General features: G+C 74.0%; 56 protein-coding genes and 1 pseudogene (1 of these 57 cut by a window edge). 35 read left to right on the forward strand and 22 right to left on the reverse strand.

Translation table 11 applies throughout. The annotated features are described in order from the left end of the window. Positions 1–35: 35 nt before the first annotated feature. Positions 36–110, forward strand: coding sequence for a hypothetical protein (locus DMH08_RS42785; RefSeq protein ID WP_442778635.1), 75 nt, complete (start codon positions 36–38; stop codon positions 108–110). A gap of 263 nt (positions 111–373) precedes the next feature. On the opposite strand, the pseudogene DMH08_RS42790 reads toward DMH08_RS42785, so the two are convergent. The 4 genes and pseudogenes from DMH08_RS42790 to DMH08_RS11975 form a co-directional block, all read right to left on the reverse strand. Continuing rightward, a pseudogene (locus DMH08_RS42790) lies at positions 374–835 on the reverse strand (FAD-binding oxidoreductase); the annotation flags it as partial. 165 nt (positions 836–1,000) lie between these two features. Continuing rightward, the gene (locus DMH08_RS11965) at positions 1,001–2,155 is read right to left on the reverse strand and encodes a lysylphosphatidylglycerol synthase transmembrane domain-containing protein (RefSeq protein WP_125613750.1); all 1,155 of its coding nucleotides are present in this window, start codon (positions 2,153–2,155) and stop codon (positions 1,001–1,003) included. Positions 2,156–2,295: 140 nt separating this feature from the next. Next, a complete protein-coding gene (locus DMH08_RS11970) occupies positions 2,296–2,568 on the reverse strand; it encodes a hypothetical protein (protein ID WP_034521250.1) in 273 nt (90 codons plus the stop codon). A 28-nt stretch (positions 2,569–2,596) separates the two neighbouring features. After that, on the reverse strand, positions 2,597–4,156 hold the full coding sequence (locus DMH08_RS11975; protein WP_125613753.1) for a hypothetical protein: 1,560 nt from the start codon (positions 4,154–4,156) through the stop codon (positions 2,597–2,599). A 102-nt stretch (positions 4,157–4,258) separates the two neighbouring features. Here DMH08_RS11975 and DMH08_RS11980 point away from each other — a divergent pair, with 102 nt between their 5' ends. After that, entirely contained in the window at positions 4,259–4,957 is a 699-nt protein-coding gene (locus DMH08_RS11980) for an HAD family hydrolase (protein ID WP_125613756.1), read from the forward strand. Position 4,958: 1 nt separating this feature from the next. Here DMH08_RS11980 and DMH08_RS11985 read toward each other — a convergent pair whose 3' ends face one another. The 3 genes from DMH08_RS11985 to DMH08_RS41580 all read right to left on the reverse strand — a co-directional run bounded on the left by DMH08_RS11985 (position 4,959) and on the right by DMH08_RS41580 (position 7,605). Continuing rightward, positions 4,959–6,014, reverse strand: a complete 1,056-nt coding sequence (locus DMH08_RS11985; protein ID WP_125613759.1) for a TRM11 family SAM-dependent methyltransferase — start codon at positions 6,012–6,014, stop codon at positions 4,959–4,961. A 75-nt stretch (positions 6,015–6,089) separates the two neighbouring features. After that, positions 6,090–6,536, reverse strand: a complete 447-nt coding sequence (locus DMH08_RS11990; RefSeq protein WP_125613761.1) for a hypothetical protein — start codon at positions 6,534–6,536, stop codon at positions 6,090–6,092. 91 nt (positions 6,537–6,627) lie between these two features. Beyond that, on the reverse strand, positions 6,628–7,605 hold the full coding sequence (locus DMH08_RS41580; RefSeq protein ID WP_233617542.1) for a ferritin-like domain-containing protein: 978 nt from the start codon (positions 7,603–7,605) through the stop codon (positions 6,628–6,630). A 235-nt stretch (positions 7,606–7,840) separates the two neighbouring features. Between DMH08_RS41580 and rimP the strand changes: the two genes are divergently transcribed. The 16 genes from rimP (at position 7,841) to DMH08_RS12080 (ending at position 24,691) form a co-directional block, all read left to right on the forward strand. Continuing rightward, positions 7,841–8,536 carry a ribosome maturation factor RimP gene (gene rimP, locus DMH08_RS12005; RefSeq protein WP_084551137.1) on the forward strand — a complete coding sequence of 232 codons (696 nt, stop codon included), beginning with the start codon at positions 7,841–7,843 and terminating at the stop codon, positions 8,534–8,536. A 13-nt stretch (positions 8,537–8,549) separates the two neighbouring features. Beyond that, entirely contained in the window at positions 8,550–9,680 is a 1,131-nt protein-coding gene (gene nusA / locus DMH08_RS12010; RefSeq protein WP_026405482.1) for a transcription termination factor NusA, read from the forward strand. A 28-nt stretch (positions 9,681–9,708) separates the two neighbouring features. Further along, positions 9,709–9,969 carry a YlxR family protein gene (locus tag DMH08_RS12015; RefSeq protein ID WP_026405483.1) on the forward strand — a complete coding sequence of 87 codons (261 nt, stop codon included), beginning with the start codon at positions 9,709–9,711 and terminating at the stop codon, positions 9,967–9,969. A 140-nt stretch (positions 9,970–10,109) separates the two neighbouring features. After that, positions 10,110–13,169 (forward strand): translation initiation factor IF-2, encoded by a 3,060-nt coding sequence (gene infB / locus DMH08_RS12020; protein ID WP_125613764.1) that lies wholly within the window; start codon positions 10,110–10,112, stop codon positions 13,167–13,169. Positions 13,170–13,483: 314 nt separating this feature from the next. Beyond that, entirely contained in the window at positions 13,484–13,780 is a 297-nt protein-coding gene (locus tag DMH08_RS12025) for a DUF503 domain-containing protein (RefSeq protein WP_026405485.1), read from the forward strand. A gap of 55 nt (positions 13,781–13,835) precedes the next feature. After that, positions 13,836–14,336, forward strand: a complete 501-nt coding sequence (gene rbfA / locus DMH08_RS12030; protein ID WP_026405486.1) for a 30S ribosome-binding factor RbfA — start codon at positions 13,836–13,838, stop codon at positions 14,334–14,336. After that, positions 14,333–15,529, forward strand: coding sequence for a DHH family phosphoesterase (locus tag DMH08_RS12035; RefSeq protein WP_233617544.1), 1,197 nt, complete (start codon positions 14,333–14,335; stop codon positions 15,527–15,529). The genes rbfA and DMH08_RS12035 overlap by 4 nt, the downstream gene beginning before the upstream one ends. A gap of 59 nt (positions 15,530–15,588) precedes the next feature. Further along, a complete protein-coding gene (gene truB, locus DMH08_RS12040) occupies positions 15,589–16,461 on the forward strand; it encodes a tRNA pseudouridine(55) synthase TruB (RefSeq protein ID WP_026405487.1) in 873 nt (290 codons plus the stop codon). 128 nt (positions 16,462–16,589) lie between these two features. Next, positions 16,590–17,270, forward strand: coding sequence for a PAQR family membrane homeostasis protein TrhA (trhA, locus tag DMH08_RS12045; RefSeq protein WP_125613767.1), 681 nt, complete (start codon positions 16,590–16,592; stop codon positions 17,268–17,270). Positions 17,271–17,418: 148 nt separating this feature from the next. Continuing rightward, on the forward strand, positions 17,419–18,396 hold the full coding sequence (locus DMH08_RS12050) for a bifunctional riboflavin kinase/FAD synthetase (protein WP_026405489.1): 978 nt from the start codon (positions 17,419–17,421) through the stop codon (positions 18,394–18,396). Positions 18,397–18,625: 229 nt separating this feature from the next. Beyond that, positions 18,626–18,895: a 30S ribosomal protein S15 gene (rpsO, locus tag DMH08_RS12055; protein ID WP_026405490.1), complete on the forward strand. Its 270-nt coding sequence runs from the start codon at positions 18,626–18,628 to the stop codon at positions 18,893–18,895. 345 nt (positions 18,896–19,240) lie between these two features. Next, positions 19,241–21,556, forward strand: a complete 2,316-nt coding sequence (locus tag DMH08_RS12060; RefSeq protein WP_125613811.1) for a polyribonucleotide nucleotidyltransferase — start codon at positions 19,241–19,243, stop codon at positions 21,554–21,556. 112 nt (positions 21,557–21,668) lie between these two features. Beyond that, positions 21,669–22,979 carry a M16 family metallopeptidase gene (locus tag DMH08_RS12065; RefSeq protein ID WP_026405492.1) on the forward strand — a complete coding sequence of 437 codons (1,311 nt, stop codon included), beginning with the start codon at positions 21,669–21,671 and terminating at the stop codon, positions 22,977–22,979. A 30-nt stretch (positions 22,980–23,009) separates the two neighbouring features. Then, complete coding sequence (locus DMH08_RS12070; protein WP_026405493.1) at positions 23,010–23,384, forward strand: phage holin family protein; 375 nt, start codon at positions 23,010–23,012, stop codon at positions 23,382–23,384. 30 nt (positions 23,385–23,414) lie between these two features. After that, entirely contained in the window at positions 23,415–24,152 is a 738-nt protein-coding gene (dapB, locus tag DMH08_RS12075) for a 4-hydroxy-tetrahydrodipicolinate reductase (RefSeq protein WP_026405494.1), read from the forward strand. Continuing rightward, positions 24,152–24,691: a transglutaminase-like domain-containing protein gene (locus DMH08_RS12080; RefSeq protein ID WP_034521255.1), complete on the forward strand. Its 540-nt coding sequence runs from the start codon at positions 24,152–24,154 to the stop codon at positions 24,689–24,691. Before dapB ends, DMH08_RS12080 begins: the two co-directional genes overlap by 1 nt. 9 nt (positions 24,692–24,700) lie before the next feature. On the opposite strand, the gene DMH08_RS12085 is transcribed toward DMH08_RS12080, so the two are convergent. The 3 genes from DMH08_RS12085 to modA all read right to left on the reverse strand — a co-directional run bounded on the left by DMH08_RS12085 (position 24,701) and on the right by modA (position 28,179). Next, positions 24,701–25,372 carry a hypothetical protein gene (locus DMH08_RS12085; RefSeq protein WP_125613770.1) on the reverse strand — a complete coding sequence of 224 codons (672 nt, stop codon included), beginning with the start codon at positions 25,370–25,372 and terminating at the stop codon, positions 24,701–24,703. A gap of 23 nt (positions 25,373–25,395) precedes the next feature. Next, positions 25,396–27,339 carry an ATP-dependent zinc metalloprotease FtsH gene (gene ftsH, locus DMH08_RS12090; protein WP_125613773.1) on the reverse strand — a complete coding sequence of 648 codons (1,944 nt, stop codon included), beginning with the start codon at positions 27,337–27,339 and terminating at the stop codon, positions 25,396–25,398. 69 nt (positions 27,340–27,408) lie between these two features. Next, positions 27,409–28,179, reverse strand: coding sequence for a molybdate ABC transporter substrate-binding protein (modA, locus tag DMH08_RS12095; protein WP_026405498.1), 771 nt, complete (start codon positions 28,177–28,179; stop codon positions 27,409–27,411). 108 nt (positions 28,180–28,287) lie between these two features. Here modA and DMH08_RS12100 point away from each other — a divergent pair, with 108 nt between their 5' ends. Then, the gene (locus tag DMH08_RS12100; RefSeq protein WP_026405499.1) at positions 28,288–28,968 is read left to right on the forward strand and encodes a uracil-DNA glycosylase; all 681 of its coding nucleotides are present in this window, start codon (positions 28,288–28,290) and stop codon (positions 28,966–28,968) included. Between the two features lie 95 nt (positions 28,969–29,063). After that, positions 29,064–30,164, forward strand: coding sequence for a hypothetical protein (locus DMH08_RS12105; protein ID WP_125613777.1), 1,101 nt, complete (start codon positions 29,064–29,066; stop codon positions 30,162–30,164). Here DMH08_RS12105 and DMH08_RS12110 read toward each other — a convergent pair. From DMH08_RS12110 to DMH08_RS12125, 4 genes are all read right to left on the reverse strand, one after another. Then, positions 30,128–30,994, reverse strand: coding sequence for a 1,4-dihydroxy-2-naphthoate polyprenyltransferase (locus tag DMH08_RS12110; protein ID WP_026405500.1), 867 nt, complete (start codon positions 30,992–30,994; stop codon positions 30,128–30,130). The genes DMH08_RS12105 and DMH08_RS12110 overlap by 37 nt on opposite strands. 34 nt (positions 30,995–31,028) lie before the next feature. Next, positions 31,029–32,720: an MFS transporter gene (locus DMH08_RS12115; RefSeq protein WP_233617545.1), complete on the reverse strand. Its 1,692-nt coding sequence runs from the start codon at positions 32,718–32,720 to the stop codon at positions 31,029–31,031. A 65-nt stretch (positions 32,721–32,785) separates the two neighbouring features. Further along, positions 32,786–33,343 carry a GNAT family N-acetyltransferase gene (locus tag DMH08_RS12120; protein WP_026405502.1) on the reverse strand — a complete coding sequence of 186 codons (558 nt, stop codon included), beginning with the start codon at positions 33,341–33,343 and terminating at the stop codon, positions 32,786–32,788. A gap of 80 nt (positions 33,344–33,423) precedes the next feature. Further along, complete coding sequence (locus DMH08_RS12125; RefSeq protein ID WP_125613779.1) at positions 33,424–34,008, reverse strand: CGNR zinc finger domain-containing protein; 585 nt, start codon at positions 34,006–34,008, stop codon at positions 33,424–33,426. Between the two features lie 109 nt (positions 34,009–34,117). On the opposite strand from DMH08_RS12125, the gene DMH08_RS12130 reads away from it, so the two are divergent. Together DMH08_RS12130 and DMH08_RS12135 are read left to right on the forward strand one after the other, a co-directional pair. Beyond that, the gene (locus DMH08_RS12130) at positions 34,118–34,438 is read left to right on the forward strand and encodes a hypothetical protein (RefSeq protein ID WP_026405504.1); all 321 of its coding nucleotides are present in this window, start codon (positions 34,118–34,120) and stop codon (positions 34,436–34,438) included. A 61-nt stretch (positions 34,439–34,499) separates the two neighbouring features. After that, positions 34,500–34,877, forward strand: a complete 378-nt coding sequence (locus DMH08_RS12135; RefSeq protein WP_034521256.1) for a VOC family protein — start codon at positions 34,500–34,502, stop codon at positions 34,875–34,877. A gap of 47 nt (positions 34,878–34,924) precedes the next feature. On the opposite strand, the gene DMH08_RS12140 is transcribed toward DMH08_RS12135, so the two are convergent. Then, a complete protein-coding gene (locus DMH08_RS12140; protein ID WP_026405506.1) occupies positions 34,925–35,161 on the reverse strand; it encodes a hypothetical protein in 237 nt (78 codons plus the stop codon). 198 nt (positions 35,162–35,359) lie between these two features. On the opposite strand from DMH08_RS12140, the gene DMH08_RS12145 reads away from it, so the two are divergent. From DMH08_RS12145 to DMH08_RS12205, 13 genes are all read left to right on the forward strand, one after another. Then, the gene (locus tag DMH08_RS12145; protein ID WP_233617546.1) at positions 35,360–36,415 is read left to right on the forward strand and encodes a hypothetical protein; all 1,056 of its coding nucleotides are present in this window, start codon (positions 35,360–35,362) and stop codon (positions 36,413–36,415) included. Between the two features lie 151 nt (positions 36,416–36,566). Beyond that, complete coding sequence (locus tag DMH08_RS12150; protein WP_026405507.1) at positions 36,567–36,770, forward strand: hypothetical protein; 204 nt, start codon at positions 36,567–36,569, stop codon at positions 36,768–36,770. Positions 36,771–37,136: 366 nt separating this feature from the next. Next, entirely contained in the window at positions 37,137–38,075 is a 939-nt protein-coding gene (gene dapA, locus DMH08_RS12155) for a 4-hydroxy-tetrahydrodipicolinate synthase (protein ID WP_026405508.1), read from the forward strand. Beyond that, a complete protein-coding gene (locus tag DMH08_RS12160; protein ID WP_026405509.1) occupies positions 38,072–39,757 on the forward strand; it encodes a ribonuclease J in 1,686 nt (561 codons plus the stop codon). The genes dapA and DMH08_RS12160 overlap by 4 nt, the downstream gene beginning before the upstream one ends. A gap of 93 nt (positions 39,758–39,850) precedes the next feature. Then, entirely contained in the window at positions 39,851–42,610 is a 2,760-nt protein-coding gene (locus DMH08_RS12165) for an FtsK/SpoIIIE family DNA translocase (protein WP_125613782.1), read from the forward strand. A gap of 168 nt (positions 42,611–42,778) precedes the next feature. Then, complete coding sequence (locus DMH08_RS12170) at positions 42,779–43,534, forward strand: helix-turn-helix domain-containing protein (protein WP_034521258.1); 756 nt, start codon at positions 42,779–42,781, stop codon at positions 43,532–43,534. A 61-nt stretch (positions 43,535–43,595) separates the two neighbouring features. Then, entirely contained in the window at positions 43,596–45,047 is a 1,452-nt protein-coding gene (gene rimO / locus DMH08_RS12175) for a 30S ribosomal protein S12 methylthiotransferase RimO (protein ID WP_125613785.1), read from the forward strand. Further along, on the forward strand, positions 45,044–45,649 hold the full coding sequence (locus DMH08_RS12180) for a CDP-alcohol phosphatidyltransferase family protein (RefSeq protein WP_084551143.1): 606 nt from the start codon (positions 45,044–45,046) through the stop codon (positions 45,647–45,649). The genes rimO and DMH08_RS12180 overlap by 4 nt, the downstream gene beginning before the upstream one ends. Beyond that, the gene (locus DMH08_RS12185; RefSeq protein ID WP_125613788.1) at positions 45,646–46,167 is read left to right on the forward strand and encodes a DUF1990 family protein; all 522 of its coding nucleotides are present in this window, start codon (positions 45,646–45,648) and stop codon (positions 46,165–46,167) included. Before DMH08_RS12180 ends, DMH08_RS12185 begins: the two co-directional genes overlap by 4 nt. 452 nt (positions 46,168–46,619) lie before the next feature. Continuing rightward, a complete protein-coding gene (locus DMH08_RS12190) occupies positions 46,620–47,906 on the forward strand; it encodes a CinA family nicotinamide mononucleotide deamidase-related protein (protein WP_125613792.1) in 1,287 nt (428 codons plus the stop codon). A gap of 111 nt (positions 47,907–48,017) precedes the next feature. Further along, a complete protein-coding gene (locus DMH08_RS12195; RefSeq protein WP_026405516.1) occupies positions 48,018–48,371 on the forward strand; it encodes a helix-turn-helix domain-containing protein in 354 nt (117 codons plus the stop codon). A gap of 398 nt (positions 48,372–48,769) precedes the next feature. Further along, on the forward strand, positions 48,770–49,237 hold the full coding sequence (locus DMH08_RS12200) for a Dps family protein (RefSeq protein ID WP_125613795.1): 468 nt from the start codon (positions 48,770–48,772) through the stop codon (positions 49,235–49,237). Between the two features lie 160 nt (positions 49,238–49,397). After that, entirely contained in the window at positions 49,398–49,895 is a 498-nt protein-coding gene (locus DMH08_RS12205; protein WP_125613798.1) for a hypothetical protein, read from the forward strand. On the opposite strand, the gene DMH08_RS12210 is transcribed toward DMH08_RS12205, so the two are convergent. The 7 genes from DMH08_RS12210 to DMH08_RS12240 all read right to left on the reverse strand — a co-directional run. Further along, a complete protein-coding gene (locus DMH08_RS12210; RefSeq protein ID WP_026405519.1) occupies positions 49,882–50,769 on the reverse strand; it encodes a LysR family transcriptional regulator in 888 nt (295 codons plus the stop codon). The genes DMH08_RS12205 and DMH08_RS12210 overlap by 14 nt on opposite strands. A 160-nt stretch (positions 50,770–50,929) precedes the next feature. After that, positions 50,930–51,721, reverse strand: coding sequence for a DNA-formamidopyrimidine glycosylase family protein (locus DMH08_RS12215; RefSeq protein ID WP_125613800.1), 792 nt, complete (start codon positions 51,719–51,721; stop codon positions 50,930–50,932). A 15-nt stretch (positions 51,722–51,736) separates the two neighbouring features. Continuing rightward, entirely contained in the window at positions 51,737–52,201 is a 465-nt protein-coding gene (locus DMH08_RS12220) for an RrF2 family transcriptional regulator (RefSeq protein ID WP_026405521.1), read from the reverse strand. Positions 52,202–52,370: 169 nt separating this feature from the next. Beyond that, positions 52,371–53,852 (reverse strand): glycoside hydrolase family 3 protein, encoded by a 1,482-nt coding sequence (locus tag DMH08_RS12225; protein WP_233617548.1) that lies wholly within the window; start codon positions 53,850–53,852, stop codon positions 52,371–52,373. Beyond that, a complete protein-coding gene (locus DMH08_RS12230) occupies positions 53,849–54,766 on the reverse strand; it encodes a carbohydrate ABC transporter permease (protein WP_064743769.1) in 918 nt (305 codons plus the stop codon). Before DMH08_RS12230 ends, DMH08_RS12225 begins: the two co-directional genes overlap by 4 nt. Next, positions 54,763–55,734: a carbohydrate ABC transporter permease gene (locus tag DMH08_RS12235; protein WP_026405524.1), complete on the reverse strand. Its 972-nt coding sequence runs from the start codon at positions 55,732–55,734 to the stop codon at positions 54,763–54,765. The genes DMH08_RS12230 and DMH08_RS12235 overlap by 4 nt, the downstream gene beginning before the upstream one ends. Before the next feature lie 137 nt (positions 55,735–55,871). Further along, positions 55,872–56,755: the 3' portion of an extracellular solute-binding protein gene (locus DMH08_RS12240; RefSeq protein ID WP_125613805.1), read on the reverse strand. Its footprint extends 364 nt past the window's final position; only the last 884 of its 1,248 coding nucleotides appear in the window; the start codon falls outside the window, past its right edge; the stop codon is at positions 55,872–55,874.

Genomic DNA, 56,755 nt, shown 5'->3' on the forward strand with positions numbered 1-56,755 from the left:
CGGCGGTCGAGCGCATCGCCCGGGAGGCGTTCGAGCTGGCGCAACGTCGGCGCCGCCGGGTCACCATCGTGCACAAGGCCAACGTGCTGAGGATGACGAACATGGTGTAGAAGCCGTACACGTCCTCCGGCGCCTGGGGGAGGAACTCGCGGTACCAGGAGAGCACGTCGCGGGTGCGTTCGACGGGCCACACGGTGATCGCCATCCCGACCGTGTCCACCGGGTGGAGCCGGTAGGTCAGGGAGGTGACGACGCCGAAGTTCCCGCCGCCGCCGCGCAGCGCCCAGAACAGGTCGGGGTGCTCGTTCTCGTCGGCGGTGACGAACCGCCCGTCGGCCAGGACGACGTCCGCGGCCAGCAGGTTGTCCACCGTCAGCCCGTACTTGCGCGTGAGGTAGCCGTGGCCGCCGCCGAGGGTGAGGCCCGCGGCGCCGGTCGAGGACACGATCCCGGCGGGCGTGGCGAGCCCGAAGGCGTGGGCCGCGTGGTCGAGGTCGCCGAGCAGGGCGCCGCCGCCGACCTGCGCGGTCCGGGCGGCGGGATCGACGTGCACCCACCGCATCGGCGACAGGTCGATGGTGACGCCCTCGTCCACCAGGCAGAGCCCCGGCCCGCTGTGCCCGCCGCCGCGGACGGCCGGTTCCAGCCCGGCGTCGCGGACGAGCGCGACCGCCGCCATCACGTCTGCGGCGTCCGCGCACCGCACTATCGCGGCCGGATGCTTGTCGATCATCGCGTTGTAGACCTTGCGGGCTTCGGCGTACGCCGCGTCCCGCGGATCGATGACCGGTCCGCGCAGGCTGGAGCGCAGCGCCTCCACTGTCGCGCTGTTCATGATGTTCTCCCCGGACGAGCCGAACCGCACGGCCGGGCGCCCGCGGCGGCCGCCGGTGCGCTCCGCGCCGTGCCGGCCTGTACGCAGGCCGCCCTGCCCGGCCCTCCGCCAGGGAAAACCGCACAAATGGACATATAGCAACAAATGGGTTTAAAGGTGCTGGGGTCAGGGGCGGCGGGACGGCTCGGCGGACGCGGCCGCCGCGCCGTACCCCATCCCGAGCGCCATCCCGGACGACGCCGCGCGCAGGCAGCCCAGGACCAGCCGGCCCGCGCGCGCCGACCGCGCCCGCGCGGACACCCGCGGACCCTCGCGCAGCACGGCCCACGCGGCCCACCCGACCGCGACCACCGCCCAGTACGACACCAGCCGGTACAGCGCGACGGCCGCGACGGCCGCGGCCGGCCCGGCGCCCAGCGCCGCCAGGGCCGCCGCCATGCTCGTCTCGACCGCGCCGAGCCCGCCCGGCAGCAGCGGCAGCGCGCTGCCCGCCGCCTGCGCCGCGAAGTACGCGAGCGCGACGCCGTGCGGCGGCACCGCGATCCCCACCGCCTGCGCCGCCGCGAACAGCGCCAGGATGTCGAAGGCCCAGTTGAGGACCGCCAGCGCGGCGAGCGCCGCCCAGTCGCGCCCGGACGGCCGCAGCACGTCCCGCGCCTCGGCCAGCGCGGCCGCCGCCCGCGCCGCGCGGGGCGCCACGCGCGGGTGCGCCACCGCCCTGCCGCCCGCCCGGCGCAGCGCCCCCGCCGCCGCGCGGCGCGCACCCGGCCGCAGCAGCACGGGCGCGGCGAGCAGCGCCGCGGCGACCGGGACGGCGAGCGCCGCCAGCACCGGTCCGCGCGAGCGCGGCTCCGCCAGCAGCGCCGCCGTCCCGATCGCGGTGTACGCCGACGTCGTGATCACGCCGCCCGCCAGGATCACCGCGGTCGCCAGCCGGGCCGGCGCGCCGCCCCGCCGGAACTGCCGGAACGTGTAGACGACGCTCACCGCGGGGCCCGCCGGAAGGGTCGTCGACAGCGCGTTCCCCGCGTAGGTGATCGCGAAGGCGCGGCGCAGCGACATCCGCAGCCCGCCCACCCGCAGCAGCCGCCGCTGCAGCCGGGCGAACGCGCCCATCGACCCCGCGCCGCCCACCACGACCAGGACCAGCCACAGCGGCTCGGCCCGCCCCGCCGCGGCCCGCAGCGCGCCCGGATCGGGGAGCCGGTCGCGGTTCAGGACGAGCGCCGCGACGGCACCCAGCACCAGCGCCCACTGGACGGCGACGCCCGCGCGCCGCCACCGCGGCGCACGAGGCTGCTCCGCGACCACCCGCTCCACGCCCGCTCACCCCGCAAGATCCTTTTACGGTGCGAACCTACGGTCGGGGGCGGACATTCCCCGGCGGCCGGGATCCGGAAACCGGCGCAGCCGCTTGCGGCCCGTCCGCTTCCGGCCCGTCCGCGCCCGGACGTCCCGGCTCAGGGGCGGTTCGTCGGGTTCACCGCGTCCGACTCGGCGGGGCCGTCCCGGTCGGGCCAGCGCTCGTCCTCGCCCGGCCGGGCGGCCTGCTCGTCGTACTCGGCGACGCTCAGCCCGTCCCGGTCCTGGTCCGGCTCCTCGATGACGTGGTCCGCGGGCGGATCCTGGACGTACTGCTCGGTCAGGGCGACCTCGTCGGCCTGCTCGTCGTCGCCCATGTCGTCCACGTCCGCGCGGAAGTCTCTGTCCTCTCCAGGGTTGCGCTGCCTCATGCCCCCGGTGTGCCCGCAGCCCGGCGCCCTATGCGGCCGGGCGGTCCCGGACGGCGACGAGCCCGCCGACCACGCCGACGAACGCCGTGCCGTCCGGGCCGATCGTGACCGGCGCCCAGTTGTTGTCGAACCACTTGCCCGTCCCGGTCAGCACCTTGTAGACCGTCCGGCCGGTGTGGACGTCGACCGCAGTGAGGTACCAGGCGTCGACGAGGTCGCGGCGCGGCTCCTTCGTGTACACGTACAGCAGCCCGGCCGGGACCGACACCTTCGGGACGGTCGACGGCGACCGCTCCGCGCTCGTCCACACGGTGCGGCAGCCCGCGCCGCCGGCGTCGACGTCCACGCGGGCGAGCCCGCCGGTCGGCGCGCCGCCCGGCGGCAGCTCGAAGAAGTTGCGGTAGCCGTGGTTGTTCTCGATGAACAGGCTGTTCCCGTACCCGACCAGCGAGTTGTCCGTCGCGCTCCGCCCGCTGCCGAACACCGGCTCCCGGCAGACGAGGCTCCCGTCGTCCCGCCGCCGCACGACCACGTTCATCCGGTCGTCGGCGTTGTCGGTGATCGCCACGTACGCGTCGCCGAGCAGCGTCGGCGTCGTCCCCGACCCCTGGTCGATCTGCCCCGGCTTGCGGCCCGAACCCCGGTCGTACGGCTCGCGCCACACGGTCCGCGGCATGCCGGTCGCGTCCGCCCGCATCGCGTACAGCGCGTGGTCGGACACGATCGAGACGCCGTCCTCACCGGCGGCGAACGAGTTCTGGATCCGCTCGCCGCCCGCCAGCCGCGTCGCCCGCACCGTCCCGGTGTCCGGATCGACCGTGCCGAGGCGCCCGCCCCGCGTGACCCACCAGATCAGGCCCGTCCAGTCCGGCCCGACCGCGGTGATCGGGTCGCACTCGCCCTGCGGCCACGGGTTCGTCCACGTCGCGCAGTCGTGCGGCAGGTACGGGCTCAGGTCCCAGTCGTCGACGACCTCGAACCGCCACCGCCCGTCCGGCCCCTTCCCGTGGGCGAACCGGCGCAGGTGGAAGTCGGAGTCGGCGAGCACCGCGCGGTCCTGCGGGTCGAGGTAGTAGTACGCCCCGCCGGACGTGTCGGTGAAGATCTTGTCGAGGCTCAGCGAGAACACCGCCTCCACCGTGGACGGACGCGGCGGAAGCTCGAACGTCGCGAGATCGTCCAGCGTCCGCGGGTCGATCAGGCGCAGCATGAAGTTCTGCCCGCGCGTGCACTGGGCGACGATCAGCCCGCTCCGCCGCGCGAACGTCACCGTCGAGCACAGCCCCGGGAGCCCGCCGCCCTTCGCCTCGTCCAGCACCTCCGGGTTCCGGCCCAGGGGCCCGAGGAACGGGTAGGCGTCGGACGCGTGGCTGTCGGCGTGCATCGACGACGTCCCGACCGGGCCCATGTGCGGGTTCGCCGAGACCGGTGCGCCGGGCAGCGGCCGCGGCGTCGCCGGACCGCCGACGAACGCGGGGACGCGCCCGGTGCCGGGGCCGTCGGGGATCGGGTCCGCGCCCGCCGCCGACGGCAGCAGCGCCGCCGCCAGCGCGACGGGAAGCACGGCGGCGAGCAGGGCTCTGCGCATCGGGCAACTCCTCGTCAGGACGTCGCCCCGTTCGCGCCGCCGGGACGTTCAACGCATCGTCAGTATGATCGTCCGGGGCGCCCGGATGGTTACCATCCCCGCATGGCCGTGAAAGCAGTGATCTTCGACTGGGGCGGCACCCTGACCCCCTGGCACGACATCGACATCGGCGACATGTGGCGCGCCATCTGCACCGCCCACCTGCCCGCCGACGACGTCGAGCGGGTCGCCGCCGCGCTGCTGGAGGCGGAACTCGAGCTGTGGCGGCGCGGCGAGGAGCAGCACCGCAGCGCCACCCTCGCCGAGGTCTTCGAGCGCGCGGACGCCGGACTGGAACTCACCGAGGCGCTCCTGGAGACCCACTTCGAGACCTGGACGCCCCACACCTTCACCGACCCGGCCGTCCCCGGCCTGTTCCGCGCCCTCCGCGACCGCGGCATCAGGATCGGCGTCCTGTCCAACACGATGTGCGGGCGCGACTGGCACGAGCGCGTCTTCGCCCGCGACGACGTCCTCGACCTCCTCGACGGCGCCGTCTACTCCAGCGAGATCCCGTGGACCAAGCCGCACGCCGAGGCGTTCCGCGCCGCGATGGACGCCGTCGGCGTCACCGACCCCGCGTCCTGCGTCTTCGTCGGCGACCGCCCCTACGACGACGTCCACGGGGCCAAGTCGCTCGGGCTCCGGGCCGTCCAGATCCACCACCAGACCACCCACGCGTTCACCCGGCCCGGCCTCCTGCCGCCCGACGCGCTCATCCACCGCATCGACGAGCTGCTGCCGCACCTCGACGGGTGGTGACCTAGGGCTTCGCGGCGACGATCAGATCCCGGGAGATCGCCTGGTCGACGCGGTGGCGGAACCGCAGGTACGGCTCGGATTCCGCCACCCGCAGCCCGCTCCCCGCCAGGATGTCCGCCAGGTCCTCGCGCCGCCCCACGAACGTGTTCCACGAGATACCGATCGCGCCGCCCGGCCGCAGCAGCCGCGCCCACTCCGGGACCGCGGCGGCCAGCAGCTCCACCGGGCTGCGCGACAGCTCCTGCCGCCGCCCCGGCCGCCCGCCCTTGGGGCGGCTCGCGTGCTGGACGCCGTACGGCGCGTCCGTCACGACCAGGTCGAACGACGCGGGCTTGAAGAACCGCCCCGCCTGCAGCGAGTCGGCGTTCACCACCTCGATGTCGATCGTCTCGCCGCTCTTGTAGCGCTCCTTCGACGCCCCGAGCGTCACGTGCAGGCGCCGCCCGACCACCGACTTCTCGCGCCGGATGTTCGCCACCTCCGCCCGGTGCTTCACCCGGTTGTTGCGCAGCCACGTCTTGATGAACGCCGCGTACGCGTCGAAGTCCTTGCCGTCGAGGTCGATCCCGGCCGCGTCGAACCCGTACATCATCGCCTGGTTCAGCGTCGTGCCCCGGCCGCACATCGGGTCCAGCACCCGCGGCCGCCCGGTCACCAGGTCGGCGGGGGAGTCGGTCGCCATCGCCGTCACGTTCAGCAGCAGCTTCGTGAAGTGCTCGTTCGTCTTCCCCGAGTACTTCTGGATCGTCAGCAGGTCGCTGCCGAACAGGTCCAGCGGCTCGACCGCCACGGGCCTGAGCAGGCCGCCGTCGCAGAACTCGAACAGCGCGTACAGCGACGACAGGTTCGACAGGAGCCGCACGTCCGGCGGGCCCAGCTCGTCGGCCTCGAACGTCACGTAGCCGACGCCGCCGACCGATGTCTCGCCGATGTCGCGGATCCGCCCGCCGAGCGCCCGCTCACCGAACACCGCGAGCTCGGCCCGCACCAGTTCGGCGGCGGCCTGCGAGTAGACCCGGTTGTGCGAAGGGGAGACGAGAAGGCCGTACGCGGTCATTCGAAGGAGCCTAACAGCGCGCCCCGCCGCCCGAGCCGGGCGCGGACACGCCCCCGGCCTCCCCGTCGGCGCCGGTCAGGCGGTCCCGATGCGGCGCCGCTTCGGACGCCCGCCGCGCGGACGGACCGACGGGAAGTCCGGCGCCTGGACGACGCGGCCCTCGACCGTCGGGACCTCCCCGGCGGTGTCGTCGGCGGGGCCCTCGCCGGTACCGCCGGCGGGGCCGTCGGGACGGGCGTCGTCCCGCGCGGCGGCGCCCGGGGCGGGCAGCGCCGCGGGCCCGGCGGGCGGGGCCTCCGGCGGCTCCAGGTCGGGCAGGTGGCGCGACGCCGCGTTCAGCAGCTCGGCGACGCGGCTCTTCAGGCTCGCCAGGTCGGCGCGGGCCACGTCCGCCTGCGCCTGCGCGCGGCGGGCGTTGCGGCGGGCCTCGTCCCGCTCGGCGGCCAGCCGGTTCAGCTGCTCGTGGTAGGCGGCCCGCAGTTCGTCGAGAGCGCTCGCGGCGCCGTTGTGCGGAGTGGTCATGCTCGTCTGGGCTCCTCCCCCGAGTGGTCCAGTGGCACAGGATGCAACGCCCGTTCCGGGCCGGGTGGTTCCCCGAAGTGTGGAAGATCACTCACCGGTCGCCGGGGACGGGACGCGGCGCGAGCGCGGCGTCCGGCAGCCCCGGGAACGCGTCCGCCGGAGCGGCCGCCCCCGCCCGGGCCCGCCAGCGCGCGGCGCGGGCCGCCGCCCGCAGCGCCCCGTCGGCCGCGAAGACCCGCAGGTCGGGCGCCGACGCCCCCGCCAGCGCGACGTAGCCCGGGACGACGCCGTCCTCCAGCGCCGCCGCGAGCAGCGCCGCGCTGCGGACGTCCGTGATGCGCACCGGCAGCTCGTAGGCCGGCGCCGCGGCGACCGGGTCCGCGGTCATGACCGACAGCAGCGCGTCGCGCCGCGACCGGTGGCCGTCCCACATCTCCTTCGCGGTCGCGCGCAGCTCGCCGGCCAGCCGCCCGCCGAGCACGCCGTACCCGTACACGGCCGCGTGCTCGGCGGCCAGCACGTCCTGCAGCGCGGGCGCGCCGGACCGGCCCGGCACGGGCGCCGGGTCGCCCCCGGCCGTCCGCGCGTGCCCGGCCTCGCAGGCCGCGATGCTCGCCAGGAGCTGCGCGAGCCCCGGCTCGGCGTCCGCCGTGTCGGCGGCGCGCGCCGCGGCCGACTCGCCCTCCGCCCGGCGCAGCGCCGCGAGCGCCGCGTCGCGCCCGGACGGGACGGGCCGCGCGCCGGGCGGCGGGATCCGGCCGCCCTCGTGCCGCCGGTCGCCCGAACCGGGCACGTGATGCGCCTTCAGCACCCGCAGGTGCTCGCGGTGCCGCGCCAGGACGGGATCGATCTCCCCGGCCAGGCCGGGGACCGCGGCGCGGGCCGCCTCGTACGTGGCGATGAGGTCCTGCTCGGCGGCGATGGCGCGCACCAGCGCGGGCATCCCGCGCACGGGCGCCGCGGCCTCGGCGGCGCACCCCGTCAGCGCCCCGGACAGCAGCGGCAGGGCGAGCGCGCCCCCGAGCAGCGCCCGGCGCCGCACGCCGCCGCGCGGTACGGCCTGAGGCAAGGGAGTCTCCTCACCGGATGGTGTGGGCGGTGACGCGCACGCGGACGTGCGCGCCGGGATGTGCAGGGGAGGCCCGCGGGGCCGGTCGCTCCGGGAGCCGGCGGCGGACCGCTACCAGCATTTCACATCCGCCGCGCCGGTGACCTGTCCGAAAGACCGCTGCGGTGTCCGGCTGTCGATAGTCTTGAAGGGTCAGCGGACACACGGTGACATCAGGACAACACGAGGAGGGGCCATGAGCGTCGAGTCCCGCGGAGGTCCGGCCCGCGGGGGCCGCCCCGGCAGGGGCCGCGCCCATGGGGACCGTGAGCGGAGCGGCCGGGACCGCCGCCCCGACCCCGCGGCGCGGCCGACCCGCGACGTCGCCGCCGCCGAGCTGCGGCACCTGCTCGAACCGGCCGTGACCGAGGCCGGGTTCGACCTCGAGGACATCGACGTTCGCCCGGCGGGTCGGCGCCGCCTCGTCAAGGTCGTCGTGGACGCCGACGGCGGCGTCGGGCTCGACGACATCGCGCGGCTCAGCGAGACGGTGTCCGCGCTGCTCGACGGCTCCGACGTCATGGGCGCCTCCCCGTACGTGCTCGAGGTGACCTCGCCCGGCGTCGACCGGCCCCTCACCGAGCCGCGGCACTGGCGCCGCGCCGTCGGCCGGCTGGTCGTCGCGCCGCTGGCGGAGGGCGGGCAGGTCGAGGGCCGGGTGGTCGCGGCCGACGACGAGGCCGTCGAGATCGAGGTCGCCGAGCCGCGCCGGAAGAAGGGAGCCGGCGCGGGGGGCGGCGGTACGTCCGCTGGGTCGAAGACCGCCGGGCCGGGCGCCCGGCGGCGCCGGTTCGGCCTCGGCGAGCTGGGGCGCGGCCGCGTCCAGGTGGAGTTCAAGGCTCCGCCGCCCGGGGCGGCCGAAGATTCGCGTTCACCGGCTGAGCCGGACTAGAGGGGGGAACCTCGTGGACATCGACATGACCGCCCTGCGGGGCCTGGAGAGCGAGAAGGACATCTCGCTCGACGTGGCCGTGAAGGCCATCGAAGACGCCCTGCTGATCGCCTACCACCGAACCGAGGGCGCGGCGCCCCGGGCGCGCGTCGAGCTGGACCGCACCACCGGGCACGTCACCGTCTGGGCCACCGAGACCGACGAGGAGGGCACCGCCCTCCGCGAGTACGACGACACCCCGACCGGGTTCGGGCGGATCGCCGCCACCACCGCGAAGCAGGTCATCCTGCAGCGGCTGCGCGACGCCGAGGACGAGCTGACGTTCGGCGAGTACGCGGGCCGCGAGGGCGACATCGTCAGCGGCATCATCCAGCAGGGCAAGGACCCGCGGAACGTGCTCGTCGACCTCGGCAAGATCGAGGCGGTGCTGCCGCCGCAGGAGCAGGTGCCGGGGGAGCGGTACGAGCACGGCGAGCGCCTGCGCGCCTACGTCGTCCAGGTCCGCAAGGGCCACCGCGGCCCGTCGGTGCAACTGTCGCGCACCCACCCCAACCTGGTGCGCAAGCTGTTCGCGCTGGAGGTCCCGGAGATCGCCGACGGGACGGTGGAGATCGCGGCGATCGCCCGCGAGGCCGGGCACCGCACCAAGATCGCGGTGCGCTCGCGCAAGCCGGGCGTGAACGCCAAGGGGGCCTGCATCGGCCCCGTCGGCGGGCGCGTCCGCAACGTGATGACCGAGCTGCACGGCGAGAAGATCGACATCGTGGACTGGTCGGAGGACCCGGCCGAGTTCGTCGGGAATGCGCTGTCGCCGGCGCGCGTTTCGAGTGTCGAGGTCGTGGACGCGGACGCCCGGGTCGCCCGGGTGATCGTGCCCGACTACCAGCTTTCGCTGGCCATCGGCAAGGAAGGGCAGAACGCCCGGCTCGCGGCCCGGCTCACCGGCTGGCGGATCGACATCCGGTCCGACACCGAGCCCGTCGAGCCCGCCGGGGGCGCCGACCCCCGCGGGCCGGGACGGCCGCAACCGGACGATCGCGGCGACCGGCCGCAGACGCCCCCCAAGGCCGCCGGGACCGGCGGATCCGGATCTTCTACGTCAGGAGACCATGCGACAGGTCCCGCCGACGCCTCGGCGCGGTAGACTCTTGAAAAGCGGCCGGGCTGCCCCCATGCGCACGTGTGTGGGCTGTCGGGTCCGCACGGCCAAGTCCGACCTGCTCCGCCTGGTGGTGGTCGAGGGCGTGATCGTCCCCGATCCGCGCGGGCGGATGCCGGGGCGGGGCGCGCATCTGCACCCCGATCCGGGATGCCTCGAGCTCGCAGAGCGACGTCGGGCGTTCCCCAGGGCGTTCCGCCTTCAGGGGCCGCTCGACGCCGATGTGCTGCGGGCGCGGGTTGCGGAGCGGGCCGCGCGGCAGCAGGATGGCTGAACGTAATGGCCGAACGGTAAGCGACGTCTAGTCGGGAAGCAGGTCGAGATTGCTATGAGCGCTCGATGAGCACGCCGCGATGAGTACGGCAAGTTAGCGACGGTCCGGTGGCCGCACCCCCGGACCGAGTAGGGAGTGCAGTGGCCAAGGTCCGGGTATACGAGCTCGCCAAGGAGTTCGGAGTAGAGAGCAAGGTCGTCATGGCCAAGCTCCAGGAGATGGGCGAGTTCGTCCGTTCGGCGTCCTCCACGATCGAGGCGCCGGTCGTACGCAGGCTTACCGAAGCCTTCCAGAACGGTTCCTCCAAGCAGGGGGACAGGCGCGCCGCACCGAAGAAGCCTTCGGGGCAGCCGCGTCCGTCCGCGCCGCGTCCGGGTCCGCCCGCCGGCGACGGACGTTCCCAGGGTCCGCGTCCGGGCCCCCGTCCGGGCCCCGGTGGTCCCGGCGGCCAGGGCGCGCAGCGCCCGTCCGCGCCGAAGCCCGGCCCCGCCGGCGCCGGTGCGCCGAAGCCGGGCCCGCGCCCGCCGGTCCCGCCGGCGCCGACCCAGCAGGTCCCCGGCCGGCAGGCTCCGGGGCAGCAGGCTCCGGGCCAGCAGGTGCCGCCCCCGGCCGCCGCGCAGGGCCCGAGCGCCCCGCCGGCCGGTGAGCGCACCGACCGCGGCGAGCGCACCGAGCGCACCGACCGCGGCGAGCGGCCCGGCGGCCAGGGCGGCGGACGCCCGGCCGGCGGCCCGAAGCCGGGTCCCCGCGCGCCCAAGCCGGGCCCGCGTCCCGGCCCCCGCCCCGCGGGCGGCGGCCGCGGCCCCGGCGGTCCGCGTCCGGGCAACAACCCGTTCAGCTCCAACGCCAGCGGCATGGGCCAGGCGCCCAAGCCGGGCCCGCGTCCCGGCCCGCGGCCGGGCGGCGACCGTCCCGCCCGGGACGGCGGTCCGGCGGGCGGCCCCCGTCCGGGCCCGCGTCCCGGCGGCGCCCCCGGCGCCGGCGGCCCGCGCCCGAACCCGGGCAGCATGCCGCCCCGTCCGGGCGGCCCGCGGCCCAGCCCGATGAACATGCCGTCCTCGCGTCCCGCGGCCCCCGGTCGCGGCGGCCCCGGCGGCGGTCGTCCCGGCGGCGGCGGACGCCCCGGCGGCGGCGGTCGTCCCGGTGGCGGCGGCGGTCGTCCGGGCGGCGGCTTCGGCGGTCCGCGCGGCGCCGGCGGCGGTGGCGGCGGTCGTCCGGGCGGCGGCTTCGGCCCCCGGCCCGGCGGCGGCGGCGGTCGCGGTCGCGGCGGCACGCAGGGCGCGTTCGGCCGTCCCGGCGGACGTCCCGCACGCGGGCGCAAGTCGAAGCGGGCGCGTCGTCAAGAGTTCGAGAACATGCAGGCGCCCGCCGTCGGCGGCGTCTCGGCCCCGCGCGGCAACGGCAAGACCATCCGGCTGCCGCAGGGCGCCTCGCTGACCGACTTCGCCGAGAAGATCGGCGCCAACCCGGCGTCGCTCGTCGCGATCATGATGCACCTCGGCAAGATGGTCACCGCGACGCAGTCCGTCGACCCCGACGACCTGCAGGCGCTCGGGCTCGAGCTGGACTTCGACGTCCAGGTCGTCAGCCCCGAGGACGAGGACCGCGCGCTGCTCGAGTCGTTCGACATCGAGTACGGCGAGGACGAGGGCGGCGAGGAGCACCTCCAGGCGCGTCCGCCCGTGGTCACCGTCATGGGCCACGTCGACCACGGTAAGACGAAGCTGCTGGACGCCGTCCGGCACGCCAACGTGCAGGCGGGCGAGGCCGGCGGCATCACCCAGCACATCGGCGCCTACCAGGTCGAGACCGAGGTCGACGGCGAAGAGCGCAAGATCACCTTCATCGACACCCCGGGTCACGAGGCGTTCACCGCCATGCGTGCCCGCGGTGCCGACACCACCGACCTGGTGGTGCTGGTGGTCGCCGCGGACGACGGCGTCAAGCCGCAGACGACCGAGGCGATCGACCACGCCACCGCGGCCGGGGTGCCGATCGTGGTCGCGGTCAACAAGATCGACGTCGAGGGCGCCGACCCGAACAAGGTGCGGGCGCAGCTCACCGAGTACGGCCTGGTCGCCGAGGAGTTCGGCGGGCAGACCATGTTCGTCGACGTGTCCGCCAAGCAGGGCACGAACATCGACGGGCTGCTCGAGGCGATCATCCTGGCCGCCGACGCCGAGCTCGAGTTGAAGGCCAACCCCGACATGCCCGCCCAGGGCTCGGCCATCGAGGCCCACCTGGACAAGGGCCGGGGCGCCGTGGCGACCGTGCTGGTGCAGCGCGGCACGCTCCGGGTCGGCGACTCGATCGTCTGCGGCGTGGCCAACGGCCGCGTCCGGGCGATGCTCGACGAGAACGGCAACAACGTCGAGGAGGCGGGCCCGTCCCGTCCGGTGCTGGTGCTCGGCCTCGCGGCCGTGCCCGGCGCGGGCGACAACTTCCTGGTCGTCGACGACGACCGGGTGGCCCGGCAGATCGCCGACAAGCGCGTCGCGCGCAAGCGCAACGCCGAACTGCTGCGCAGCCGCAAGAGCAGCTCCCTCGAGGAACTGTTCAAGGACTTCCAGCAGGGCAAGCGGGAAGAGCTGCTGCTCATCCTCAAGGGCGACGTGTCCGGTTCGGTCGAAGCGCTGGAGGACTCGCTCCTCAAGATCGACGTGGGCGACGAGGTCAGCCTGCGGATCATCCGCCGCGGCGTCGGCGCGATCACGCAGGACGACGTCAACCTGTCGCTGGCGTCCGAGGAGGGCGCGGTCATCATCGGCTTCAACGTGCGGCCCGAGCGGAACGCACAGGAGATCGCCGACCGCGAAGGCGTCGACATCCGGTACTACTCGGTCATCTACCAGGCGATCGAGGAGATCGAGGCGGCCCTCAAGGGCATGCTCAAGCCGGAGTTCGAGGAGGTCCAGCTCGGTACCGCGGAGATCCGCGAGATCTTCAAGGTGCCGCGGATCGGCAACGTCGCCGGTTCGATGGTCACCTCCGGCCACATCCAGCGGAACGCGAAGGCCCGCCTCGTCCGCGACGGCGTGGTCGTCGCCGACAACCTCACGGTGTCGTCGCTGCGCCGCTTCAAGGAAGACGCCACCGAGGTCCGCGAGGGCTTCGAGTGCGGTATCGGCGTGGGCTTCAACGACATCAAGCTCGGTGACGTCATCGAGTGCTTCGAGATGCGGGAGAAGCCCCGCGACTGAGGCGCCCGGCGGCGTCCGCAGCCGAACGGCCGGCCGCCCGTCCGGACCCGCGGGTCCGGACGGGCGGCCGTCCCCGGCTCGGCCACCGTTCGAGGGGCTCGCCCCGGCCGCGGCGTGCGCTCGCCGGCGGGGTGAGTGGAATGTGACGGTCCGGGGCGCTCGACGGAAAAACGGTGACATGGCGCCAGGCTCATCTCATAGCCTGGCGTCTGTCATTCCCGGTCCCGCCGCCGCCGCAGGCGGAGGCCGGCCCGGGAACACGGCGGCCGATCGCCGTCGTTTCACTTTTGAGAGATCCCGAGGTGATCGATCAGGTGTACGTGGGTGCACTGACACTCGACCTGCTGCTGGGGGACGTCCGGTCGCTGAAGCAGAAGCGGTCCGTGGTCCGGCCCATCATCGCCGAGGTGCGCAAGCACTTCCCGGGTGTGGCCGTGGCCGAGACCGGCGACAACGACCTGTACCGCCGCGCGGAGATCGGGATCGCCGTGGTCTCGGGCACCGCGGCCAACTGCTCCCAGGTGCTCGAGCAGTGCGAGCGCCTGGTGTTCGGGCGGCCGGAGATCGAGCTGCTGTCGGCCAGGCAGCGGCTCTTCAATGACGAGGACTGAACCGGTCGGCGGCCGGGACACGGCCCTCGCCGGACCATAGAAAGGGAGTGCGATCATGGTGGACGCAGCTCGGGCGCGCAAGCTCGCCGACCGCATCCAGCAGATCGTCGCCGAGATGCTGGAACGGCGGATCAAGGATCCGCGGCTCGGCTTCGTGACCGTGACGGACACCCGCATCACCAACGACCTGCGCGACGCCACCGTGTACTACACGGTGTACGGGTCGGACGGCGAGCGCGCCGAGACGGCCGCCGCGCTGGAGAGCGCCAAGGGCGTGATCCGCTCGGAGGTGGGCAAGAAGACGGGGATCCGGCACACGCCGAGCATCACCTTCGTCATGGACTCCCTGATGGAGAACGCCGCCCACATCGACGACCTGCTGGCGAAGGCGCGCGCGCGGGACGCCGAGGTCGCGCGGGCCGCGCAGGGCGCCGCGCACGCCGGTGACGCCAACCCGTACCGCGAGCCCGCCGCCGACGGCGATCCGGACGACGAGTTCGACGACGAGCCCGGGTCCGACGGCGAGGACGGCTCGTCCCGGCGCTCGCCGTCGTGAGCGCCGCCGAGGACCGCGCGGTCGCACCGGCGGCGTGGTCGCACGGATGGCCGTCGCGCGTCGCCGGCGGCTACCGGGCGGGCCACGGCGACGCCGGTCCCGGCCACGATCCGGTGCCCGGCGCCGGGAACGGCGCCGCCGCTTCCGCCGCCTCCGTCGCCTCCGCAGAGGCCGCCCCGGACGCCGGCGACGGCTCCGGCGGCCTCGAGTGGGAGAAGGCGCTCGAGCTGATCCGCGCGGCCGACGAGGTGGTGCTCGCCTGCCATGTCGTCCCGGACGGGGACGCGCTCGGCTCCATGCTCGCGCTCGGGCGGGCGCTCCGCTCGCTCGGCAAGCGGTGCCTCGCGTCGTTCGGCGAGCCGTTCACCGTCCCCGGCATCCTGCGGTTCCTGCCCGGCCAGGAGCTGCTCGTGGAGCCCGGCCGGCTGCCGGCGTCGCCCCGGCTGATGGTCTCGCTGGACGCGGCGGGCCGCGCCCGGCTGGGGTCCCTCGCCGGGCACGCCGACCGGGCCGGGGCGCTGATCGTGGTCGACCACCACGCGTCCAACACGGGCTTCGGCGGGGTGCGGCTGGTCGACCCGGACGCCGCCGCGACGGCGGTGCTGGTCGAGGAGCTGATCCGGCGGCTCGGCGTCCCCCTCGACGGCGACATCGCCCAGAACCTGTACGCGGGGCTGGCGAGCGACACCGGCTCGTTCAAGTACCCGTGCACCACCCCCGAGGTGCACGATCTCGCCGGGCGGCTGCTCACCGCGGGCGTCCGTCCCGAGGCGGTCAGCCGCGAGCTGTGGGACCGGGCGCCGTTCGGCTACCTGCAGGTGCTCGCGGGCGCGCTGGCGCGGGCGCGGCTGGAGCGCGACGCCGCCGGCGGCCGGGGCCTGGTGTGGACGACGATCGCCCGGGCGGACCGGGACGCGCGCGACGTCCCCTACGATCAGCTCGAAGGCGTCATCGACCAGCTCCGCCGCACCGACGAGGCCGAGGTCGCGGTCGTGTGCAAGGAGAACGACGACGGCGACTGGTACGTGTCCATGCGCTCCAAGGGGGCGGTGGACGTCGGCCGCGCCTGCGTCGCGCTGGGCGGGGGCGGGCACCGGACCGCGGCCGCGTTCACGACGGCCGGGGAGCCCTCGGCCGTCATCGACCGGCTGCGCGGCGCGCTGCGCCCGTCCGGCGAGGCCGCCCCGTCCTGACCCTTCGGCCAAGCAGTCGGACCCGGCCGGGGACCCCCGGCCCTGGAATCGGAGCGCGCGTGGAGAACTCGGGGCTCGTCATCGTCGACAAGCCGGCGGACTGGACCTCGCACGACGTCGTCGGCCGCATGCGGCGGCTCGCGAAGACCCGCCGGGTCGGGCACGCGGGGACGCTCGACCCGATGGCGACGGGCGTCCTCGTGCTCGGCGTGGGGAAGGCGACCCGGCTGCTCGGGCACCTCGCCCTCACCGAGAAGGGCTACGACGCGACGATCCGGCTCGGGCAGTCGACCAACACCGACGACGCCGAGGGCGAGATCACCGCGTCGGCGTCCGCCGCCGCCGTGACCGACGAGGCGCTGCACGCGGGCGTCGCGGCGCTGACGGGGCGCATCGAGCAGGTGCCGCCGCAGGTCAGCGCGATCAAGGTGAACGGCGAGCGGGCCTACAAGATGGCCCGCAAGGGCGAGGAGGTCGAGTTGAAGGCCCGGCCGGTGACCGTGCACGGCTTCACCGTCACCGGTGTCCGCCGCGACGGCGACCTGATCGACGTCGACGCGTCGGTGGCGTGCTCGTCCGGCACCTACATCCGCGCGCTGGCCCGCGACCTCGGCGCGTCCCTCGGCTGCGGCGGGCACCTGACCCGGCTGCGCCGCACCCGCGTCGGCCCCTACGACCTCGGCATGGCCCGCACCCTGGACGCCCTGGCGGAGGACCTCGAGATCCTGCCGATGAACGAGGCGGTCGCCGCGGTGTTCCCGCGGCGGGACGTGTCGGCGGACGACGCCCGCAAGGTCGCGCACGGGGGGCGGCTCCCGGCGGCCGGGCTCGGCCCGGGGCCGGTCGGCGTGTTCGGACCGGACGGGACGCTGCTCGCGCTCGTCGAGGAGCAGGGGCGCGCGGCCAAACCGCTGGCGGTCTTCGTTCCCTGACGGGCCCGGCGCACGCCCCGCCCGTCCGTGTCGATCGTCACGCCGGACACCGGTGCCAAACCAACCTACGGTGTCGTAACCTACGTAACCGTAAGTTGGTTGTGGCATGGTCAGAGCAGGAGGTGTCCATGGCGACGGCGACGAGCGGCCGCACCGGGAGCGCACCCGTCGATTCCCCCACGCGCCCGAGGCTTCGCGGCTGGCTGCACATCGGCGCGTTCCCGGCCGTCCTGGTCGCCGGGCTCGTGCTGGTCGCGCTCGGCCCGACGACGCAGGCCCGGCTGGCCTCGGCGGTGTACGTGGCGGCGTCCGGGATGCTGTTCGGCATCTCCGGCACCTACCACCGGCAGCGTTCGCACCGGGTCATCGAGGTGCTGCGCCGCTTCGACCACGCGAACATCTACCTGATCATCGCCGGGACGTACACGCCGTTCGCCGTCGTGGCCCTGGACGGCGGTGCCCGCGTCGGGGTCCTGGCCACCGTGTGGACGGGCGCTATCGTCGGCGTCGTGTTCCGGACGGTCTGGATCGGCGCCCCCCGCGCCCTCTACGTCACCCTGTACATCGTCCTGGGCTGGGTCGCGGTGTTCTTCCTGCCGCAGTTCCTGGACGGCGCGGGCGTCGCGGCGTGCGTCCTCGTCGCGATCGGCGGCATCTGCTACAGCCTGGGCGGCGTCGTGTACGGGCTGCGCCGCCCCGACCCGTCCCCGAGCTGGTTCGGGTTCCATGAGGTGTTCCACACGTTCACGCTCGTGGCGTACGTCCTCCAGTACATCGCGGTTTCGCTGGTCGTGTACCAGTCCGGCTGACCCGCGCCAGGGGCGTCCCGGACGCGTTCGCCCGCGTTAGGGCGCCCCTCCCACGACGTCGGCCCGGGGCGCATGGCACCCTTTATGGCGACGGCAAGAACCGGGCAGACGAGAACCGGACGGATACGTCCTACGCAGGGAGAGCATGGTGCGGCGCTGGCATGGCCTCGACGAGGTACCCGCCGACTGGGGCCGTTCGGTGGTCACCATCGGCGTGTTCGACGGTGTGCACCGCGGGCATCAGCGGATCGTCGGCGCCGCCGCCGAGGAGGCCCGGCGGCGCGGGCTGCGCTCCGTGGTGATCACCTTCGACCCGCATCCGGACGAGGTCGTGCGGCCCGGCACCCACCCGCCGCTGCTGGCCACCACCGGCCGCCGCATCGAGCTGCTCGGGGGCCTCGGCACCGACGCGGTCGTGGTGGTCGCGTTCACGCTCGACCTGTCGAAGACGCCGCCGGACGAGTTCGTCCGGCAGGTCCTCGTCGACCGGCTGCACGCGGCGCACGTCATCGTCGGCGAGGACTTCCGGTTCGGGCACAAGGCCAAGGGCGACATCGCCCTGCTGCAGGAGCTCGGCGGCAAGTACGACTTCACCGCCGAGGGCGTCCCGCTGGTGGCGGACGGCGACACCATCTCCTCGACCTCCATCCGGGAGCGGCTGGGGGCGGGCGACGTCGAGGCCGCCGCCGAGGCGCTCGGCCGGCCGCACCGGGTCGAGGGCGTCGTCGTGCGCGGCCACCGCCGCGGGCGGGCGCTCGGCTTCCCGACCGCGAACCTGGAGACGCTGCCCAACACCGCGATCCCCGCCGACGGCGTCTACGGCGGCTGGCTGGTCTGCGACTCCGACCGCTACCCGGGCTTCCGCTGGCCCGCCGCGATCTCCATCGGGACGAACCCGACGTTCGAGGGCGCGGGGGAGCGGACGGTCGAGGCGTACGCGCTCGACCGCGACGACCTCGACCTGTACGGCGAGCACATGGGCGTCGACTTCGTCGCCCGCATCCGGGACACGCTCAAGTTCGACTCGGTCGACGCGCTCGTCGAGGAGATGCGCCGGGACGCCGACCGGGCCCGGGAGATCACCGCGGCCGCGCCCGGCGAGGAGCCCGGGACGCCCGCCGGGTGACGTCCCGCGCGGGGACGGTCGCGCGCCGCACCCTCCGTGATCAGGGGGGACCCGGACCGTGACGGTGCGTCGTCCCGGCATGGTACGGTGAAGAATCGCCGGGATGGGCCCCGGCGCGGCTGGCTGCACCCTCATGCGGCTCGCCACATCTCTCAATGACGCACCATGCGGACCCGTTCGCCCGCTTCCGGGCCGGGATCTGCGGGTGACGACCTTACGAAGGAGCCACGTGTCGCTCGACACCGCCACGAAGAAGCAGATCATCGCCGAGTACGCGACCACTGAGGGTGACACCGGGTCTCCGGAGGTCCAGGTCGCGCTGCTGACCCGGCGCATCACCGATCTGACCGAGCACCTCAAGGAGCACAAGCACGACCACCACAGCCGCCGCGGCCTCCTGCTGCTGGTCGGCCAGCGGCGTCGGCTCCTGAAGTACCTCGCCAACAAGGACATCAACCGCTACCGGAAGCTGATCGAGCGCCTCGGTCTGCGCCGCTAGCGGTGTGAGGGAGTGGCCATCGGGCCACTCCCTTCCTTTATCGGCCGGGTGAAGCCGTGCAGGCCCCCCGGCCCGGCCGGGGCCGGGCGGACGGCCCGCCCCGGCGCAGCCCGCGCCGTCCGGCCCGCCGGCCGGACCGGCCGGACAACCGAAGAGAAGACCCTCGCGGACACCGCTGGTGCGGGCCGGTCCTCGGTAGTGGCTTCCGGATCCGATCCGCCCGCGTCGGCGGGCACGGGATCCGGGTGCTTCGATCGAAGACCGGCAGCGTGACAAGCCACGGGAAACGGCCGCGAGGTCCGATACCGGAACCTGAGGAGGTTTCCCGTGACAGAAGCCGTGCGCATCGACGGAGCGCAGAGCACCGAGGCCGTGATCGACAACGGCACGTTCGGCACCCGCACCATCCGCTTCGAGACCGGCCGGCTGGCCCGCCAGGCCGCCGGCTCGGCCGTCGCCTACCTCGACGACGAGACCATGGTCCTGTCGGCGACCACCGCGTCGAAGAAGCCCAAGGACAACCTGGACTTCTTCCCGCTGACCGTGGACGTCGAGGAGCGGATGTACGCGGCCGGGCGCATCCCCGGCTCGTTCTTCCGCCGCGAGGGCCGTCCGTCCGAGGACGCGATCCTGACCTGCCGGCTCATCGACCGGCCGCTGCGGCCGTCCTTCACCAAGGGCCTGCGCAACGAGATCCAGGTCGTCGAGACGATCATGGCGCTGCACCCCGACCACCTGTACGACGTCGTGGCCATCAACGCCGCCTCGATGTCCACCCAGCTGGCCGGGCTGCCGTTCTCCGGCCCGATCGGCGGCGTCCGCGTCGCGCTGATCGACGGCCAGTGGGTCGGGTTCCCCACCCACCCCGAGCTCGAGCGCGCCACGTTCGACATGGTCGTCGCCGGCCGCGTCCTCGAGGACGGCGACGTCGCGATCATGATGGTCGAGGCCGAGTCGACCCGCGACACCCTCAAGCTCGTCGGCGACGGCGCCGTCGCCCCGACCGAGGAGACCGTCGCCGAGGGCCTCGAGGCCGCCAAGCCGTTCATCAAGGTGCTGTGCCGCGCGCAGAGCGACCTCGCCGCCGTCGCCGCCAAGCCGACCACCGAGTACCCCGTCTTCCTGGACTACCAGGACGACGTCCTCGAGGCCGTCACCGAGGCCGTCGGCGGCGACCTCGCGCAGGCGCTCACCATCGCCGGCAAGCAGGAGCGCGAGACCCGCCTCGACGAGATCAAGGCGGCCGCCGCCGAGAAGCTCGCCGAGCGGTTCGAGGGCCGCGAGAAGGAGATCTCCGCCGCGTTCCGCGCCGTCACCAAGAAGCTCGTCCGCGAGCGCGTCGTCCGGGACGGGCTGCGCATCGACGGCCGCGGCGCCAAGGACATCCGCCAGCTCACCGCCGAGGCGCACGTCGTCCCGCGGGTGCACGGCTCGGCGATCTTCGAGCGCGGCGAGACGCAGATCCTCGGCGTGACCACGCTCAACATGCTCCGCATGGAGCAGATGATCGACACGCTCAACCCCGAGCGCACCAAGCGCTACATGCACAACTACAACTTCCCGCCCTACTCCACCGGTGAGACCGGCCGGGTGGGCTCGCCGAAGCGGCGCGAGATCGGGCACGGCGCCCTCGCCGAGCGCGCCCTGATCCCGGTCCTGCCGACCCGCGAGGAGTTCCCCTACGCGATCCGGCAGGTGTCGGAGGCCCTCGGCTCCAACGGCTCCACCTCGATGGGCTCGGTCTGCGCGTCCACGATGTCGCTGCTGGACGCCGGCGTCCCGCTCAAGCAGATGGTCGCGGGCATCGCGATGGGCCTGATCCACGAGGGCGGCGAGTACGTCACCCTCACCGACATCCTCGGCGCCGAGGACGCTTTCGGCGACATGGACTTCAAGGTCGCCGGCACCCGCGATGTGATCACCGCGCTGCAGCTCGACACCAAGCTCGACGGCATCCCCGCCTCGGTGCTGGCCGCCGCGCTGAAGCAGGCCAAGGGCGCCCGCCTGGCGATCCTCGACGTGATGCAGGAGGCCATCGAGGCGCCCGCCGAGATGAGCCCGAACGCGCCGCGGATCATCACCATCAAGGTCCCGGTCGACAAGATCGGCGAGGTCATCGGCCCCAAGGGCAAGATGATCAACTCGATCCAGGACGACACCGGCGCCGACATCACCATCGAGGACGACGGCACGATCTACGTCGGCGCCACCGACGGCCCGTCCGCCGAGGCCGCGCGGCAGGCGATCAACTCGATCGCCAACCCGCACATGCCCGAGGTCGGCGAGCGGTTCCTCGGCACCGTCGTCAAGACGACCACGTTCGGCGCGTTCGTGTCGCTGCTGCCCGGCAAGGACGGCCTGCTGCACGTCTCGCAGATCCGCAAGCTGCACGGCGGCGCCCGGATCGAGAACGTCGAGGACGTCATCGGCGTCGGCGAGAAGATCCAGGTCGAGGTCACCGAGATCGACCAGCGCGGCAAGCTGTCGCTGGTCCCGGTCGACGTGATCGAGCGGGAGTCCGCGGAGAAGGCCGACGGCGGCGACGACGGGGCTGCCGAGGCGACCGCGGAGGCCGGCGACGGCGACTCCGGCGAGCGCCGCGCCCCGCGCCGCCGCCGCACCCGCCGCGGCGGCGACGACGCGGGCCAGCGCAACTCCTGACCGCGCACGACGGCCGACCGGCCCGCCCGCCCGGGGCGGGCCGGTCGGCCGCTTTCCGGCCCGGCGCCCGCCGGCCCGGGACAGCGACCAGCAACCGGAGGGTGAGCCAGCCGTGACGCTGCCGGCCCGGGCGCAGGAGCCCGGAACCACCACCACGATCCACGCCGACGGCGCCGGCGAGGTCCGCCGCACCGTCCTGCCCGGCGGGCTGCGCGTCATCACCGAGCGGATGCCGACCGTCCGGTCCGCGGCGTTCGGCATCTGGGCGTCCGTCGGGTCCCGCGACGAGGAGCCCGCCGACGCCGGCGCCTCCCACTACCTCGAGCACGTCCTGTTCAAGGGCACCGAGCGGCGCTCCGCGCTGGAGATCTCCGCGGCGATCGACGCGGTCGGGGGCGACCTCAACGCGTTCACCGCCAAGGAGTACACCTGCTACTACGCGCGGGTGCTGGACGCCGACCTGCCGCTCGCCGTCGACGTCGTGTCCGACATGGTCGCGGCGTCGGTGAACCGCCCCGAGGACGTCGAGGCCGAGCGCGGCGTCATCCTCGAAGAGATCCACATGCGGGACGACGACCCCGGCGACCTCGTCCACGACGAGTTCGCCACCGCCCTGTTCGGCGACACGCCCCTCGGCCGTCCCATCCTCGGCACCGAGGAGTCGATCAACGCGCTGTCGCGGGACCGCATCCACGGCTACTACCGCGACCGGTACGTCCCGCAGAACCTCGTGGTGTCCGTCGCGGGCAACGTCGACCACGACCGCGTGGTCGGGCTCGTCGCCGAGGCGTTCGCCGGGCGCCTCACCGGCGACGCCGCCCCCGCCGGGCCCCGCCTCGACGGCCCGGCCGTGACCGCCGACCCGCGCACGGTCGTCCTCGACAAGGACACCGAGCAGGCCCACATCATCCTCGGCGGCCTCGGCGTGCCCCGCACCGACGACCGCAGGTTCGCCCTGGGCGTCCTCAACGCGGCGCTCGGCGGCGGCATGTCGTCCCGCCTCTTCCAGGAGGTCCGGGAGAAGCGCGGCCTCGCCTACTCGGTCTACAGCTACACCGCGCAGTACGCCGACTCCGGCATCTTCGGCGTCTACGCGGGCTGCCAGCCGTCCAAGGCCGAGGAGGTCCTGCAGATCTGCCGCGACGAGGTCGCCCGCGCCGGCGACCTCACCGCCGAGGAGCTCGAACGCGGCAAGGGGCAGCTGCGCGGCGCCATGGTCCTCGGCCTCGAGGACACCGGCTCCCGGATGAGCCGCATCGCCAAGAGCGAGCTGGTATACGAGTCGCTGATGCCCGTCGACGAGGTCCTCGCCCGCGTCGAGGCCGTCACGCTCGACGACGTCCGCGCGGTCGCCGCGGACGTCCTCGGCGCGCCGCAGGCCCTCACCGTCATCGGGCCCGTGGGGGACGGCTTCGGCAGTTAACCGCCCGGCCCGCCGGGTAGGGGGTGCCACGTGAAGATCCTCATCAGAGTGGTCATCGCCGCGGTGGCGCTGTGGGTGGCGTCCGCGGTGGTGGACGGCATCGACCTGGAGGGCGGCGATACCGGCGAGGAGGCGCTCACCCTGCTGGTGGTCGCCGCCGTTTTCGGCGTCATCAACGCCGTGCTGAAGCCGATCATCAAGGTGCTGGGCTGCGCCTTCTACATCCTCACCCTCGGCCTGATCGCGCTCGTGGTGAACGCCGCGCTGCTCATGCTGACGAGCTGGGTCGCCGGCGAGATCGGCGTGCCGTTCCACGTCGAGTGGTTCTGGCCCGCGTTCTGGGGCGCCATCATCGTCGGGCTCGTCAGCTGGGTCCTCAACCTGTTCGTCGACGACGACCGGTAGGCTCGGGCCGACGCCGGACGGGAGGAACACGTGATCAAGGTCGGAGTGCTGGGCGCGCAGGGCCGGATGGGCGCGGAGGTGTGCCGCGCCGTGCAGGGGGCGGACGACATGGAGCTCGTCGCCACCGTGGACGTGGGGGACGCGCTCGACCCGCTCACGGCCGCCGAGGTCGTCGTGGACTTCACCCGCCCCGACGTCGTCATGGACAACCTCCGCTGGTGCGTGGAGCGCGGGCTGCACGCCGTCGTCGGCACCTCCGGCTTCGACCCGTCCCGCGTCGACACCGTGCGCTCCTGGCTGACCGACGCCTCCGCGGGCAACGTCCTCATCGCCCCGAACTTCGGCATCGGCGCCGTCCTGATGATGCACTTCGCGCAGAAGGCCGCCCCGCTGTTCGAGTCCGTCGAGATCATCGAGACGCACCACCCGAACAAGGTCGACGCGCCGAGCGGCACCGCGCACCGCACCGCCGAGCTGGTCGCCGCCGCGCGCGCCGAGGCCAAGGTCGGCCCGTCCCCGGACGCCACCACGTCCGAGCTCGACGGGGCCCGCGGCGCCGACGTCGACGGCGTCCGCGTCCACGCGGTCCGCATGTCCGGTGCCGTCGCGCACCAGGAGGTCGTCCTCGGCGGCCACGGGGAGCTGTTCACGATCCGCCACGACTCCATGAACCGCGAGTCGTTCATGCCGGGCGTCCTGCTCGCCGTCCGCCGCGTCCCGAACCTCGACCGCCTCACCATCGGCATCGAGTCCCTCCTCGGCCTCTGATGGAGTTCGCGGCCGACCCCTGGGACTACCTCGCCGCCTCCGACGCGATCGACATCGAGCACCCGCTCGTCCAGTCGATCGCCTCGGAGCTGCGCACCGGCGACGACATCGCGTACGCGCACGCCGCGTTCGACCACGTCCGCGACCGGGTCGCCCACTCGATGGACGCCGCCGACCCCCGCGTCCCCTGGCGGGCCTCCGACGTCCTCGAGCAGGGCGTCGGCCTCTGCTACGCGAAGTCGCACGCCTACGCGGCCCTGCTGCGCGCCGGCGGCATCCAGGCGGGCCTGTGCTACCAGACCGTCTCCGGCGTCCTGCACGGCCTCACCGCCGTCCTCGTGGACGACCGCTGGGTCCGCCTCGACCCCCGCGGCAACAACGCGACCGTCGACGTCCGCTTCTCGCCGTCCGAGGACCGCCTCGCCTACCCGGACGTCCCCGTGCACCCCACCGTCTACGCGACCCCGCACCCGACCGTCCTGCGCGCCCTCCGCTCCATGCGGACCCTCGACCCCGAAGCCCTCCCGACCGCGCTCTGACCGCGCCCTTCAGCGCCCCGCGCGGAACGCGCCCGGGTGGGCCTTGTAGGAGATGTCGATCTCGCGGCGCCGCGGGTCGTCGTCCGGGGTCAGGATGTGGGTGAGGCAGGTGACGAGGACGGGGTGCCCCTTCGCGGCCCCCTTCCGGCGCGGCCCCAGGTCCGCGGCGGCGAAGAACTCGACGGCGGCCGCGGCGAACGCCGTCCGGCTCCCGGTCAGGCAGAGCGTGCGGGCGTGGGTGACGGGGCGCAGGTGGTCGCGGAAGTCCCGTCGGTGGCTGCGCTCGACCCAGGCGCGGGCGTCCCGGGCCGTCCGCTCCCGGTCGACGCGGACGGTCATCGGGACACCGGGGCCGGTGAGCGTGCGGCGGAGCCCCGGCCAGCGGGTCACCGGGAAGGCCGATGAGTGGTGGAGGAGGAGCAGGTCGAGGCGGCCGCCGCACTGCTCCACGAACCCCTCGCAGCCCTCGATCGGCTCCCCGCCGCGCAGCGGGACGTGGACGATCGTCCGGCGGGAGGCGGCGGCGAAGGCGAACAGTGCGCCGAGCCGCGTCAGCCCGTCCCGGTCTCCGACGAGCCACCCGTACCGCTCGGGGTCCCCGAGGGCGGTGTGCGCCGGCGGCGTCCAGGGCCGGACGACCCGCCGCCCGTCCCGCTCGAACCGCCGCACCCGCACCCGCACCGCCCTACCGTAGCGCCGCCGGATCATTCGGTGGTGGGGGCGATGCCGGCGGCGGCGTAGGCGGCCTCCTCGTCGAGGGTCTCGTGTTCGAGGAGTTCGGCGGCGAGGGCGTCGAGGCGGGCGCGGTTGGCGCGGAGGGTGCCGAGGGCCTCGGCGTAGCACTCCTCGACGATGCGGCGGGCCTCGAGGTCGACGGCGTCGAGGGTGCCGGGGGCGGTGTGGCCGCCGACGGCGGCGTCGCCGTCGGCGGGCAGGACGGACAGGGGGCCCACCGCGGGGGACATGCCCCAGCGGCCGGCCATGCCGCGGGCGATGCGGGTGACCTGTTCGAGGTCGCTCTCGGAGCCGGTGGTGACGACGCCGAAGACGAGCTCCTCGGCGGCCATGCCGCCGAGGGCGCCGATGATGCGGCCGCGCAGGTACCGCTCGTCGTAGGCGTAGCGGTCGTCCTCGGGGGTGGAGAGGGTGACGCCGAGGGCGCGGCCGTGCGGGACGATCGTGATCTTGCGGACGGGGTCGGCGCCGGGCTGCAGCATGCCGAGGAGGCCGTGCCCGGACTCGTGGTAGGACGTGCGGCGGCGCTCCTCGTACGGCATCACCAGGGCGCGGCGGGCGCCCAGCTGGACCCGTTCGAGGGCGGCCCGGAACTCGGGCATGCCGACGGCGGTGCGGTCGTGCTTGACGGCGAGGAGGGCGGCCTCGTTGACGAGGTTCGCGAGTTCGGCGCCGGTCATGCCGGGGGTCGTCTTCGCGATCGCGGTGAGGTCGGCGGCGGGCGCGAGGGGGACGTCGCGGGTGTGGACGCGCAGGATCGCGACGCGGCCGCGGAGATCGGGCGGGGAGACGGCGACGCTGCGGTCGAAGCGGCCGGGGCGCAGCAGGGCCGGGTCGAGGACGTCGGGACGGTTCGTCGCGGCGATGACGACGACGCCTTCGGAGCCGGTGAAGCCGTCCATCTCGGTGAGGATCTGGTTGAGGGTCTGCTCGCGCTCGTCGTGGCCGCCGAGGCCGGAGCCGCCGCCGCGGGCCCGGCCGATGGTGTCGATCTCGTCGATGAAGACGATGGACGGCGCCGTCCGGCGGGCCTCGGTGAACAGCTCGCGGACGCGGGCCGCGCCGACGCCGACGACCATCTCGACGAACTCGGACGCGGCCGCGGAGTAGAACGGGACGTCGGCTTCGCCGGCGACGGCGCGGGCGAGGAGGGTCTTGCCGGTGCCGGGGGCGCCGGTGAGCAGGACGCCGCCGGGGATGCGGGCGCCCATCCGGCGGTACTTGCCCGGGTCGGAGAGGAAGTCGACGACCTCGGTGAGCTCGGCCTCGACCTCGTCGATGCCGGCGACGTCGGCGAACGTGGCGCGCTTCGCGTCGGGTTCGACGGGTTTGGGGGAGCGGCCGAAGCCCATCAGCCCGCCGCCTCCGCCCATGCGCCGCTGGAGCCAGACCATGATGCCGATCCAGAGGGCGGCGAACAGCAGCACCGGCAGCAGGGACAGCAGGAGGTTCGCGGCGAGGCCCCGGCCGTCGTCGGGCTCGGCCTCGACGACGACGCCCTGCTTCACCATCTGCGCGTAGACGGCGTCGTCGGCGAACGCGGGCCGCAGCGTCTCGAAGGACTCGTAGGTGTCGTCCTTCTCTCCGGGGGTGGTCCGTGCGCTCTTCAGGCGTCCCTGGATCTGGAAGCCCTGCGTGGAGACCTTCTCGACGTTCCCGGCGGCGACCTGTTCGGTGAACGCCGTGTAGGGGATGGTGGCGCGCTCCTCGCGGCCGGTGAAGTGCAGGAGGACGTAGCTGACCGCGAAGACGAGGATCAGCAGCGTCCAGAACAGGTAGGTGTTGCGGCCGGGGCGCCACCGTCGGCCGCCGTCGGGCACGCCTTCGGCGCGCCACGGCTGGTTGGGCGGCGCGGGCCGGTGCGCCTCGTCGCCCGTGCGCGGTGCGTCGGGTGCGGGTCGCTTCTCTCGCACGTGCGGCGGCTCCCTGTGGCGGCACTCACTCGGGACGGGTGTTTTCCCTGGTCAAGTGCGCCGAAACCGCTACTGCGGCGCGTCGGGGACCGGGAATCCGTGCTTGTGGAACAGCGCGCGCGCCGTCGGGCCGGTGAGCCAGGAGACGAACGCGTTCGCGGCGCGTTCCTGCCCGCCGCCCTCGACGACGGCCGCCGGGTAGGACGTCACGACGTTGAGTTTCGCGGGGATCGGGACGCTGCTCGCCGCGACGCCCGCGGACCGCATGTCGGTCACGTAGACGATGCCCGCGTCGGCGTCCCCGGCGCGGACGCGGTCCAGGACGGCGCGCGCGCTGACCTCCACGGTCGTCCACCGGACGGTCAGGCCCGCGTTGCGCAGGAGCCGGGCGGCGTAGCGGCCGGCGGGGACGGACTCGGCGCCGGCGGCGGTCCGCAGCCCGGGGCGGGCGAGGTCGGCGGGGCCGCGGATGCGCCGCGGGTTGCCGGGGGCGACGGCGATGGTCAGGGCGTTGTGCGCGACGGTCCGGCGGCGGCCGCCGAGGTGCGCGTCGGCGGTGTTCATGCTCGCGGTGTCGGCGGTGACGAGGACGTCGGCGGGGGACAGGTCGGACAGCCGCCCCGCCATCTCCAGGGAGCCGCCGAACACGAGGCTGACGTCGACGTCCGGGACGGCGTGCTCGTAGGCGGCCTCCATCTCGCCGAACACCTCGGTGAGGGAGGACGCGGCGTACACGGTGAGGGTCGTGGTCCCGGAGGAGCCGCCGCAGGCCGCGGTGAGGGCGAGCAGGACGAGCGGGACGCACGCGAGGGCGCCGCGCCGTCGGGGGGAGTCCGGCATATGGCCTCATCCTAGAGCCGGTGGGTGTTCGCCCGGCTGATTCCGGTCTGGCGTGTCAGTGCGCGGCGCTAGTGTTTCCGCGTAGGCGATGACCTTGACGGAGGCCCGATGTCCCTCGACCTGATGGAACTGCTGCCCGATGACTGGCGGGCGCGGCTCGACCCCCTGCTGGACCCGCTCGCCACCGCGGCGCTGGGCGCGTTCGTCGCGGGCGAGTACGAGGAGCAGACGGTCTACCCTCCGCGCGAGGACCTGTTCACCGCGTTCCGGTGCTGCTCGTTCGAGGACGCCCGGGTGCTGATCCTCGGCCAGGACCCCTACCACGGGCCCGGGCAGGCGCATGGTCTGAGCTTCAGCGTGCGCGAGGGCGTGCGGCTGCCGCCGTCCCTGCGCAACATCTACAAGGAGCTGGCCGCCGATCTGGAGATCCCGGCCGCGGCGTCCGGCGACCTGACCCGCTGGGCCGACCAGGGGGTGCTGCTGCTGAACGCGGTGCTGACGGTCCGCGCGGGCGAGGCCGGGTCGCACGCGGGCAAGGGCTGGGAGGACTTCACCGACGCCGCGATCCGGGCGCTGAACGACAAGTCCGACCGGGTGGTGTTCGTCCTGTGGGGCGCCTACGCCCGCAAGAAGGCGCGGCTGATCACCGGCGCGCACCACACGGTGATCGAGTCGGCGCACCCGAGCCCGCTGAGCGCGAAGAAGTTCTTCGGGACGCGGCCGTTCAGCGCCGTCAACAAGGCCCTGGTGGACGCGGGCCGCAGCGAGATCGACTGGGCGCTGGGCTAGGACGTCCGGAAAGTCCCCCGCGCGAGGGAGGCCGGGCGGCGGTCTCCCCTCGGCGAGGGAGGCGCGGCGGCCCCGTCCCGGCGGACGATCGTGGCATGACGGTCACAGCTCATCCGCAAGGACGCCCGGCCGCGCCGGAGGCGCCGGGACGGCTCAGGCTCGCCGTGTGCGCCGCGACGATCGCCGCCTGCGTCCCGTACCTGACGATCAAGCTCGCGTGGCTGTCCGGCAGCACCGTCGGCTGGAACGACGCCGAGGCCGCGCGGGACTCCACGCTGTACGTCGGCAACCTCGTCACGATGGCGATGGACGCGCTCGCGGTCGTCATCGCGCTGGCGTTCACGTTCCGCTGGGGGCTGCGGCTGCCGGCGTGGCTGGTGCTGGCGCCGACGTGGATCGCCGCCGGGCTGCTCGCGCCGATCGCCATCGCGGTGCCCCCGGCGGCCGTCGTCATGGCGTTCGACGCGCCCGCCGCCGAGTCCGGCGACCCGGAGGCGATGCAGGGCTGGGTGTTCGGGGTGGTCTACACCGGCTTCACGGTGCAGGGCATCGGGCTGCTGACGGCTTTCGCGCTGTACGCGCGGGTCCGCTGGGGCGACGTCCTCGCCGCGCGCACACGGGACGTCGCCACGGGGGCCACACACGGGTTGCAGGCGCTCTTGGCGCGGACGGCGCTGGTGTTCGCGGTCGCGTTCGCGGTGCCGAACCTCTACTGGGCGTTCGGCGGGACGGCGGGCCGCCCGGACGGGCCGACCGGCGACATGAACGTCGCGCAGCACATCCTCGCGGGGGCGGGCGCGGTGCTGGCGGTGGCGGGCGCGGGCGCGCTGCTGGCCGTCCTGCGGCGGGCGGAGCGGCCCCGGCGGTTCGTCCGGCCGCTGGCCGTGGCGTGGACCGGTTCGGCCGCGACGTTCGCGTGGCCGCTGTACACGCTCGTCATCGTGCTGGTGCAGCCGGGCGAGATGGGGCACGACATGGCGGCGGCGACGAACCTGACCTCGCTCGCGGGGATGTTCGCCGGGCTGCTCACGGGCCTCGCGGGCGCCGCCCTGCTGGCCGAGCACGCCGCCGCGGGCCGTCCGGGCCGTCCGGGCCGTCCGGGCCGGACCGGCCTCCCGGCGGGCCGCGTGGCCGACCCCCCGGCCGTCCGTCCGGCGGGCTACAGGGCCAGGCCGACCGCCAGCAGCACCCCGTAGGCGATCTGCAGCCGGCCGGTCTCGCCCAGCACCGGGATGAGGGCGGGGCCGGCCGCGCCGTTCATCACCTTCTGCGTCGGCGGGACCGACAGCGGCGCGGCGAGCAGCGCGATCAGCGCCCACGGGTGCGGGGCGGCGAGCGCCAGCACCACCATGAACGGCAGCGCGGTGCAGGCGGCGTACAGGATCCGCGTCCACGGGCCGCCGAGGACGACCGCGAGGGTGCGCTTGCCGGACTCCCGGTCGGTCGGGATGTCGCGCAGGTTGTTGGCGACCAGCAGGCCGCAGGCGAGCAGCCCGACCGGCACCGCCGCGACCCACCCCTCCCACGGCAGCGCCTCGACCTGGACGTACACCGTCCCGACGACGGCGACGAGGCCGAAGAACACGAACACCGACACCTCGCCGAGCGCCCGGTACCCGTAGGGCGTCTTGCCGCCGGTGTAGAACCAGGCCGCCAGGATCGCGACGGCGCCGACCAGCAGCAGCCACCAGGTCGTCACGGCCGCGAGCACCAGCCCCGCCGCGGCGGCGAGCAGGAAGCAGCCGAGCGCCGCGGCCAGGACCTGCTTCGGCGGCGCGGCCTTCGAGCCGACCAGCCGCATCGGGCCGACCCGGTCCTCGTCGGTGCCGCGGACGCCGTCGCTGTAGTCGTTGGAGTAGTTCACGCCGACCTGGAGCGCGAGCGCGACGAACGCCGCGAGGAGCGCGCGCCACCAGACGGCCTGGCCCTCGCCGACCGCGACGCCGGTGCCGACGACGACGGGGACGAGGGACGCGGGCAGAGTGCGGGGCCGCGAACCGGCGACCCATTGGGAGAGCGTGGCCACAGTTACCGCTTGTTCTCGTCGACGACAGGGGGACTCAGGAGTTCGATTCTTCCCGATGCCGGGCGGGGCCGGGACGCAGCCGCAGCGACAGGGCCAGCCCGAGCGCCAGGATCCCCGCGGTGACCAGCGCACCGTTGCGGGTGGCGGTGGCGAGGCTGGCGTCGGCGGCGCGCGCGGCGGCGTCCATGCCGGACGTCTCGTGCAGCTCGCGCGCGTACGTCCCGGCGCTCTCCCGGAGGTCGGCGACGATCGCGTCGCGCGCGGCCGCGGGCGTCCCGGACGCCGCCAGCTCGTCGTCCATCGCGTGGCCGAGGCTCGTCGCGAACACGGTCCCGATCACCGCGATGCCGAGCGCGGCGCCGACCTGCCGGGCGGTGGACTGGGTGCCGGACGCCTGCCCGGACCGCGCCGCCGGGACGTCCGCGAGCGACACGTTCGTGAGCTGCGCCGAGGTGAGCCCGAGGCCCAGCCCGTACAGCAGCATCCAGGGCGCGAGCCCGAGCCCGCCGGTGGTCGCGGAGACGGTGAGCGCGAGGCCGAGGACGGCGGCGACCTCCGTCGCCATGCCGATCTGCACGACCCGGTGCGGCCCCCGCTTGTTGGCGAGGCGGCCCGCGTACCCGCCGGTGAGGAACGCGCCGACGGCCAGCGGCAGGATCGCGACGCTGATCTGCAGCGGGTTCGTGCCGTGCACGCCCAGCAGGAACAGCGGCAGGACGAACAGGAGGCCGAGCTCGCCCACGTTGATGAGCGACGACGCGAGGTTGCCGTGCCGGAAGTTCGGGATGCGGAACAGGTCCAGGTCGAGCATGACGGGGCGCCCGGCGGCGGCGCGAGAGCGTTCCAGCACGACGAGCGCGGCCAGCAGCACGATGCCCAGCCCGAGGACGACCGGGACGGGGGACAGGCCGGTGTCCGGCCAGTCGAACCCGGCCATCGAGAACGGCCGGGTGATGCTCCACCAGCCGTAGGTCTGGCCCTCGATCAGCCCGCAGACGAGCGCGCCGAGCGCGAGCGCGGACAGCGCCCCGCCCGCCCAGTCGATCTCCCGCAGCGCGCTTCCCCGGCGCGGCGCGGCGGGGCGCTGCCGGGTCTCCGGCATGAGCAGCAGCGCGCCCGCGATGAGCGCGACGCCGAGCGGCAGGTTGATCCCGAACGCCCAGCGCCAGCCGCCGCCGGCCGCGACCGCGCCGCCGAGCAGCGGCCCGAGCGCCGCCATCCCGCTGATCAGCGAGCCCCAGATGCCGAACGCGACCGCGCGGTCCCGGCCGGTGAACACCGCGTTCACGGTGGACAGCGTCGCGGGCATGACCATGGACGCGCCGACGCCCTGCAGGGCGCGGGCGCCGATCAGCGCCGACCCGTCCGCCGCGAGGGCCGCGCCGACGCTGGCGACCGCGAACACGCCGACGCCGATCACGAACATCCGGCGGCGTCCGAACAGGTCGCCCGCGCGGCCGAACGGGATCAGCAGCGCCGCGAACACCAGCGAGTACACGGACGTCACCCATTCGGCGTCCGTCGTGGTCAGCCCGAGCCCTCCGACGATGTTCGGGAGCAGCACGCCGACGATCGTGGCGTCCACGACGATCAGCGAGACGCCGAGGCTCATCACCACCATGCCGAGCCATCGGCGGTGGTCGGCGGGCCGCTCCGGGGAGCCGGTGACCGGTTCGGCGACCCGCGCGGAGGCATGCGGCGGCGTCATGGAGGTGGACTTGGGCACGACCTCCAAGATATGGCCGCGGCGCCGGTGGCCGTCACCGACCCCTCCGGAACGGCGCATCGGCCTCAGGCTTCGCCGGTGATGTCGGTGTGCAGCCGGACCTGCCGCACCGGCTCGCCCATGTCGAGCGTCCGGGCCGTCCCGTCCGGCGCCCAGCCCGCCGATTCCAGGAACGCCCGCGTCACGCCGTCGGCCTCGAACGTCCAGGTGAGGAGGGTGGTGACGCCGTCCTCGCGCAGCGTGTCGACGGTGGCGGCGAGCAGCCGGCTGCCGTGCCCGGCGCGGCCGTGCAGGGGGTCGACGAGCAGCGCGACCAGCTCGGCGGCCGTGCCGGGGTCGTGGTCGGCCTCCTCGGCGGGGCCGTGCGCGGCGAACCCGACGACCAGGTCGGAGGCGACCGCGACGAGCAGCCGGTGCCGCGGCGACGGCGGCGCCGTCACGGCGTCCGCCCACCGCTCCCGCCACGCGTCCCGGGCCTCCGGGGAGGTCACCCGAGCGAGGGCCGCGGCGGGCAGCAGGTCGCGGTACGCCTGCCGCCAGGTCCGCACCTGGACGTCGGCGACGGCGGCGGCGTCGGCGCGGCGGGCGGGCCGCACGCCGACATCGGGCCCGTTGGCAGCCATGGTGCGCTGTGTCCTCTCCTCGGAAAGATCAAGGCCCACCCTAGAGCGGTCCGGGCGCGCGCGGCGCCGGGCGCGGGCGCTCAGCCGTCGGCGGGCCGGTCGCCCGCGGAGGCGCGGCGGCGGGCGCGGTAGGCGCGGGTCTTGGTCCGGTTCCCGCAGGTGCTCATGTTGCACCAGGCCCGCGAGCGGTTCTTGGAGGTGTCGAGGAACGCCCAGAGGCAGGTGTCCTCGTGGCAGACCTTGAGGCGCGGCCAGGTGCCGTCGGCGGACGCGTCGGCGACCGCCGCGGCGATCCGCGCGAGCCCGGCGGCGGCCGTCCCGGGGTCGGCGGCGGGGCGCAGCGCGGGGTGCGGGCCCGCGGCCAGCGTGACGCGCAGCGGCAGCGCGCCGAGCGCGTCCTCCAGTTCGGCGGGGAGATCGGGCGCGTCGGCCGCGGCGGCGCGGCCGTGGTTGCCGAGCATGGCCGCGCGCAGGCCCTCGCGCAGGCCGAGGGCGGTGCGCAGGTCGCCGTCCGACGCCGCCGTGCCCGCCGGGACGAGCCCGCGCCCCGCGAGCCAGCCGGCGAGGTCGCCGGGCCGCGCGAGGCCCTCGGTGCCCGCGTCGATGTTGAGCGTGTTGACGAAGTCCCGCAGCAGCAGTGCGGGATCCGCGTGCGCGTCGGCCATGGCCCCTCCCGCCGTTCATTGAACACCCTATCCGATGCGACACCGCCTATCCCGGATGGCTGGTTGCGTTCCTCCGACACCGGCGTTACGGTTTAGGTGGTGTCAACGGATGGAGGACGCGATGAAGGCGCTGATCGACCTGGCGGGCCCGGCCGCGCGTGGCGGGTGGGCGCGGCGGGAACACGCACGGTTGCAGGCGGACATCGTCGAGGCCCGGCTCGCCGCGCGCGCCGCCTCCGGCGACGGCCCGGCCGCGCGGGCCCTGCGCTGGCTCGCCGAAGGGGTGTCCGGACGGCTCGGCGCGGCGGGGCGGCCCGCGCTCCCGGCCCGGCTCGCGCGCCGCGGGCGCCGGGCGCGTCCCGTCCGTCCGGCGCACGCCGCGGCCCCCGTCTGCCGCCGGGCCGCCGCGCGCTCGTTCCACGCCGCCTGACCGGCGGACGTACAGCAGCAGTCGAACCAACAGCAGCCGCACGAACAGCAGGAGGAACCCGATGACCGGACACGCGACCGGAGACGCGACCCCGAAGGTGGGCAACCTCGTCTTCGACTGCACGGACCTGGACGCCATGGCGGCGTTCTGGGGCGCCCTGCTCGGCATGAAGGAGACCTCCCGCGACGAGGACTGGCGCGACCTCGAACCGCTCGGCGGGCGCGGACCGGTGCTGTCGTTCCAGCTCGTCCCCGAGCGCAAGACGATCAAGAACCGGATCCACCTCGACCTGGAGGTCCCCGACATCCGCGCGGCGGGGGAGCGGGCCCGCGGCCTCGGCGCGACCCCGGCGGGCGAGCCGATGGGGAACCCCGAGTCGCCCTTCCGGGTCTGGTACGACCCGGAAGGCAACGAGTTCTGCTTCGTGACCGCCCCTTGACGGACCCGCCCTGACGGACCCGCCGCCGCGCTCGGCCGCCGGTGCGCTCAGTCCTTGACGATCTGCGCGAGCAGCGTCACGACGCCCACCCCGACGCCGATGGGGATGGCCGCTTCGGGGGCGGCGGCGCAGATGCCCGCGGCGACCAGGGCGATCAGGATGATCAGCAGCGCCCGGGTCGTGATCAGCGGACCGGGGGCGGCGGGGCCGGGCCGCTCCGGCGCGGGCAGGTCCGCCCGCTGCCGTTCGTCGACGATGGCCCGCCTGTCGGATCTCGCTCGCATGTCGGCTCGACCTCCATCCCCCGCGTCGGGTGTGGTCACCGGATGATTCCCCGATGGTGAACCGTTCTCGCGTCCGAGCCGGATCGCGGGCCGAACCGTGATCGATTCATGGACCGGAGCCGCCCCTTCCATGGCGATCGACCGCTCCCCGGGCGGGCGGATGCCCGCCACGTCCTGATCGTCCGGGATCATTGCGGGATGACAGGGACCGTTGGGAAACGCCGGTGGCGGCGCGTGCTGCGCGGCGCGTGCTGGGCGGCGGCCTTCGTGCTCGGCCTGGGCCTCCTCGCGCCGGTCGCGGCGTGGGCCTGGTGGCAGCCCGAGCCGAAGGCGCGGGGGACCGGCACCAATGCGCTGTGGGCGCGGCACCAGTGGGTGGGCGAACCGCACACGGACGCCGAGTACCGCGCCTTCGCGGACCTGCTGAAGGCCAACCGCATCACGGACGTGTACTTCCACGCGGGGCCGTTCGAAGCGGACGGCACGGTCCCGCCCGGCAAGTACCGGCACGCGGGCGCGCTGACGGCGGCGATGGAGAGGTACGCGCCGGACGTGCGGACCCAGGCGTACCTCGGGCAGATCCGCGTCGTCGAGGGCGAAGGGGTCATCGAGATCGACGACCCGGACGTCCGCGCCGAGATCCTGCGCACCGACGAGATCTTCCTCGACCTCGGGTTCGACGGCATCCACTACGACCTCGAGCCGATCTACCCCGACGACCGGGCGTTCCTCGATCTGCTCGACGCGACCCGCGCGCTCACCCGCGAGCGGAACGCGCTGCTCTCGGTCGCACTGGAGCAGCCGACCCTGGCCGACGCCGCCCAGCCGGTGTACGACGCCCTGCTCCCGCGGCAGGGCGCTTTCCGCCACCCCGCCCGGCCCACCGAGGACTTCCTGCGCGCCGTCTCCGCCAAGGCCGACCAGGTCGCGATCATGACCTACGACGTGGCGCTGCCGACCGAGTCGCTCGCGGGCTGGCACTTCGCCCGGCACACCCGCGCCGTGCTCGAGCTCATCGGCGACCGGACGACCGTGTTCATCGGCGTCCCCACCTACCGGCCGCCCATGATGCCGTGGGCCGAGGACCTCGAGGTCGCGCTGCGGGGCGTCCGGCGCGGCATCGACCTGCTCGACCGGCCGCCGAAACGTCCGTACGGCGTCGGGATCTACGCCGCATGGACCACGAGCGCGGACGAATGGGAGCTGTATCGCGCGAATTGGCTGCCGCCGGAGACAGGGAAAGCCAGCGGCTGAGAAACCCCTCCCGCGACGTACCGAAACCCCGGTTTCCCCAGGTAGAAAGGGGCGGGTACGCGCGCCCCGCCGGGGTACGCCCCGATGCGGCGCGACCGGCCCGAGCGGCGGGCCGGACGTCGGACGGCACGAGGAAGTGGGGACGAGGCCGATGGGCATTCAGCAGACCGCGCGGCACGACGGCGACCGCCTCGGCGAGCTGTCGGCGGAGTTCACCGGGTGGCGGATCGGGCGGGGCGGCTCCGGGCACTGGTGGGCCGTCCGGGGCAACGACCTCGTCCGCACCCCGGACGTCGAGGAGCTGCGCGTCCGCCTGCGGGAGTTCGCGACCGTCCGGCCGGCGGCCGACGCCTGACGGACGCGCCGCCGGGCCCCGGCCGGCCCGGCACCGGAGAGGCGCCGGCGCGGCCCGGCGCGGCTCCGGCCGCGGGCGCCGCCGTGGGCGCTGCCCTGGGCCGATGTCGGCTATGGGCGCGTTATGCAACCGAGTCCGGAGAGTGGCCGGACCGACCCCGCAGCGAGGCTTTCGCGTGCCACGATGTCGACGGAGCCGCTGCCACGCGTACCCCCGAGCGCGTGGCAGCGGCTTCTCCGGCCTCGCGTGCGCGCCGCGCGGCGGGGGCCGTCCCGCCGCTCCCGCCAAAGGGGCAATCCGGGAGGGTTCGCCCTGACGTCGACCTGCGGGTCCAAGGGGAACGGCCGGAGCGGTACCGTTCGTACCATGGCACCCAGCACATCCACCGACGCTCCGTTCGGACGGATGCTGACCGCGATGGTCACCCCGTTCCTGCCGGACGGCGGCGTCGACTACGACGGCGCCGCGCGCCTCGCGACCCACCTGGTCGACGAGCGGCGCCACGACGGCCTGGTCGTCAACGGGACGACCGGCGAGTCGCCGACGACGAGCGACGACGAGAAGCAGAAACTGCTGCGCGCGGTCATCGAGGCGGTCGGCGACCGCGCGGTGATCATCGGCGGCGCTGGGACGAACCACACCGAGCACACCCTGCAACTCGCACGGCAGGCCGAGGCCGCCGGCGCGCACGGGCTCCTCGTGGTCACGCCTTACTACAACAAGCCCCCGCAGGAGGGCCTCGTCCGCCACTTCACGGCGGTCGCCGACGCGACGGGCCTGCCGTGCATGCTGTACGACATCCCCGGCCGCGCCGGAGTGCCGATCCAGAACGACACGCTGGTGCAGCTCGCCGAGCACCCGCGGATCATCGCCGTCAAGGACGCCAAGGGCGACCTGTTCGGCGCGTCCCGGGTGATGGCCGAGACCGACCTGGTCTGGTACTCCGGAGACGACATCCTCAACCTGCCGTGGCTGTCGGTCGGCGCCGCCGGATTCGTCAGCGTGGTCGGCCACGTCGTGGGTACCGAACTGCATGAGATGATCGACGCCCATCTCGCCGGCGACCACGAGCGCGCGCTGGAGATCCACCGGCGGCTGCTGCCCGTCGTCGCCGCCATCATGACCCGTACGCAGGGCGCCATCGCCGTCAAGGCGGCGCTGAACCTGCTCGGCCTCCCCGGAGGCGGCCCGCTCCGCGCTCCGCTCGTCGAGGCCGCGCCGGAGTTCGTGGCGCAACTGCAGGAAGACCTTGCAAACGGAGGAGTCAAAGTGTCCGAGGTTGCCATTCCGGAGGTCGCCCGGTGAGTCATCCTCACCCGGAGCTCTCGGAACCGCCCGCGCCGCCCGAGCACGCCCTGCGCATCGTCGCGCTGGGCGGCCTCGGGGAGATCGGCCGCAACATGACGGTCTTCGAGTACGGCGGGCGCCTGCTCGTCGTCGACTGCGGCGTGCTGTTCCCCGAGACCGAGCAGCCGGGGATCGACCTGATCCTGCCCGACTTCGAATACATCCGGGACCGCCTGGACGACATCGAGGCGATCGTGCTCACGCACGGCCACGAGGACCACATCGGCGCCGTCCCGTACCTGCTGCGCGAACGCCGCGACATCCCCGTGATCGGGTCGCGGCTGACGATGGCGCTGCTGGAGGCCAAGCTCGCCGAGCACCGCATCAAACCGGTCGTCGACGTCGTCGCGGAGAGCGAGCGGCGCACGCTGGGACCGTTCGAATGCGAGTTCCTGGCGGTCAACCATTCGATTCCGGACGCCCTCGCCGTCGCCGTGCGCACCCCCGCCGGGCTCGTCCTGCACACCGGCGACTTCAAGATGGACCAGCTCCCGCTGGACGGCCGGCTCACCGACCTGCCCGGGTTCGCGCGGCTCGGCGCCGAGGGCGTCGACCTCCTGCTGTCGGACTCCACCAACGCCGAGGTCCCCGGGTTCGTCACCAGCGAGCGCAACATCGGCCCGGTCGTCGACGAGGTGTTCCGCACCGCCGAGGGCCGGCTGATCGTCGCGTGCTTCGCCTCGCACGTCCACCGCGTGCAGCAGGTGCTGGACGCCGCCGTCGCCAACGGCCGCCGCGTGTGCTTCGTCGGGCGTTCGATGGTGCGCAACATGGGCGTCGCGCGCGAGCTCGGCTACCTGGACGTCCCCGAGGGGATCATGGTCGAGCAGAAGCAGCTCGACGACGTCCCGCCCGACAACCTGGTGCTGGTGTGCACCGGTTCGCAGGGCGAGCCGATGTCGGCGCTGTCGCGGATGGCGAACCGCGACCACCAGATCCGCATCACCGACCGCGACACCGTGGTGCTGGCGTCGTCCCTCATCCCCGGCAACGAGAACGCCGTCAACCGCGTCATCAACGGCCTCACCCGCTGGGGGGCGCGCGTCGTCCACAAGGGCAACGCGCTGGTGCACGTGTCCGGGCACGCACCGGCCGGCGAGCTGCTGTACGTCCTGAACGTGACGAAGCCGGGCAACTTCATGCCGATCCACGGCGAGTGGCGGCACCTGCGCGCCCACGCGAAGCTCGCGATGCTCACCGGCGTCCCGGAGGACAACGTCGTCATCGCCGAGGACGGCGTCGTCGTCGACCTCGTCGACGGCAACGCGAAGATCGTGGGCGCCGTCCCGGCCGGGTACGTGTACGTGGACGGGCTGTCGGTCGGCGAGGTCACCGAGACGTCCCTGAAAGACCGCCGGATCCTCGGCGAGGAGGGGTTCGTCTCCATCGTCGTCGGCATCGACTCCACCTCCGGCAAGGTGGTCGCCGGGCCCGAGATCCACGCGCGCGGCGCCGGGATCGTCAACGAGGACTTCGAGGACGTCATCGAGCGGCTCGAGAGCGTGCTCGCCGACGCGGCCGGGGACGGGGTCAACGACCTGCACCAGCTCAACCAGCTCGTCCGCCGCACCGTCGGCAAGTGGGTGAGCGACAAGTACCGCCGCCGCCCGATGATCATCCCGGTGGTCGTCGAGGTGTAGGCCGCGCGGGCGTGTCGCGGGCCTCACCCGGTCCCGCGACACGCCCGGCCGCCGTCCCGGGACGTGCGGGGATGCTTGGTTACTCTCGTAACCATGGCCACACGTGCGTCCGGAGGGGCGAAGAGCTCCTCCCGCGCCGGGGGCAGCGCGGCTCGTCGACCCGCTGGGTCGTCCCCCCGGAAGCGACCGAGCGGCAACAGCGGAAACGGCGGAAACGGCAGGGGCGGAGGCAAGGCGGCGGCGAAGGGCAAGGGCGGCGCCAAGGGCGGCCGGCCCCCGAAGCCCGATCCGATCCCGATGGCGTTCCTCGGCTTCTTCAAGCTGCTGTTCAAGCTCTGGCAGCTCGCGGCCGTCACCGTGGGCTCGGTGTTCCGCGCGTACGGGCACGGCGCCCGCAACCTCGACCCCGAGCACCGCCGCGACGGGCTCGGCCTCGCGCTGCTCGGCTCCGCGATCGTGGTCGCCTCGGTGACCTGGTTCAAGCCGGACGGCGTCGTCACCGTCGCGCTCGAGCAGGTGATCCGGGGCGGGCTCGGCATCATCGCGATGGGCCTGCCCGTCCTGCTGGGCCTGCTCGCGTGGCGGACGCTGCGCCACCCCGAGCACCACGAGGACACCGGCCGCATCGTCATCGGCGTCACCGCCCTCGGCGCCGGCGTCCTCGGCATCCTGCACCTGGCCGGCGGCGTCCCGTCCCCGGCCGACGACATGGCGGCCGTCCGGGAGGCGGGCGGCGTGCTCGGCTGGCTCGTCTCCGCGCCGCTCGACACCGCGCTCAGCGGCTGGGTCGCCGTCCCGCTGCTGCTGCTCCTGTCCGGGTTCGGGCTGCTCGTCGTCACCGCCACCCCGATCAACAAGGTCCCCGAGCGCCTCGCCGAGCTGTGGTCGGTCGCCACGCTCCAGGGGCGCCCGGAGCCGGCGCCCGCCGGCGCCGCCGAGGACGCGGCGGAGGAGGACGCGCCGGCGCCGCGCCGCCGCAAGGGCCGCAAGAACCGCAAGGACGGCGGCGACGCGGAGGACGGGGAGCTGGAGGTCGGCGAGCACTCGCGCCCCTACGACACGCCGCTGCTGGAGGACGCCGCCGTGCCCGGCGGGTCCGGAAGGAAGGGCGCCGCGCGGCGCCGCGACCTCGCCGACGACCTGTTCGACCCCGACCCGTTCGGCGCCGACGTCCCGCCGCCCGCACCGCCCGGCGACGATGCCCCGCACCCGTTCGATCCCGCCGGCGACCTCCCGGACGCCCCGGAACCGGACGTCCTCGACGACGTCCTCGGGCACGACGCCCCGGAGCACGACGCGTCCGAGGACGCGGCGCCCGAACGCGAGGCGCCCGACCCGACCCCGGCGCCGCGCGGCTCCGAGCAGCTTCCGCTGTCGTCGTCCGGCGAGATCTACGTCCTGCCGGACCCGTCGGCCCTGCGGCCCGGCAGCGCGGCCAAGCCGCGCACCAAGGCCAACGACGCCGTCGTGAACGCGCTCACCGGGGTGCTCGAGCAGTTCGACATCGACGCGCAGGTCACCGGGTTCACCCGCGGTCCGACGATCACCCGGTACGAGATCGAGCTGGGTCCGGCGGTGAAGGTCGAGAAGGTCACCGCGCTGACGAAGAACATCGCGTACGCGGTCAAGAGCGCCGATGTGCGGATCATCTCCCCGATCCCCGGCAAGTCGGCGATCGGGGTGGAGATCCCCAACACCGACAAGGACATCGTCAGCCTCGGCGACGTGCTGCGCGCCCCCGCCGCGACGAACGAGCATCACCCGATGGTCGTCGGGCTGGGCAAGGACGTCGAGGGCCGCACGGTCGTGGCGAACCTGGCGAAGATGCCGCACATCCTCATCGCGGGCGCGACCGGCGCCGGCAAGTCGACCTGCATCAACGGGCTCATCACCTCGATCCTGATGCGGGCGACACCGGACGAGGTCCGCATGATCCTCGTCGACCCCAAGCGGGTCGAGCTGACGATGTACCAGGGCATCCCGCACCTGATCACCCCGATCATCACGAACCCGAAGAAGGCCGCCGAGGCCCTCGAATGGGTCGTGGGGGAGATGGACCGCCGCTACGACGACCTGGCCGCGTCCGGGTACCGGCACATCGACGACTTCAACAAGGCCGTGAAGGCGGGCAAGCTGGTGCCGCCGCCCGGCAGCGAGCGCGTCTACACCCCGTACCCGTACATGTTGGTGATCGTCGACGAGCTGGCCGATCTGATGATGGTCGCGCCCCGCGACGTCGAGGACTCGGTCGTCCGCATCACCCAGCTCGCCCGCGCCGCCGGCATCCACCTCGTGCTGGCGACGCAGCGCCCGTCCGTCGACGTCGTCACGGGCCTCATCAAGGCGAACGTCCCGTCCCGGCTGGCGTTCGCGACGTCGTCGCTGTCGGACAGCCGCGTCATCCTCGACCAGCCCGGCGCGGAGAAGCTGGTCGGGCAGGGCGACGCGCTGTTCCTGCCGATGGGCGCGAGCAAGCCCATGCGGCTCCAGAACGCCTACGTCTCCGAGAAGGAGATCACCGCCGTCGTCGGCCACTGCAAGGGCCAGATGGAGGCGTCCTACCGCGACGACGTCGGCGACGCCGCCAAGCCCAAGAAGGAGATCGACGAGGAGATCGGCGACGACATGGACCTGCTCGTCCAGGCGATCGAGCTCGTCGTGTCGACCCAGTTCGGCTCCACGTCGATGCTCCAGCGCAAGCTGCGCGTCGGGTTCGCGAAGGCGGGCCGCCTGATGGACCTCATGGAAAGCCGCGACATCGTCGGTCCCAGCGAAGGGTCGAAAGCACGCGACGTCCTCACGAAACCGGACGATCTGCCCGGAGTGCTCGCGGAACTCCGGGGCGGCGGCTGATCAGCGCGGACGCGCGGTACGGCGGCGGGCGACGGACGATCATGACGGAATGATGCGGAATCTTGCCCACTTTCGAACGCGTTGCGAGTCGCAGGGCGGGCATGCCCCTTCCTAGACTGGACCCACGAATGTGGGATCGGTCATAGTCGCCCCCGAAGGAGGCTCGGCGTGAGCATCGGAGAGACCCTGGCGAATGAGCGACAGCGAGCCGGTCTCTCGGTGACTCAGGTGAGTCTCCAGACGCGGATCCGGGAGACCGTGATCCGCGGGATGGAGGCCGACGACTTCGCGCCCTGCGGCGGCAACTTCTACGCGCGCGGCCACATCCGCAGCGTCTCCCGGGTGATCGGCATCGACCCCGAGCCGCTCGTCGCCGAGTTCGACGCGATCCACGGCGGCGCGCCCCAGCCCGTCTCGGCGGTCTCCGCGTTCGAGCCCGAGCAGCCCGTGCGGGAGTTCCGCGAGCGCCGCCCGCCGAACTGGAGCGCCGCGATGGCGCTCGCGCTGGCCCTCGTGGTGGTGTACGCGGTCGTCCAGGTCGTCGGGCAGGACGGCGGCGAGCGGCGCACCGCCAAGCCGGTCGCCGGGACGCCCGCCGCGTCCGCGTCCGGCTCGCCGACGACCGAGCCGACCAAGAAGAGCGACCCGGTCGCCGCCGCGCCCCGCACGGAGGTGGACGTCCGCGCCACCGCGAACCGCACCGTGTGGCTGAGCGTCCGCGACGGCGAGGGCGAGGCGCTGTTCACCGGCATCATGCGCAAGGGCGACCAGAAGCGGTGGACGGCCGACAAGGAGATCGACCTGGTGATCGGCGTCGGCGGCGGCGTCGACCTGACCGTGAACGGCAAGGAGCTCGGCGCGCCCGGCCAGGGCGGCGGCGTGCAGCGGCTCAGTTTCGACCGCGACGATCCCGAAGCCGCCTGAAGCGGGAATGTCGGGCGGGGCGCCGGTCCCCCGGGCGGCCGGCGCCCATTACCTTAGGGGCATGTCCACTCGCCGCAAGGTTTCGCTGATCACACTCGGTTGCGCTCGGAACGAGGTCGACTCCGAGGAGCTCGCCGCCCGCATCGAGGACGCCGGATGGGACCTGGCGGACGGGGCGGACGGCGCCGACGTCGTGGTCGTCAACACCTGCGGCTTCATCGAGGCGGCCAAGAAGGACTCCATCGACACGCTGCTGGCCGCGCACGACTCCGGCGCGAAGGTCGTCGCCGCCGGGTGCATGGCCGAGCGGTACGGCAAGGAGCTCGCCGAGGCGCTGCCCGAGGCGGACGCCGTCATCGGCTTCGACGACTACGCCGGCATCGGCGACCGGCTCGACGACGTCATGGCCGGGCGGGCGCACACCGCGCACACCCCGCGCGACCGCCGCACCCTGCTGCCGATCAGCCCGGTGGTGCGCGGTTCGTCCGCGTCCGGCGTCGCGATCCCCGGGCACGGCGACGAGCACGGCGGCGGGCACGGCGGCGGGCAGGACGACCTGCCGGCGGGCGTCGCGCCCGCGTCGGGCCCCCGGGTGCTGCGGCGCCGCCTCGGCGGCGGCCCGGTCGCCCCGCTGAAGCTGGCGTCCGGCTGCGACCGCCGCTGCACGTTCTGCGCGATCCCCGCGTTCCGCGGCGCGTACGTGTCGCGTCCGCCGGAGGAGGTGCTGGAGGAGGCCCGGTGGCTCGCCGCGCACGGCGCCCGCGAGCTCGTCCTCGTCAGCGAGAACTCCACGTCCTACGGCAAGGACCTCGGCGACCTGCGCGCCCTGGAGAAGCTGCTGCCGGACCTTGCGGCGGTGGACGGCGTCGAGCGGGTCCGCGTCAGCTACCTGCAGCCCGCCGAGACCCGGCCCGGGCTCATCGAGGCGATCTGCGCCACGCCCGGCGTCGCACCGTACTTCGACATGTCGTTCCAGCACGCGAGCGGCCCGGTGCTGCGCGCGATGCGCCGGTTCGGCGACCGGGAGCGCTTCCTCGAACTGCTCGGCCAGATCCGCGGCCATGCCCCCGAGGCGGGCGTCCGCTCCAACTTCATCGTCGGCTTCCCCGGCGAGACCGAGGACGACTTCGATGAGCTCGCCGAGTTCCTGTCGGCCGCGCGGCTGGACGCGGTCGGCGTGTTCGGCTACTCCGACGAGGAGGGCACCGAGGCCGCGAAGCTGGACGGCAAGGTCGACCCCGACGAGGTCGCGCGGCGCGTCGAGGAGCTGACCGGGCTGGCGGACGAGCTGACCGCGCAGCGCGCCGAGGACCGGATCGGCACCGAGGTGCGGGTGCTCCTGGAAGAGAAGACGGCGGACGGCGGCTTCGAGGGGCGCGCGGCCCACCAGGCTCCCGAGGTGGACGGCACGGTCCTCGTGCGCGGTGCGGGCCTCGCGCTCGGCGAGATCGTCACCGCCCGCGTGGTCGGCAGCGACGGCGTGGACCTGATCGCCGACGCGGGGGCGCCGTGACGGCCGGGACGCCCGACCCGGTGGCCGGCGACCGGGAGGCGCCCCCCGCCAGCGTCTACAACATCGCGAACCTGCTCACGATGCTCCGGATCGCGCTCGTGCCGCTGTTCGTGTGGCTGCTGTTCCTGGAGGGCACCGGCTGGCGGCTCGCCGCGTTCGCCGTGTTCGCGGCCGCGTCCATCACCGACAAGATCGACGGTGACATCGCGCGCGCCCGCGGCCTCGTCACCGACTTCGGCAAGATCGCCGACCCGATCGCCGACAAGGCGCTGACCGGCGCCGCCCTGATCAGCCTGTCGGTGCTCGGCGAGCTGTGGTGGTGGGTGACCGCCGCGATCCTGGTCCGCGAGATCGGCATCACGCTGCTCCGGCTCGTCGTCATCCGGTACGGGGTCATCCCGGCCAGCAAGGGCGGCAAGCTGAAGACGATGCTGCAGGTCATCGCCATCGGCCTGTTCATCCTGCCCGGCCCGCTCGACCCGATCCGCTGGGCGACGATGGCCGCCGCGCTGGTCGTCACGCTCGTCACCGGCGCCGACTACATCGCCCAGGCGTGGCGCCTGCGGCGCTCCCGCGACGGCGTGCGCGGGGAGCGTCCGTGACGGCGGACGGGTTCACCTACGCGGAGGTCGGGGCGACGCGGGACGGTCTTCGGCCGGAGGGCTACCGGCACCTGCGGGAACGGACGCGCGTGGGGCAGGGCCCGGACGCGCTGCGGGCCGCGGTGGACGCGGTCGTCGGTCTCCGGATGCACCGCGCGCTGCCCGTCCGGCTGCTCGCGTCGGGCCCGCGGGCCGAGCCGGGCGTGGACGTGGAGGTCACCGTCGGCGCCGGTCCGCTGCGGCTGCGGGCGCCCTGCCGGGTGGTGTGGACCCGCCGGGACGAGCGCGGCGGCGGCTTCGGGTACGGGACGCTGCCCGGGCACGCGATGTCGGGCGAGGAGTCGTTCGCCGTGGACATGGACGACACCGGGGCCGTGTGGCTGACCGTCACGTCGTTCAGCCGTCCGGCGACGGCGGCGGGACGGCTGGCGGGCCCGTTCGGCCCGCTGCTCCAGCGGCTCTACGCGCGGGGGTGCGGCCTCGTCCTGCGCAGGCTGGTCCGGCGCGGGCGGGGCTGAACGGAGCGGGCCGCGGGACCATGCCCACCCCGGTCATGGTCCCGCGGCCCCGTTCGCGGTGCCCCGCGGTCACAATTATCCCTGCGATTCGGGGTGCTACGCGAATCGTACGGGTGAGTTTTGACTCACAATATGACGCTCACTTCTGCCTAATGTGGGACGTGGACGGCCTTGTGCGCGTGCCGATATGCGGTCGGGGTGCGCTCCAAGTCACACGCGACGTGCACGTATGACCAACAGGTGAACGCAATGTGCACCCGGCGGTTTTGCCGGGCGAGGAATAAGTGATCCGACCCGCGGTCGGTTTTCACGCCCAACGGGTACTTTGTCCGGATTGGGCCGTCAGGGGCGCGAGGGCGCGCCCCGCGGCCGCCGGATCCGCGCGGCGGCCCGCCGGCTCCCGGACGTCGGTGGGCGGCGGTAGATTCGGGACCCGATCGGGAGGGGACGGGATGCGCGTCGAGCTGCTCACCGTCGGGGACGAACTGCTCCTCGGCGACACCGTCAACGGCAACGCCGCGTGGCTGGGCCGGCGGCTCGCCGACCACGGCGCGGAGGTCACCCGCAGCGTAGTCGTCGGCGACGAGGAGGACGTCATCGTCGAGGCGGTGACGGCCGCGCTCGGTCGCGCCGACGCGGTGGTCACCACCGGCGGGCTCGGGCCCACCAGCGACGACCTCACCCGGGACGCGCTGGCCGCGGCGGCGGGCGTCCCGCTCGTCCGGGACCGGGAGGCGGAGAAGCGCCTGCGGGAGCGGGCCGCGGCGGCCGGGCACGAGATCCGCGAGTCGGCGCTGCGGATGGCGGACGTGCCGGAGGGCGCGGGCGTGCTGCGGAACTCGGCCGGGTCGGCGCCGGGGCTGCGGGTCGAGCTGCCCGGCGGCGTCGTGTACGCGCTGCCCGGCGTCCCGTTCGAGATGCGCACGATCATGGACGAGGTGGTGCTGCCCGAGCTGGCCGGCCCGCCCGAGGTCGCCCGCCGCACTCTGCGCACCGCCGGCCTGTGGGAGTCGGTGCTGGCGGAGCGGCTCGCCGAGGTCGAGGCCATGGATGGCGTCCGGCTGGCGTACCTGCCCCAGCCGGCGGAGGTGCGGGTCCGCGTCTCCGTCGCCGGGACGGACGTCTGGGACCGCCTCGTCGGCGTCGAGAAGCGGATCCGCGAGCTGCTCGGCTCCGCCGTCTACGGCGTGGAGGACGAGTCGCTCGACCGCGTCGTGCACCGGCTGCTCACGCAGCGGTCCGCGACGGTCGCGGCGGCCGAGTCGCTGACCGGCGGGCTGATCGGCGCGGAGCTGACCGCGATGCCCGGATCGTCCACGACGTTCGCGGGCGGGGTCGTCGCGTACGCCACCGAGCTCAAGCGCGACCTGCTGGACGTCCCCGCCGACCTGCTCGCCGAGCACGGCGCCGTCCACCCGGACGTCGCGGCGGCGATGGCGGCGGGCGTCCGGGACCGGCTCGGCGCCACGTACGGGGTCGCGGTCACCGGCGTGGCCGGTCCGGAGGCGCAGGACGGCCGTCCCGTCGGAACGGTCTATATCGGCGTGGCCGGTCCGGGAGATTTGCGCATCGTGACCCGACCGAAACTCCCCGTGCCCGGCCCGGGGGCCGAGACCCGCGACGTCATCCGCAGGATGACCGTCGTTCACGCACTTGACCAGCTCAGACGTGCTCTGCTGGGGCTCGGCGCGGACGCCGGCGCCGAGTTCGCCCAGGAAGATCGGGAAGAGTCGGGCTGATTACAGCGTTACGTTGCGAGCGAACACGAAATCAACGGTCTGCCATGGTCACCGTCAAGCCAGGTACGGTGGAACTGGCAGATGGTCCGAACTGAGGGAGGGAGCGAGACGATGGTCCTGCTTCGCCAGCTGCTCGGTGACGTACTGCGGCAGCTGCGGCTGCGCCAGGGACGCACCCTCCGTGAGGTGTCCGCGGCGGCGCGGGTTTCCCTCGGCTATCTCTCCGAGGTGGAACGAGGGCAGAAGGAGGCGTCCTCGGAGCTGCTCTCCTCGATCTGCAAAGCGCTCGGGGTACCGCTGTCGCACGTGCTGAGGGACGTCGCGGATCAGCTCGCCCTCGCCGAGCTGCAGCACGAGCCCGTCATGGCGGGTGCGCCCCAGCACGAGCGCATCCCCGCGGAGAGCATTCCGGAGACCCCGGAGGAGATCACCGGCGAACTGCGTGCGGACATGGTCGCCGCCTGAACGGCGACCGGAACCCGGCGCGGGGGAGTGGAGGCCGACGCTCAGGCGGCCCCGCTCTTTGTCGGGGTGGGGGGAGGGTCCCCCCGTGGTGATGTGATGTGCCTGAGCGGTGGCCGCGATGTGGCGCGGGGGAGTGGAGGTCTGCGTCAAGGCGGCCCCGCTCTTGTCGGGGAGCGTGGGGTTCGCTCCCTCATGTGATGGGTCCGAGGAGCGCGTTCGCGCCGGGTGACGGGGGACGGCCCCGTCGGGACGGCGCCTTGAGAACCGGGGGCGCACGCCGTCGCCGGCACGCCGGTGACCTGGCGACGGGTGTGCGCGGTCTCACGGTTGGACCCGGCATAGCAGGGGATTCTTCCCGGTTGTAACGGACAACCGTAACGACGCGGAAGGAGCCCACAATGGCGGCCATCAAGAGCCCGCTCACCGATTCGGCCCAGAAGGTCGCGGGGAACGCATTGCAGGGCGCCCTCGTCGACCTCATCGACCTCGCGCTGGTCGCCAAGCAGGCGCACTGGAACCTGACGGGCCGCAACTTCAAGGTCGTGCACGAGCACCTGGACGAGGTCGTCGACTTCGCCCGGCAGAGCCAGGACGACGTGGCCGAGCGCGCCGTGGCGATCGGGGTGAACCCCGACGGCCGCGCCCGCACCGTCGCCGACCGCAGTGAGCTGCCGCAGCTCGAAGCCGGGTACCTCGCCGACGACAAGGTCGTCAGCGCGGTCACCGACGTGCTCGCCCAGCTCATCGGCCGCTTCCGGGAGCGCGTCGCGGAGACCGACGAGCCGGACCCGGTCACCCAGGACCTGCTCATCGGCATCACTCACGAGCTCGAGAAGCAGCACTGGATGTTCCAGGCGCAGACCTGATCCCCGGCCCCGCCCGTCGGCGCGCCGCCGCGATCCGGGCGCGCGGGCGGCTCCATGAGCACCGAGGCCCCGGTCCGCACGGACCGGGGCCTCGGTGTCTCCCGGGGCGCCCGGTCCGCCGATCGCCTTGTGCTCGGGCGTTTCGTGGTCATCATGGGACATGGGTGTTCGAGCGGCGGGGACGATCGTGGGTTCCCTCATGGCCGGTGCGGCGGTGTTCGTGACGGGCGCGGGGTGCGGCTCCGAGACGTTCTGCACGATGGAGATGGTGCCGCAGGGGATCCGGGTGGAGGTGCGGCCCGCCGACGCGGCGCGGATCGAGTCGGCGTCGCTGGAGGTGTGCTGGGACGGGGTCTGCAGGACGCCGCGGATCGTTTTCGGGCCGTCCACGACGAGCGTCCCGCAGGGCTGCGACGGCGACGGGCCCGACGCGGCGTGCGGTGCTTCGGCGTCGCCGGACGGTGGGAAGACCGGGTTCGCCAAGGTCGAGGGGCTGCCGGACGAGCCGGTCGAGGTCCGGATCGCGCTGCGGGACGGCGGCGGCGCCGCGGTCCTCGAGAAGCGGCTGCGGGTGACGCCGGACGGCGGCGACGCCGACTGTCCCAAGGGCCCCCAGGCGCGGCTGGTCGTCGCGGGCGGCGACGTCACCGCGGGCTGAGCCGCTCCAGGACGGTGTCGGCGAACTCGACGGCGAGGGGGCTCAGCGCGTCCCAGTCGCGGGCGGCCCAGCCGGCGGTGAGCGGCGGCAGGTCCGGGACCGGGACGAGCCGGACGTCGCCGGAGCCGCCGCCCCAGCCGGGGAGCGCGGGCAGGATCGCGTGGCCGAGGCCGAGTTCGGCGAGCAGCAGCGCGGTGTCCCAGTCGGCGACGCTGGTCGTGGACGCCAGCCGCAGCCCGTGCCGCTCCAGGTGCATCTCCAGGTGGACGCGGGACGTGGAGTGCGCGGGCAGCTCGATGTGCCGGATGTCCGCGAGGTCGGGGAGCGCGACGGACGTCCGCGACGCGAGCGGGTCGTCGGCGCGGACGGCCAGCACCCACGGCAGCTCGCAGGACGCGCGCTGCTCGACGCCGTCGAGCGGCGGGCCGATCGTCACCCACGCGAGGTCGGCGGTGTGCGAGCGGACGGCCTCGAGGCAGCGGCGGCTCGACCCGGCGGTCTCGAACTGCAGGGCGACCTCGGGGTGGCGGGCGCGGAACGCCGCGACCCCGCCCGCCATGAAGTGCCGGACGGTCGTGGCGCCGGTCGCGACCCGCACGGTGCCGCCGACGCCGCGGCGCAGGTCGTCCAGGAGGCGCAGGGCCGCGTCGAGCCCGGCGAGGCCGTCGGCGGCGGCCCGCCGCAGGACGCGTCCGGCGCGGGTGGGCACGACGCCGCGCGGCCGCCGCTCCAGCAGCACCAGGCCCGTCTCCCGCTCCAGCCGCCGGACGTGCTGGCTCACCGCGGACTGGCTGCACGCCAGGTCGCGGGCGACGGCGCTGAGGTTGCCCGCCTCGCAGACGGCGACGAAGACGCGGAGGTCGTCCAGGGTCATGCACCCAAGTTAGAGCTGGGGAGCTTGCAAGGAAACCCGAGAATTGACTTGGGTATGGGCCGGTTCGATGATGGATCCGCGGGCGCAGGATCCGGTGACCCGCGTCAGGCGGCGACCCGCCCGGCCTCCCGGGCGTGCCGGGCGGGCGCCGACCGCCGGCTCAGGACGCCGCGGGCTGGCAGCGCGGGCACCAGAAGGCGGTGCGCTCGCCGGCGTCGGACGCCTGCCCGGCGCGGCGGATCTCGGTGCCGCAGCGGCGGCAGGGGCGCCCCGCCCGTCCGTAGACCCAGTGCTCGCGGCCGCGCCGCCGGTCGCCGGTCGTGATGTGGCCGTGGCGGTCCTTGTTGGCGTCCAGCAGCCGGTGGGCGAGCTCCACCAGCCCGACCAGGTCGGGCACGTCCCGGACGGGCGTCCAGGGGTTCGCGCCGCGCAGGAACAGGACCTCGGCCTTGTAGACGTTGCCGATGCCGGCCACCAGCGTCTGGTCGAGGACCGCCTCGCCGACGGCGCGGTCGGGACGGGCGGCGAGCCGCGCGGCGGCCTCGGCCGCGAGTCCGGGACCCCACGCGGGGTCGAGCAGGTCCGGGCCGAGATGCCCGACGGCGCGGTCCTCGTCGGCGGTGCGCAGCAGCTCGACGAGGCCGAGCGAGGTGCCGACCGCCTGCCACTCGGCGTTGCCGAGCACGAGCCGCACCCGGTGGTCGCGCGGGACGGGCCCCGCGCGCCGCACCTGCCAGCGTCCCTCCATCAGCAGGTGCGTGTGGACGGTCACGCCGCCCTCCACCCGGACGAGCAGGTGCTTGCCGCGCGAGACGACCTCGAGGACCGTCCGGCCGCGCAGGTCGGCGGTGGCGAACCGGGGGACGCGGAAGTCCGAACGCGTCAGCGGCCGCCCGGCGAGCGCCTCGTGCAGCCGCCGGGCCGCGAGCCGGACGACGTCCCCCTCCGGCACGTCACCCTCCCGGTGCTAGATGAGGGATCCGCTCTCCCAGGCCGACGGGTCCTCGGTGAGGACGCGGACGGAGTCGGGGAGCTTGCCCTCGGCGATGTGCGCGAGCGTGACCCGTTCCAGGATGGCGCGCTCGCTCGCGCGCAGCGCGATCCACACCTCCTGCAGGGACCGCGCGGGGCCCTCGTAGCCGACGTGCTCGGGACGTTCGCCGCGCACGCCCAGCAGCGGCCCGTCGATCGCCCGGATGATGTCGGCGAGCGCGATCCGCTCGGCGGGCCGGGCCAGCCAGTAGCCCCCCTCGGGGCCGCGCTGGCTGCGGACGAGGCCGGAGCGGCGGAGCTGGCCGAGGATGTTCTCGAGGAACTTGGGCGGGATCTGCTGGGCCTCGGCGAGCTGCACCGCGGTCACGGGATGGCTCCCGGCCACGGCCAGCTCCGCGGCGGCACGCAGCGCGTAGTCGACCCGAGCGGACAATCGCATGCTTGCATTATCCCCCGTCACCGGACTGGTCGGGCGCCCGCCGGAGGGCCGCGGGGCGGGCCGGTGCGGAAACGCGGCGCGGCGCGTCCGCCGGAACCGGGCCTTTGTCCGGCGGACGCGCCGCGGGTGGAGCCCCTCGGGAGCCGCGCCCGGCGCCCGAGGGGGCGGGTCAGGCCGTCCCGCCGGGGGCGGGGACGAGCCCGAGCAGTTCGGCGGCCGCCTGCGCGTTGGCGGCGGCGGCGCCGTAGGTCGCCAGGTAGACGGCCGAGCCCGGACGCCAGACCGGCAGGCCCATCTCGACGACGACGGTGTCGGGCCGCGCGGTGAGCAGCGCGGCCGTCAGCGACCGCTGCTCCGCGTGCCGGTGCGCGTCCCGCAGGACGACGACGAGGCCGCGTCCCTTGGCACGGTCCAGCACCCGGTCCGCGTCCCCGTCCCCGCTGGTGGCCCGGACGGCGTCGGGCGCCCACGGGTGCAGGCCCCACGGCGTCGGGCCGACCGCGATGTTGCCGGACGCCTCGACCTCGACGACCAGCGGCGGCGTCCCGCTCCAGCCTGGGAGCGCTCCCGAGACCCGCACGGCGCGGCGCGCGCCCTCCAGGCCGGCGTCCCGGTCGGGCGCCGCGGGGACCTCGCCGGACAGCCGCCGGCGGAGGGCGTCGGTGCGGTCCGCGGCGTCCTGCAGCCGGTGCGGCGACAGCCGCCCGTCCCGGACCGCCGCCTCCACGGCCGCGAGCGTCGCGCGCACCGTGTCGGCGTGCTCGTTCGGCCCGAGGCATAGCAGGTCGGCACCCGCGATGAGGGCCCGCACGGACGCCTCGGGGATGCCGATCGCGCCGCTCGCGCCCCGCATGTCGAGCGCGTCGGTGACGATCACGCCGTCGTAGCCGAGCCGCTCGCGCAGCAGGCCGGTGATCGCGGCGGGGGACAGGGTGGCGGGCAGCCCCTCGGTGATGTCCGGCACGTTGAGGTGCCCGGTCATCACCGCGCGGGCGCCGGCGTCGATCGCCGCCCGGAACGGGACGAGCTCGCGGCGGTCCAGCAGCGCGAGGTCGGCGTCCACCAGCGGGATCGTCAGGTGCGAGTCGACGACGGTCGCGCCGTGCCCGGGGAAGTGCTTGGCGCACGCGGCGACGCCCGCCTCCTGCAGCCCGGCGACGGCCGCGGCGGCGTGCCGCGCGACCAGCGCGGCGTCCGCCCCGAACGAGCGGGTGCCGATCACCGGGTTGTCGTCGGCGGTGTTGACGTCCACGGACGGCGCGAAGTCGAGGTTGACGCCCACCTCGGCCAGCTCGGCGCCCATCGACCGGTAGATCCGGCGGGTCAGCTCCGGGTCGTCGACGGCGCCGAGCGCGGCGTTGCCCGGGTACGGGCTGCCGGTCGCGTGCCCGCCGAGGCGGGTGACGTCCCCGCCCTCCTCGTCGATGCTGATCAGGGGGGCGCCGGCGGCGCGCATCCGCGCGGTGAGCGCGGCCAGCGACTCGGGGCTCGGCACGTTGCCGGTCAGGGCGAACAGGGTGACCCCGCCGAGCCCCCGCTCCAGCTCGTCCAGCAGCCAGCCCGGCGCGGTGGGCCCGGGGAAGGACGGGGAGAGCGCCGCGCGCGCGAGCCGGGTGATCTCCCCGGTGGTGGCGATGTCGTCGGTCGTCACCCCTTCACCGCCCCGGCGGTCAGCCCGGTCACCATGCGGCGCTGGACGATGAGGAAGAAGATGATGACGGGAATCGTGAGCAGCGTCGACGCCGCCATGATGGGCCCCCATGAGTTGCCGCTGCGGCCGAAGAAGAACTGCAGCATGATCGGCAGGGTGTACTTGTCCTGGTCGTCCAGGAAAGTGAAAGCGAAGATGAACTCGTTCCACGCGGTGATGAACGAGAAGATGCTGGTCGCGACCAGTCCGGGCGCGACGAGCGGGAGCATGACCGTGAAGAACGTCCGGACCGGTCCGGCGCCGTCGATGGCCGCGGCCTCCTCCAGCTCGCGCGGCACCGCGGCGACGAAGCCCCGCAGCATCCAGATCGCGAACGGCACCGCGAACCCGATGTAGACGACGAGCAGGCCCCACATGCTGTTCAGCATGTTGAGCTGCTTGAGGTCCAGGAACAGCGGGATGACCAGGGCCTCCAGCGGGACCATCTGGACGATCAGCAGCATCACCAGGAAGGTCGTGCGGAACCGGAAGCGGAACCGCGCGACGGCGGTGGCCGCCAGCAGCGCCAGCAGCCCGGAGACCAGGACGGTGCCGAGCGCGAGGAGCGCGCTGTTGGAGAAGTACTTCCAGAACGAGACCTCGGCGACCGAGCCGTTGACGATGACGTCGAAGTGCTCCAGCGTCGGATCGGTCGGCAGCGGCTTCGGCGTCGAGCTGAAGATGTCCTCGTTCGGCTTGAACGCGGTGGACGCCATCCAGAACACGGGGAAGACCGCCAGGACGAACACCGCCACGCCGACGGTGTTCCAGGTGATCTTCGACAGCAGCTTCTTGCGGCCGGGCCGGCGGGCGCGCGCGGAAGCCCCCGCGGTGCCGCGCTCGCGGAGGGACGGCGCGTTGAGCGGCGCGGTCATCGTGTCTCCCCCTGACGCACCATGACCCGCACGTACAGGGCCGTGACGATGAGCAGGATCAGCGTGAGCACCAGCGCGATCGCCGAGCCGTCGCCGAGTTTCGGATTCATCGAGCCGAACGCCTCCGAGTACGCGTACAGCGAGAGGTTGAAGGCGTCCCGGTTGGCCATCCCGGCCATGATGAACAGCTGGGTGAACACCTTGAAGTCCCAGATGATCGACATGACCAGCACGACCAGGAAGATCGGCTTGAGCATCGGGTAGGTGATGCTCCAGAACGTCCGCCACGGGCCGGAGCCGTCGACGCGGGCGGCCTCGTACAGCTCGCGCGGGACGCTCTTGAGCCCGGCGAGCACGGACACGGCCACGAACGGGCACGCCTGCCACACCACGCAGATGGTGAGGACGGTGTAGGTGGGCAGCGGCTTGGAGAACCAGTTGTAGCCGAGCCAGTCGCCCCCGACGAGGAAGTCCGGGAGCAGGTCCAGGGTCCAGTTGACCAGGCCGCCGGTCGTCCCGAACAGCCAGGTGAAGATGATCGCCGCGGTGACCGGCGGGGTCGCCCAGGCGACCATGACGCCGCCCGCGACGAGGTTCGACATCTTCTTGCCGAGCTTGTTGAGCAGGAGCCCCACCAGGGTCCCGACCACCATGGTCAGCGTCACGGCCACGACGGCGAACAGCACCGTGTGCCGGAGGGTCGTCCAGAAGAACGGGTCCCCGAGGATGTCCTTGAAGTTCTGGAGCCCGACCGATTCGGCCGGCTCGCCGCGCAACTGGCGGTTGCCGACCTTCTGGAACGACATGATCCCGATCTGGATCATCGGCCAGAACATCAGCAGAGCGATCACGACCACGGTGGGCGCGATCAGCAGGTACGGCCCGAAGCGGGGCCGGCGGCGCGGGCGCCCGCGGCCGGCGGATCTGCGGCCGGGCGGCGTGCGCACCGCGGGGGCGGTGTCGAGCATGGGCGGTTCCGTTCAGGAGGGACGGGCGGCCGTGTGTCGTCCGGAGGGAGCCTCGCGGGCGCGCCGGGACGGGCGCGCCCCGAGCGCGGCCCCCCGCCGCCGCGGCGCCGGGCGCGCGGCGGCGGGGAGCCCCGGTGTCACGGGTTGAGCAGCGTGTTGGCCTGCTCGTTGGCCTTCTTCATCTCGGCCGCGGCGTCGCCGCCCTGCATGATCGCCTTCAGCGTGTTCGGCAGCACCTTCTTGGCCTGCTCGAATTCGGCCCAGCCGGCGGTCATCGGCGGGAACTTGGTGTTCGTGGCGATGTCGGTGAAGACGGCGAGCTTCGGGTCGGAGAACGACACGTCCGAGCGCATGGACGAGAAGCCGCTGTAGTCGGCCCACGCCTTGGCGTTCTTCGCGTTGTTCAGGACCTTGATGTAGTCGAACGAGACCTTCTTGTTCGCGGTGTCGCGCCAGACGGCGACGTCCGAGCCGCCCGCCATGACCGGGGCGTTGCCGCCGCTCTTGGCCGGGATCGGGAAGACGGCCCACTTGTCGGCGTTGTCGGGCGCGATCTCCTTGAGCTGCTTCAGCGCCCAGCTGCCGTCGAAGTACATGCCCAGCTTGCCGAGCGCGAAGTCGCGCTGCGGGCCCTCCAGCTCGTTCTTGCCGACGTACTTACCGGAGTCGTCCAGGCTCGCGTAGAACTCGGCGGCCTCGACCGCCTGCGGCTGGTCGAGCTTGCCGGTCCACTTCTCGCCCTCCTGGGCCGCGACCTCGCCGCCGTTGCCCCAGACGAAGCTGATGATCGCGTTGGTGTGGTCGCTCGCGACGCCGATGCCGGGGACGTCCTTCTCCTCCTCGACCTTCTTGGCGGCGGCGGACAGCTCGGCCCAGTTCTTGGGCACGGCGATGTCGAGCTCCTCGAACCAGTCCTGGCGGTACCAGACGCCCCGGACGCCGCCGTACCACGGCACCGCGTAGGTCTTGCCGTCCGCCTGGTCGTTCCCGAGCGCGGTCTTGTTGAGGGTCTTGGCGTCGG

The organism is Actinomadura sp. WAC 06369, assembly GCF_003947565.1.
GTDB classification, from domain to species: Bacteria; Actinomycetota; Actinomycetes; order Streptosporangiales; family Streptosporangiaceae; genus Spirillospora; species Spirillospora rifamycini.

Bases quoted from the DNA above. Each gene is read 5' to 3' on its own strand.
- DMH08_RS12135 (WP_034521256.1), top strand. From the start codon at position 34,500: ATGACCGGACACGCGACCGGAGACGCGACCCCGAAGGTGGGCAACCTC.
- rimO (WP_125613785.1), top strand. From the start codon at position 43,596: ATGTCCACTCGCCGCAAGGTTTCGCTGATCACACTCGGTTGCGCTCGG.
- DMH08_RS11985 (WP_125613759.1), bottom strand. From the start codon at position 6,014: ATGACCGCGTACGGCCTTCTCGTCTCCCCTTCGCACAACCGGGTCTAC.
- DMH08_RS12190 (WP_125613792.1), top strand. From the start codon at position 46,620: ATGCGCGTCGAGCTGCTCACCGTCGGGGACGAACTGCTCCTCGGCGAC.
- DMH08_RS11980 (WP_125613756.1), top strand. From the start codon at position 4,259: ATGGCCGTGAAAGCAGTGATCTTCGACTGGGGCGGCACCCTGACCCCC.
- DMH08_RS12165 (WP_125613782.1), top strand. From the start codon at position 39,851: ATGGCCACACGTGCGTCCGGAGGGGCGAAGAGCTCCTCCCGCGCCGGG.
- DMH08_RS12100 (WP_026405499.1), top strand. From the start codon at position 28,288: ATGTCCCTCGACCTGATGGAACTGCTGCCCGATGACTGGCGGGCGCGG.
- DMH08_RS12210 (WP_026405519.1), bottom strand. From the start codon at position 50,769: ATGACCCTGGACGACCTCCGCGTCTTCGTCGCCGTCTGCGAGGCGGGC.
- DMH08_RS11975 (WP_125613753.1), bottom strand. From the start codon at position 4,156: ATGCGCAGAGCCCTGCTCGCCGCCGTGCTTCCCGTCGCGCTGGCGGCG.
- DMH08_RS12220 (WP_026405521.1), bottom strand. From the start codon at position 52,201: ATGCGATTGTCCGCTCGGGTCGACTACGCGCTGCGTGCCGCCGCGGAG.
- DMH08_RS12235 (WP_026405524.1), bottom strand. From the start codon at position 55,734: ATGCTCGACACCGCCCCCGCGGTGCGCACGCCGCCCGGCCGCAGATCC.
- DMH08_RS12145 (WP_233617546.1), top strand. From the start codon at position 35,360: ATGACAGGGACCGTTGGGAAACGCCGGTGGCGGCGCGTGCTGCGCGGC.
- rbfA (WP_026405486.1), top strand. From the start codon at position 13,836: ATGGTGGACGCAGCTCGGGCGCGCAAGCTCGCCGACCGCATCCAGCAG.
- DMH08_RS12120 (WP_026405502.1), bottom strand. From the start codon at position 33,343: ATGGCTGCCAACGGGCCCGATGTCGGCGTGCGGCCCGCCCGCCGCGCC.
- DMH08_RS12140 (WP_026405506.1), bottom strand. From the start codon at position 35,161: ATGCGAGCGAGATCCGACAGGCGGGCCATCGTCGACGAACGGCAGCGG.
- rimP (WP_084551137.1), top strand. From the start codon at position 7,841: ATGAGCGTCGAGTCCCGCGGAGGTCCGGCCCGCGGGGGCCGCCCCGGC.
- DMH08_RS12230 (WP_064743769.1), bottom strand. From the start codon at position 54,766: ATGACCGCGCCGCTCAACGCGCCGTCCCTCCGCGAGCGCGGCACCGCG.
- DMH08_RS12195 (WP_026405516.1), top strand. From the start codon at position 48,018: ATGGTCCTGCTTCGCCAGCTGCTCGGTGACGTACTGCGGCAGCTGCGG.
- DMH08_RS12205 (WP_125613798.1), top strand. From the start codon at position 49,398: ATGGGTGTTCGAGCGGCGGGGACGATCGTGGGTTCCCTCATGGCCGGT.
- DMH08_RS11990 (WP_125613761.1), bottom strand. From the start codon at position 6,536: ATGACCACTCCGCACAACGGCGCCGCGAGCGCTCTCGACGAACTGCGG.
- dapA (WP_026405508.1), top strand. From the start codon at position 37,137: ATGGCACCCAGCACATCCACCGACGCTCCGTTCGGACGGATGCTGACC.
- DMH08_RS12080 (WP_034521255.1), top strand. From the start codon at position 24,152: ATGGAGTTCGCGGCCGACCCCTGGGACTACCTCGCCGCCTCCGACGCG.
- DMH08_RS12125 (WP_125613779.1), bottom strand. From the start codon at position 34,008: ATGGCCGACGCGCACGCGGATCCCGCACTGCTGCTGCGGGACTTCGTC.
- DMH08_RS12105 (WP_125613777.1), top strand. From the start codon at position 29,064: ATGACGGTCACAGCTCATCCGCAAGGACGCCCGGCCGCGCCGGAGGCG.
- trhA (WP_125613767.1), top strand. From the start codon at position 16,590: ATGGCGACGGCGACGAGCGGCCGCACCGGGAGCGCACCCGTCGATTCC.
- DMH08_RS12150 (WP_026405507.1), top strand. From the start codon at position 36,567: ATGGGCATTCAGCAGACCGCGCGGCACGACGGCGACCGCCTCGGCGAG.
- DMH08_RS11970 (WP_034521250.1), bottom strand. From the start codon at position 2,568: ATGAGGCAGCGCAACCCTGGAGAGGACAGAGACTTCCGCGCGGACGTG.
- DMH08_RS12130 (WP_026405504.1), top strand. From the start codon at position 34,118: ATGGAGGACGCGATGAAGGCGCTGATCGACCTGGCGGGCCCGGCCGCG.
- DMH08_RS12200 (WP_125613795.1), top strand. From the start codon at position 48,770: ATGGCGGCCATCAAGAGCCCGCTCACCGATTCGGCCCAGAAGGTCGCG.
- modA (WP_026405498.1), bottom strand. From the start codon at position 28,179: ATGCCGGACTCCCCCCGACGGCGCGGCGCCCTCGCGTGCGTCCCGCTC.
- DMH08_RS12015 (WP_026405483.1), top strand. From the start codon at position 9,709: ATGCGCACGTGTGTGGGCTGTCGGGTCCGCACGGCCAAGTCCGACCTG.